Below are 57,671 nucleotides of genomic sequence, written 5' to 3'. Positions count from 1 at the left end.
GGGTCTAGCAGTGATTGTGGTGGGCGATGATCCTGCTAGTCAGGTTTATGTTCGTAATAAGGTTAAGGCATGTGAGGATGTTGACTTTCATTCGGTCCTTGAGCGCTATCCAGCCGAACTTGAGGAAGCACAACTGCTTGCTCGCATTGCAACCCTCAATGCCGATCCTAGCATTCATGGAATTTTGGTACAGCTCCCCTTACCTAAACACATCTCTGCCGAGCGTGTTTTAGAGTCGATTGCCTCCGATAAAGATGTCGATGGTTTTCATATTGCTAATGCAGGTGCCTTAATGGTCGGTGCACCACTCTTTAAACCCTGCACCCCTTATGGCTGTATGAAGATGTTGGAGAGTATTGATTATCCTTTGCGGGGCGCCCGTGCAGTGGTTATCGGGGCCTCCAATATCGTGGGTAAGCCAATGGCTATGCTTCTTTTGCAAGCGGGTGCTACGGTGACGATTTGCAATAGTAAGACCAAAGATTTATCAGCTCATACCAAAGAGGCTGATGTTCTGGTAGTTGCTACCGGTAGGCCCAAGATGATTACTGGCAATATGGTGAAGCCTGGTTCAGTGGTGATTGATGTCGGTATTAATCGCCAATCCGATGGCAAGCTGTGTGGTGATGTTGATTTTGATACAGCCAAATATGTTGCAGGCTGGATCACCCCAGTGCCTGGCGGTGTGGGTCCCATGACCATCACCATGCTTCTCATGAACACGCTCGAGGCGGTAGAGCGCAGCATGAAGCCAGCTAGTAAGCTGTCTTAGTAATCGTTTTCTTTAGTGGCCTATCGCCCTCTTCTTGTAGGGGAAACCCGCTTTTCTACATTCTTGTAAGCTAATGGCATGAACGCACTTATCAATACCTCCTCCCCAGATCCCTCCAGCAACCCCCTGCTTTCTTTTGGTCGTGGCATTGCTCAATACGATCAAGTTAAGCCGGAGCAAATTGCTCCTGCGATTGAGTTCTTACTCAGTGGCTGCGAGGCTGCAGTGACCAAGGCCATTGATCCCAAAACGCCTGCTTCATGGAATGATCTAGCAGAGCCTCTAGAGGATGCTACTGAACAATTGGGTCGCTCTTGGGGCGTGGTCTCGCATCTCAATGCAGTGGCTGACACTCCAGAGCTACGCGCTGCTTATGGTGCGATGTTGCCGAAGGTAACCGCCTTCTTTGCTAGCCTAGGACAAAATCTGGAGCTCTATAAGCGCTACAAAGAGATCAAGGCTAGCGCTGAGTTTGCAAAACTTAGCCCTGAACAACAAAAGGTGATCGATAACTCCCTGCGGGATTTTCGTTTGGGCGGCGCTGAACTGGCCGATGATCAGAAACCACGTTTTACTCAGATTCAAGATGAGCAAGCCGCTTTAGCCAAGGCCTTTTCTGATCACGTCTTAGATGCAACGGATTCATTTATCCATCTAGTGAGTAGTCAAGCCGATTTGATTGGTTTACCTGAGGATGCCATTGCGGCGGCAGCAGATACAGCCAAACAGAAAGGTTTAGAAGGTTGGGCATTTACCTTGCATTTCCCTTCGTACTATCCCGTTCAACAATATTCCCAGAACCGCTCATTACGTCGCTTACTCTATGAAGCCTATGTCACGCGTGCTTCTGAGCTAGCTCCGCAATATAGCAAGGGCAATATCGAGTGGGATAACACCCACAATATGATTGAGCAACTGCGTTTGCGTGATGAAGAGGCGCGCATGTTAGGCTTTGATAATTACGCAGCGCTTAGCTTGGCCCCAAAGATGGCGCGTGATGTGAGTGAAGTGGATAGCTTCCTAACTGATTTTGCCAAGCGTGCAAAACCTTTTGCTCAGAAGGATTGGAATGAGCTTCAAGAATTTGCTCGCTCTTTAGGTCTAGTCGACGGAATTGAGCCTTGGGATATGGCTTTTATCTCAGAGAAACTCAAGCATGAGCGTTATGCCTTCTCTGAGAATGAGCTCAAGCAATACTTTCCTTTGCCGAAGGTCTTAGATGGCCTGTTTAAGGTTATTCAGACCCTGTTCTCGGTCAACATTCAGCCCGCCTCCTTGCCAATCTGGCACCCCAGCGTGCAATCTTTTGAGATCCGTAACACCAATAATCAAATCATTGCCTACTTTTATCTTGATCCCTATGCGCGCTCTGGTAAGCGGGGTGGCGCCTGGATGGATGATGCGCGGGGACGTCGTCTTCTTGCCAATGGCGAGATACAGGCGCCTGTCGCCTATCTTGTTTGTAACTTTGCAGCACCGGTTGAGGTCAACGGTCAGCTGCGCCAACCCACAATTACACATGACGATGTCATTACCTTGTTCCATGAAAGTGGGCATGGCCTACATCACCTCTTAACGCAAGTTGGGGCTTTGGGGGTCTCTGGGATTAATGGGGTTGAATGGGATGCTGTTGAGTTACCGAGTCAGTTTATGGAGAACTTCTGTTGGGAGTGGGAGGTACTCCAACAAATGACTGCGCACGTTGATACCGGTTTGCCATTACCGCGTGATCTCTATAACAAGATGTTATCTGCCAAGAACTTTCAGAATGGGTTGACCACTATGCGTCAGTTGGTGTTCTCACTGACGGACTGGAGATTGCATTCTCAATTCGATGCTCAGACTGCGCAGGGGCAAGCGGTCCTTGATCTAGCCCGAGAGATTAATAACCAATTCCATGTGATACCCCAAGCAACTATCTCGCGTTGGCCCAATACCTTTAGTCATATCTTTGCCGGTGGCTATGCTGCTGGCTACTATAGCTATAAATGGGCTGAGGTCCTATCGGCAGATGTCTACTCAGCATTTGAGGAGGCGGCCAAGCAGAAGGGTACGGTCTTGGATGCTGAAACTGGCAAACGATATCGCAAAGAGATTTTAGAGGTTGGTGGTAGCCGTCCTGCGGCGGAGTCTTTTAAAGCATTCCGGGGGAGACCACCACAGATTGATGCTCTGTTGCGTCATGGTGGTTTGGTGTCGCAGGCCTAGCTACTGCTTGATCCAAGCCTTTATTTTATCAATGGTTTGCTGCTCAATGTCATGAAAGCCATGATAAGAAAATGCTTGGCACGCATCACCCGTTGAGCTTCCACCGTCCATGGTAATCAAAGGTGTTTTATACCGCTCATGATTAGATTGGGTACTGGCATAGGTGGTCAAATGGCATGGATCATTTTTATGATGAACCATTAGGTGTCTACTCTTGAACTTGCGTGTATCAAAGCGGGCAATTTGGTTCATGGATGCTGTATGAACGATGCAATCGATCTTACCGTCAAACTTTTCTGCCAATCCCATTGTGGAGTAGGTACTCCGACTGGTTCCCACCATACAGATTTTGGCATTTGGGAAGCGTGTCCCTAAATCATTAATTAAGGCACCCATCCTCTCTGGGCTCTCCGTTGAATTAGTTGAGGCTGTTGCAAATTGCGAATCACAAAACCGGTTCCTAGAACGAATCAGGAAGTTTCCTGCGAAGTCAAATTGCAACTTACCCTCATTATTGATGTGCGGATTGAGAGTACCAGCTCCTCCGGGCATTAAGATTAAAACGTACTGGGGTGATTGATTTTGACTAGTTAAGATGTATGGAACTGTAAATTCATTTGAATACTTCACATTATCAATAAGCTGATCAGTACAGCTTGCATGTAGATACAAACTTGTAAAAGACAAAATAGCAAAGACTATTAATCTCATGAGGCTGCTGTTCAATAGGCAATCTGTGCGATTACCGGCGCATGATCCGATGGTTGCTCCCAGCCTCTAGGAGTCTTATCGATAGTGCTGGCTATACACTTCTCCTTGAGTTCTTTGCTGAGTAGTACATGGTCAATGCGAACTCCCGCATTGCGTCGGAATGCCATCATGCGATAGTCCCACCAGCTATAGGTCTTGGGTGCTTGTTCAAAGAGTCTGAAAGAGTCATGCAGTCCCAATTGAATCAAATTCTGGAACTGCTCTCGCTCTTGGGGTGATACTAGATTTTGTCCTTCCCAGGCCTTAGGGTCATGCACATCTTGATCTTCGGGGGCGATATTAAAGTCTCCCAAGAGTGCTAGACGTGGATAGGTTTTCAGCTCGGTGGCGAGCCATGTTCTGAGAGCATGAAGCCAATTAAGTTTATAAACAAACTTATCACTAGCCGGATCTTGACCGTTTGGGAAATAAGCCGAGATTACGCGCATCGGTGGCATCTCTTTAAAACAAACGATAGCAGCAAGGATGCGTTGTTGCTCATCGGCAAAGTTGGGGATGTTCTTATTGACTTGTAAGAATGCAGTTTCTGGGTCACATGCTAAGGAGGTCAAGGCGCTCTTACGCAAAATGATGGATACCCCGTTATAGGTTTTTTGACCATTACTAATGCTAATGTACCCTGCCGCCTCAAGCTCACGATGGGGATACTTATCATCTGTCAGCTTGAGCTCTTGCAAGCACAGCGCATCAATCGGGTTTTGTGCTTTTGCCTGACTCTCTAGCCACTGAATAACGTGCGGTAGACGCACCTTGATGGAATTAACATTCCAGGCTGCTATGCGGATTGATTTTTGAGCGGGCATGACAAGATTGTAATTGCCATACCCGGTCCGGATACTTATACGTCGATTTGGAGCTCTTGTAACTTACGGGTAATGGTATTGCGACCAATACCCAGGCGGGTAGCCGCTTCTACCTTGCGACCACGGGTTACTTCCAATGCAGCCATCAAGACCGACTTCTCAAAGCGAGCCAAGAGAGAATCAAATACTTCTTGATCGTTGTCTTGTAGCATTTTTACTGCCAAGCGGTTAAGGTTTCCTTCCCACTCAGTTCCAGTTCGCGATGGGCTAACACCCTCAACGATTGGAATGGTCGCAGTACTTGGAGCGGCATTGGAACTGGCAACGGGCGTATTGGCTGATAGCAATAGATCTTCTGGGAGATCATTAACTCCGACAACTGTGGAAGGTGACATCACGGTCATCCAATGGCATAGGTTCTCAAGCTGACGCACATTACCAGGGAAACTCATTTGACCAATGACCTTGAGCGCTTCATCAGATAAACGTTTGGCCTCTACACCCAAAGACTTTGCACTCGACACCATAAAATGACGTGCTAGCGCGGGGATATCATCGGCACGCTCTCGTAACGCAGGCAAGCGAATCCGAATCACATTCAAGCGATGGAGCAGATCTTCTCTAAAGAGACCTTGGGCAACACGAGCCTCTAGATTTTGATGCGTGGCTGCGATGATACGCACATTCGATCGAATTGGATCATGACCGCCCACTCGGTAGTAATGTCCATCGGATAGCACTCTTAAGAGACGTGTTTGCAGATCAAACGGCATATCGCCGATCTCGTCTAAAAATAAGGTACCGCCTTCGGCTTGCTCAAAGCGACCACGACGCAGTGCTTGTGCCCCAGTAAAGGCCCCACGTTCATGCCCAAAGAGTTCTGACTCCAATAGATCTTTTGGAATGGCTGCGGTATTCAAAGCGATGAATGGGCCCTTCGCACGTGGGCTGTGTTTATGCAAGGCATGCGCTACCAACTCTTTACCAGTTCCAGACTCACCAGTGATGAGAACAGTTACTTGGGATTGTGAGAGACGACCGATTGCCCGAAATACCTCTTGCATCGCAGGTGCCTGCCCAATAATCTCAGGGGCTTCTTGTAACCAGGCGGCGGATTCTTTGGAAGGAGCCTGAGTGCGCTTACCCTCTCCAATTGCACGGTGGATTAATTCGACAGCCTTATCGATATCAAATGGTTTGGTCAGGTACTCAAATGCACCGCCCTGAAACGATGACACCGCCGACTCCAGATCAGAATAGGCGGTCATGATGATGACCGGTAAGTTGGGATGGCTGGCCTTCACGTGTTGCAGGAGATCAAGACCGTTACCGCGGGGCATCCGAATATCCGAGATTAATACTTCAGGAGACTCTTTTTCAAGGGCATTGAGCACATCATTGGGATTGCTAAAGCTGCGGTGCGGGATCTTCTCACGACTCAGCGCTTTCTCAAGCACCCACCGAATTGACTGATCATCGTCAACAATCCAAATTGGTTTCATCATTGCGCCATCTCCTGCTTCCGATAAGGAATCTGTATATGAAAATCCGTATAACCAGGACGACTCTCGCAAGCGATAAATCCCTGGTGTTGCTGCACAAAAGTCTGTGCCAGCGTTAGTCCCAAGCCACTGCCGCCCTCCCTGCCTGACACCAATGGAAAAAATATGCGCTCACGAATCTCATCCGGAATACCCGGTCCGTTATCAATTACATGCAAATCTAATGCCAACTTGTGTCGTTGCTTTGCAATCGTGACCGAACGAGCCACTCGCGTGCGCAGTTCAATCTGGGCTGTGCCTCTGCGAATCTCATCACCAAGAGCTTGTGCGGCGTTATGCACAATATTCAGTACCGCCTGAATTAATTGCTCTTGATCCCCCAAAATATCAGGCAAGCTGGTGTCATAGTTACGAATGATCTTCAAGCCCTGAGGGAACTCAGCCAAGACCAAGCTCCGAATCCGTTCCAAGACCTCATGAATATTTAATGGATCCATCGCGTGTGCTTTGCGATGAGGGGCAAGCAATCGATCTACCAAGGTCTGCAAACGATCAGACTCTTTAATAATGACCTGGGTGTACTCCCGTAGTCCCTTCTCAGGTAACTCAAACTCCAGGAGTTGTGCCGCCCCCCGAATCCCCCCCAGAGGGTTCTTGATCTCATGGGCTAGATTACGCATGAGTTGCTTATTAGCCTCAACCTGATGGGAGACCCGCTCATCACGCTCGCTCTTGAGTTGCTGATCAATCGGGAACCACTCCATCATCATCAGAGTGGGGTCCTCAAGCATGGCAATCACCACATGGACTGCAAGGGGCTCGCGATAAATTTTTCCGGGGACAGAATACAAGACGAGTTCTTGACGCTGGGCTACCGCCCGACCAGCATACACCTCATCAATCATATGATTGAGCGCTTGGTTCTCGCCAAACAGGTCGTAGAGGGTATGACCACGTAGGCTCTTCCGAGAAAGGTCCAAAGCTGCTTCTGCTGCAGCGTTGGCATAGACTAAATCTTTAGTCACACCAATAAATACCAATACGGAGTTTGGCATTTGATCCAACATGCTTGAAACAAAAGGGGCGGCCGGTGTAGTGACAGCAGCAGCCCCTTTACTTAATGGATTACGCAACATGGAGCGCGCAACCTGATTAAGAAATTACAGCGAGTAGTACATATCAAACTCGATAGGGTGCGTGGTCATTCTGAACTTGGTTACTTCTTCCATCTTCAGATCGATATACGCATCCAACATCGAATTTGTAAATACTCCACCGCGGGTTAAGAACTCGCGATCCTTATCCAAGCACTCCAAGGCTTGATCCAAGCTATGGCATACGGTTGGGATCTTTGCATCCTCTTCAGGAGGCAGGTCATAGAGGTTCTTATCTGCGGCCTCACCCGGATGAATCTTGTTCTGCACGCCATCCAAGCCAGCCATTAACAAGGCTGAGAACGCCAAGTATGGGTTTGCTAATGGGTCAGGGAAGCGGGTCTCAATCCGGCGTCCTTTTGGATTTGAAACGTATGGAATCCGAATGGAGGCAGAACGGTTACGGGCAGAGTAAGCCAACTTGACAGGAGCCTCAAAGCCAGGAACCAAACGCTTATAGGAGTTAGTACCAGGGTTGGTAATCGCGTTTAATGCACGGGCGTGCTTAATGATGCCGCCGATGTAATAGAGTGCAAACTCTGACAAACCAGAGTAGCCATTACCTGCAAACAAGTTCTCGCCATTCTTCCAAACCGATTGGTGAACGTGCATACCAGAGCCGTTATCGCCGACAACAGGCTTAGGCATAAACGTTGCAGTTTTGCCATAGGCATGGGCTACGTTTTGCACAACATACTTCTGCCAAATGGTCCAGTCAGCGCGTTGTACGAGGGTACTAAACTTCGTACCCAATTCGTTTTGACCTTGTCCAGCCACTTCATGATGATGCACTTCCACTGGAATACCTAATGACTCCAGAATCAGACACATCTCTGAACGCATATCTTGGAATGTATCGACAGGAGCAACTGGGAAGTAACCGCCCTTCTTGCCTGGACGATGACCTGTATTACCACCTTCAATATCAGCACCCGATGACCATGGAGCCTCTTCCGAATGGATCTTCACCGAGCAGCCTTGCATATCCACATTCCACTGCACGCCATCAAAGACAAAGAACTCTGGCTCTGGGCCAAAGTAAGCAGCATCACCTAAACCCGAGCTCTTCAAATACGCTTCAGCGCGCTTAGCGATTGAACGGGGATCGCGATCGTAGCCTTTACCATCAGATGGCTCAATCACATCACACGTGATAACCAAGGTGGGCTCTTCATAAAATGGATCCACATACGCTGCAGTTGGGTCTGGCATGAGCAACATGTCAGAAGCTTCGATACCCTTCCAACCAGCAATCGATGAGCCATCAAAAGCGTGACCGCTCTCAAATTTATCTTCATTAAATGCAGAGATTGGTACTGAGACGTGCTGCTCTTTACCTTTGGTATCTACAAAGCGGAAGTCAACGAAGGTGCATTCCTTCTCTTTAACTAGTTTCATTACGTCTGCGACAGTTTTTGTCATGCAACTCTCCTCTATGAATGAAGTAATTTGGAACTCAAGCGACTGGGGATTAATCAAGCCAACAACGGATTTAAATCATGAAGGTAATTTACTCGTGCACAGAAGCACTATTTAGTTATTTTGCACTATTTTAGTGAAAAAAGTGCTTATTTAGATATTTATGCACCTATTAAGTGCAAATAAGATGATTTATTGGTGAATATAAACCTCAAAGCCTAGGTCAGCCGTCCCCTGTTTAAGCTTCTCAAGGGCCTGGGGAACCAAATGCGCCTCCCCTTTTACCCCTAACTCAATATGACGTTTAGCAAACACACCACCCCGACTTGGATCGCCGACCGAAGGCAAACTAAAGACCTTCAAGCCTTGGAACTCATGCTCAACTGTCTCCATCAAAGGAGTTAGGGTGGACTCAATACCACTGGGAACAATAAAACTTTGCTCCAGCCAATTGCTCTGATGGAATAAATCTGCGTAGTGATGATCGAGGCACCACGCCATCATCGGCCCCGCCATCACCGGAAATCCCGGTACAAAGTGATGTTCAGCAATCCTAAATCCAGGAATTTGGTTATACGAGTTCGGAATAATCTCGCTGCCGACCGGGAACTCTCCCATCTTGAATCGATGTTGATTCTCTGGACGATTGAAATCCGCTTTGATGGGATCACCTTCAGCACTGGTCACAATCCGCGCCGTAATCAGCTCTTTAGCTTGTGGGTGTAGCGCCAGTTGCAAGCCCAATGCATTCGCTGCTGCAGCTCGTGTGTGATCATCCGGTGTTGCACCAATCCCACCCGTACTAAAGACCACATCGCCACTCGCAAAGCTTTGCTTAAGGGTGTCGATAATTTGCTCAGGGTCATCCGCTACATAGCGGGCCCATGACAAACTTAATCCTCGCTCAGAGAGTAACTCAATCATCTTCGCTAGATGTTTGTCTTGACGACGTCCAGACAAAATCTCATCGCCGATCACGATCAACCCAAAGCGACGACTCTCATTCTTAGCCATCGATTACCCCAGAATTTGTAGAGCCCGCTTGATTGGTAATGATATTTGCAGTGGTATCAATCGTTTTAGCCTCTTCACGAGCATGCTGTGCATCCCTCAACTGCTTTAAGGCATTTAATAAATAATGACTAAACCACAAGGCTGCAAAGATAAATATTAAGGAATAAATCCACAATGCTATAAAGGAGACGAAGGGGAAGAGAACTAAAGCAAGCGCAGAGGTGGCCCAAAAGAAAGTGGGTACAGCACCAAACATCCCTGCAACCACACCCATACCTAATAGAGTCCAACGATGAGTCTCTAACAGTTGCTCGCGCTCCAAAGAACTCGCATGATTTGCTAAGACGTCATAAGACATCAAACGCATGGTCAACCATCCCCATAAGAGTGGGGGAAAGATTGCTACTAAAGGTGGAATCCACCAAACTGGCAACGTTAGCAAAACCAGTGCTAAGCAAATCAACGCGGACCACAGGGTATAGAAAAAACTACCCATAAAACTGCCGCCCTGTAAACGCTCTAGATCCTTATAGGCTCCCTGCTTCACCACACTCTCAACCACCGCAGGGACAGTGGAGAACGCAATAAATACCAATAAGCTAATGGCGATCACCGGAATCAATAACATCACCAAGAACAATGGGGCAATCCAAGCGCGCGCTTCGTCAAAGCCGACCATCTCCAACGCATTCTGAATCCAGCTTGTAAAGATCGATGCGGTAAGGAAAGTTCTTAATAACTCCAGAGCGGGAGACCAAATGAGCCAAATGACACAACCCCAAAATATCGACACAATCAGAAAAGGTCTAAAGCTAAGCCATAGCATCTTGGGATGCATAGTGCCAACCAATGCTAAGCCGAGTGAACGAATGACCTCTCCCATCATCACACCGTCTGTTTTAGCCTTGCCTCAATGCACTTCATTGGATTGATGAACCTGTGAACGCGAGGTAAATAGTTGCTGAAGAGAATGGCGCAAGCCCTGCCATTGCTGCACAAGTAGATTATTCGAGACAGTTAAGTTTCGTACGCCTGTTGGGTAGGCTTTATCGACAAACACTGCTGTACCAAAAGCGATATCCCACCACGGAAAAAGTACTCCAAAATTACAGCCCCCTAAGACCCCTGGCTTTCCGGGTGCATCGTGCCCAAAGCCCACCGCATGATGATAACGATGGAATAAAGGAGAAACGATGAGGTAGCGAGCCCACCCTAAGTGAACCTTGAGATTAGCGTGTTGCCAACTTTGTATGAGTTGGCTGATCACGACCAAGAAAATAAATTGTCCGGGGGGTACACCAAATAGCAAAGCAAAGAAGGCGAAGACTATTGCACGCATCACATCGTCAAGCAGGTGATTACGATCATCAGACCATGCGGTCATCGTTGTTTGGCTGTGATGCAAAGCATGCAATTGCCACCACCAATGAATACGATGAGAGGCGCGGTGATAGAGGTAATCAATGAAATCGAGGAGGATGAGATAAATGAAGAAACTAACGATGGGGATCGATGTAAATCCAGGAACCCAGTTTTCAACAATCAATCGCTCAAAGCGGATATCGTGCAAGAGGGATGAGATCTGAAAAAAGATTCCGGCAAAGAGCAGGAAGAATATGCCATGAAATACTCCCAGTCGATGAATCAGGGTATAGAGCATATCGATACGCACATTCGGAGCAGAGTTTTTTTGTTGCTCCGCAGGCCAGAACTTTTCCCAGGTTCTAAAGATCACAGCAATGATCAGCAATTGAATGCATCCCGATAGAAACCATTCGGTACCATCGAAGACATCTTCGGCCCAGGCCATCCAGCCCATTGCAAATAAGATAGGTTCCACGACATGGGCATAGAGCATGCCATGCAGGGAACTATAGGCTTCTTGAATTTGTTCTAGAAAGCGCATCCCTCTATTATCGTCAATTTGGTATCAGAGCGAAGCAAAAGCCGCGTTTTTTCCAGTTCTCGATCAGGGGCTCAAGAACCGCTGGGGCCCAGGGGTCCTCTCTAGACCAGATCCCCAAATGGGCGATGGCAATATCACCATTCTTTAGACCCTTACTGGCCTTGTCGAGCAAAGCCGCATTGGGATAGCGTTTGGAGTCTAGTTCGTCCCCTAAAAAGCCACTCGCTGACCAGCCAATATGCTTGTAACCACATTGCTCACCCATAGCAATTAAGCGCTCGGAGGTTTTTCCCCCTGGAGCTCGCCAAATAGGATCAATAGGTTTGCCTGTGAGCTCCTGAAAACGCTGACTCACTCGTTTAATTTCTGTGCAGAGTTCGGCCGGATTAAAACGGATTGCTTTACCCGCATTGTTTCCAAACTGAGGTCTCAGAATGACATCAGACTCACCAACATCTTTTACCCAGTAACTATGGTCATAGGTGTGGCTACCAAAACGATGGCCTTCTTTAACCCGCTCTTGCCAATAGCTTTTCCAAGAATCGTCCATGGAGTAACCGCCCTGCCTGGTCTTCTCATTGGCTAAAAAGAAGGTGGCCTTGATCTTGTTTTGTTGCAATACCTGAGCAATATATTGAGCTACGGCCATATTGCCGGTATCAAAGGTTAGGTAAGCAGTTTTAGTACACGATGCGCTTTGTGCAAAGGCAGGAAGTGTTCCAACGATACTGAGCAGTGTAATGAGAGATCGGAGACTCACTCGCATCATGCTCATGGGCTACTCCCAACTGGCTCGAGGATAGAAGAACACACCATGCGGTGAGCGCCCCACTGGAATCACATCAATCAACTTCATAGAGGGCACATCGATCACCCCTACTTTTTTAGAGAAGCGCAGTGTGACCCACAATGTTTTGCCATCGGGTGTGAGTTCCATATCGTCAGGACCTGCTGGTAGGCCAGTAATATCGCCCACCTTCTCCAGAGTTTGCATATTGAGCAAACTAATAGTGGATGCAACACGATTCGTTACAAAGACATGCTTCTTATCACCTAAGGGTCGGAAGTTATGTGCTCCATTGGCGGTCTTAATCCGCTTAATCTCTTTCCGATTACGCCAATCAATCACTTGCACATAATCAGCGCCGGTAATCCCCACGAGTAGATACTGATCTTTAGGGGTCATCCACAAACCCGCAGGCACCGGACCAGTGGGCATACGCCATATGATCACCTGTTTCTCTAGATCAATCGCGACTACCTCAGCAGAATCTTGCAAGGTCACAAAGGCAAGCTTGCTATCCGATGTAAATGCAATATGGCTTGGAGTCTTTGCGGCTGGAATGGATTTGGCTAGTTTGAACTCAGCCCCATTGGCGGCATACACATCCACACGGTCTAAGCGATTAGCAGCAGTCACAAACCATTTATTGTTTGGAGAATATCCAATTTGGTAAGGATCAATAATTTTTGGGATACGCCCAGTCATGTCGCCAGTGATGGGGTTTAATAAAACAATATCGTCCCCAGCGGCATTTGCAACAAGGAGGGTTTTCTCGTCCGGGGTCATCATCAAATGATGCGGCTCTTTACCCACATGGAAGGTCTTGGTGACCTTGCGGCTTGCCATATCAATCAGGCTGACAGTTGCTTCTCCAGAGTTCAGAATAATCGCAAGCTTTGGCTCTGCAGCAAATACCAATACCGGTTGAAGTAAGAGTAAAGCGCTAATAAGAGAGATGAGACGGGATTTTAGTAAATAGGACATAGCGTGATTGTAAGGCCCGCTTCGCTTTGATGAGTATTGCTCATAAGCCTAAAGGCAATAGGTTTATTGTTTTATTGGGGTACTAACGCAGACTGGCCAATACCTTCTCGAGGCGCTTCACCGACATGGGGGTTGGGGTTCTTAACTCTTGAGCGAATAAGGCTACCCTGAGCTCCTCAAGCTGCCAACGGAAATCTTTGATTCGGGGATCCTGTTCAAGCTGATAGTGGCCAGAACCTTTTGCACCTTGGCGCATTTTTTGCCATGGCCTTGCCAAGGACTCCCAATCTTTTTGGCATTGCGCATCCCGCGCCGGGTTGCTGCGAAGTTTTTCAATACGCAGGCTAATGGCTTTCAGATAACGAGGTAGATGCACTAATTGCTCATAGGGCGTTTTCCCTAAAAATTGCGCATGCACAAGCCCTTGTAATTGCTGGCGGATATCTTCGTGAGCACTACTAGACAGCGCCTTAGCGCTAGCTAATTTTTTACTAAGCTCCGCATGCTCTTCGAGGGTTCGTAGTACATGCTTAGCAATCTCTCCGGCAATTAAGACAAAGCGAGGCTTACCCTTTTGTAAAGATTCTTCAAACTCTGCTTTTGTACTTGCTAAGCCGTCTTGCATAAAGGCCCGCTCGATAGCCATCATCACTATCTCTTCAATCAATGCCTCAACCGATCCTAATTGCATAAAGAGTAGGCCAATATCGCGAGCACCGGGCAGTTGTTTATGAAGCGCTTTGACGTTCTCTCTGAGGACCAAAGCATACAGTCGTTTTAAGCCTAGGCGATGGATTTGTTTAGCCTCTTGGGGATCATCAAAGACCTCAAGATCAACCGCTGTTTTGCAATCCACAATTGCGGGATACCCAAAAAGAGTTTGGCCACCTTTGGCAATCTCTAAGGTCTCGGGCAAATCGCCAAACTCCCAGTGCTGATAAGACCCTGTTTCAATCGCCCTGCTCGGACTTACTTTGCCTACCTCGCTTTGCTTAGTTTGACCTTGACTCTCCTGGTCGCTTCCATCATCGCTTGCGTTCATACTTTTTTGTGCGAGGCTCTGAAAAACCTCTCTAGCAATGGATCCAAACTCCGTGCGTAACTTCACTAAATTCCGCTCCAGGTCCATTTGTCTGCCGTGCTCATCAAGCAAGCGAAAGTTCATAAGACAATGGGCTGGCAGGGTCTCTGGTCTAAAGTCGGCCCGCTTGATATCGATTGCTTTACTCTCCCGCAGATACCGAATCAAGCTGTCTATTAAATCCCCTTGCCCAAATTGTTCTTGATCTACAGCGTGCTGTACAAATTGTTTAGCATGCTCTGCAAGGGGTATGTAATGACGTCTTAGTTTCTGGGGAAGTGATTTAAGAAGGAGTTGCACCTTCTCATCACACAGACCCGGTACCAGCCATTCTGCTTTGAGTGGATCAACCTGATTTAAGACGCTCAAGGGTACTATCAGAGTAACGCCATCTTTAGGACTGCCGGGCTCAAAGTGATAGGCGGTCTTTAGCTCAATGCCGTTCATCTTGATAACTTTGGGGTAACGATCTGCCGTAATCCCAGCAGCCTCATGGCGCATCAGATCATTCTTTTGTAAGCGCAGTGCGTGATCTTTTTGCTCAGTATCGGATCGATCGCGTTCTAACCAAGCCTGTAGGGTCGAGCGACTATAGATCGCCTTGTCGAGTTGTTGGGCATAGAAGGCGAAGAGTAGCTCATCGTCTACCAACACATCGGGGCGGCGTGAGCGATGCTCAAGGGCCTCTATCTCACGAATCAGTTGCCGGTTATGCCAGAAGAATGCAAATAATTTGCCATAGCGTTTTTTGGCTTCGGCTTGGGTCTCTTTCTCAAGAGCAGGTGTATCGACCTTGCCAAAGAGCTCGCCCTCAACCAATGCCTTTTGTATAAACAACTGATGGGCCTCGAGGGGGTCATGCGGTGCATACGCAACACGGCGGCCATGATAGATCGGTAAGCCATAAAGTGTGGCGCGCTCATAGGCCATTACTTCGCCACTTTGTTTATCCCAGAAGGGATCGCTCAGCGTCTTGATGAGTCGGTGCTTGGCTACTTTCTCGACCCACTGGGGCTCGATCTTGGCTAAGGTTCTTGCATACAAACGACTGGTCTCCTGAATCTCACCAGCTACAAACCATGCGCCTACCTTTTTACCAAGACTCGATCCGGGCCAGAGATGCAAGCGGATTCCTCTTGCGCCCATGTAGTTAGCAGTCTTTTGTGAACGGCTGGTGGAGTCTTCTTCATCCCGCTTGGCAATATGGCCCAATAGTCCTGTTAATAATGCCGTATGGACTTGCTCATAGGTGGCAGGTGTTTGATTGTCTTTCCAAGCCTTTTCAGCAAGAAGCACATGCAGTTGACCATGCACATCACGCCATTCACGCAATCGTCTGGGTGATAAAAACTTACTACGGCAGAGGTTCTCGAGTTGTCGATTGCTTTGCTTATGGGTCAGCGCATCTTGATACCAGATCCAGAGCTTAATGAATCCCAGAAACTCGGAGCGCTCATCGGCAAAGAGCTGATGGGCTTGGTCTGCGGCACTTGCCATCTCCATGGGACGCTCACGGGGGTCTTGGCAGGCCATCGCCGATGCAATGATGGTGAGTTCCTTGAGCGCATGCTGATCCTTGGCGGCTAGCAAGATACGGGCAATCCGCGGGTCTAGGGGAAGATCTGCTAACTCTATTCCAATACCTGTCAGTTGCAGTGCGACACCGCCTTGATTGCTTTCTTCTTGAATCTCAATCGCACCGAGCTCTTCAAGTAATTGCATGCCATCAGCAATCGCGCGTCCGAGTGGTTTATCGATGAAGGGGAATTGATTAACCGGTGGCAAACGCAGAGATGCCATACGAAGAATCACTGATGCTAATGAGCTCCTGAGGATCTCAGGGTCTGTGTAAGCAGGCCTTGCTTTGTAATCCTCTTCACTATAAAGACGAATACAAATACCATCGGATACTCGTCCACAACGACCTGCACGTTGATTGGCAGCTGCTTGGGAGATAGGCTCTATTTGCAATTGCTCTACTTTATTGCGATACGAATAGCGCTTAACCCGTGCTAAGCCAGTATCAATCACATACCGAATGTTCGGTACGGTGAGCGAGGTCTCGGCCACATTGGTAGCTAAGATGATCCGACGGCCATTGCCTTTCTGAAACACGCGTTCTTGCTCACTGACGGCTTGGCGTGCAAATAGACTTAATAGCTCAGGATGAAAACGTTGCAATACGGGGTCCTTACGCAACGCTTCAGCACAATCCCGAATCTCGCGTTCACCTGGCAGAAAGACCAACACATCCCCTGCTCCACTGGCCCCTTCACGCCAGACATCACCAATTGCTTTACAAACTCCTTCCGTAATCTCGAGGGCCTCTTTTTTGTTCTCCTGCTCCAGTGGTAAATAGCGTTGCTCAACTGGATAGAGTCGGCCGCTCACCTCAATCACTGGTGCGCTCTTACCATTTATAGCAAAGTGATTTGCAAAGCGCTCTGCATCAATGGTTGCAGAAGTGATGATGATCTTGAGATCCTTCCGCTTGTCGATCAACTGTCGTAAGTAACCCAAGAGGAAATCAATATTAAGGCTGCGCTCATGGGCCTCATCGATGATGATGGTGTCGTACATCTTTAAGAGCGGATCTCTTTGGGTCTCGGCCAACAATATTCCGTCGGTCATGAGTTTGATCGAGGCACTGGGGCTGGTGTGATCCGCAAAGCGGACCTGATAACCCACATCCTGCCCGATGGGCGAACCTAGCTCTTGCGCAATCCGTTTGGCGGTGCTTGTGGCGGCAATACGACGGGGTTGGGTGTGCCCAATCAAACCGCCTTGATGGATACGTCCTCGACCCAGAGCAAGACAAATCTTTGGTAATTGCGTTGTTTTACCCGAACCCGTTTCACCACAGACAATGATCACAGGGCTTGCCAGAAAGGCTTTTGCGATCGTATCGCGTTGACCCGAGACCGGTAAGGCTTCTGGAAACGCAATCTCTTTTCCGTGAAGAGGATGCCAGATCACTTCGCAAGGCGAGCTCATTGGGGCCTCATGGGGCATAGAAGGTTGAACTCCCTTCCATAATTTATTTGGTATCTAAGCGCTTGCACCCTATAATTTTCTCATTATGTCTACTTCCCCAGCCAATCCCTCCACAAATCCTAGCTTCCCCTTTGTGGGCTGGCTTCGTGAAGTTGCGCCTTATATCCATGCTTTTCGGGAAAAGACCTTCGTCATCGCTTTTGCGGGAGAGTTGGCTCAAGACTTTGATCAACTTGAGAACCTGATTGAAGACATCGCCATGTTGCATGCCATGGGCATGCGGATTATCTTGGTGCATGGGATTCGGCCGCAGATTGATGAGCAACTTTCCTTACGCAAGATCAAGAGCAAGTTTGGTAAGGGCCATATGAGTAGCTATCGGATTACCGATGCCGCTGCGCTGGAGTGTGTCAAAGAGGCTGCTGGCGAACTGCGTTTAGATATCGAGGCAGCATTTAGTCGGGGACTTCCAAATACTCCCATGGCAGGTTCACGCATCTCGGTAATCTCGGGTAACTTTATTACTGCCATGCCCATTGGAGTCGTAGACGGTATTGACTATGTTCACACGGGGCTGGTACGCAAGGTTGACTCCGAGTCCATCAAGATGTCTTTGGATAATGGCAAATTGGTCTTGTTATCACCTCTAGGGTTCTCACCCACAGGACAAGCATTTAATTTATCGTTTGAGGATGTTGCAGCGGCAACAGCTTCTGCATTGAAGACGGACAAACTTATTTTCTTATCGCCCTTCCCAGGCTTACAAGATAAAGAAGGGAATGTGGTCACCGAGCTATCCATTGCTCAGTTGCAAGATTATCTCCAGCTCTATCCAGATCTACCTAGCAATATGCGTAACTTCCTCAACACCGCGATTCGGGCGGTTCGCTCTGGAGTAAGTAGAACGCATTTCTTACCCTGCAATCGCGATGGCGTGCTCTTAGAAGAACTCTTTACCCACGATGGTGTTGGCATGATGTTGGCCGCTTCGGATATTGAGAACTTGCGTGAGGCTACGCAAGACGATGTGGGTGGTATTTTGCAGTTGACTCTGCCTCTTGAGGCTGAGGGTGTTCTGGCTGCGCGTGGTCAAGACGTGATCGAGCGCGATATCGCTCGGTTCTCAGTGATTGAGCATGACAAGGTCTTGTTTGGTTGTGCAGCCCTCTTTCCATTTGCCAATGGTGTTGGCGAGTTAGCCTGTTTAGTGGTGGATCCCGACTCTCAAGGATCTGGGGATGGTGAGCGCCTGTTAAAGCGTATTGAGGCTAGAGCAAAGCGTGAGGGCATTACTTCTTTATTTGTCTTAACCACCCGTACCGAACATTGGTTCCTCAAGCGTGGTTTTGTGAGGGCCAGCGTGGATGCTCTACCCGAAGAGCGCAAGCAAATTTACAACTGGGACCGCAAATCCATGGTGCTGACCAAAAAGATCTAGGTCTTGGTCTTTGGGTGGGTTTCTGCGACCCCTAAAACCTTTGAACCCTCCTATTTTGTATTCATACCTATAATTAGGCTCATTCGTTAAAAAGAGGTTTGTATGGCAAGAATGGTTCAGTGTATTAAGCTCAATAAAGAGTCCGAGGGTCTAGACTTTGCTCCTCTTCCTGGTGAACTGGGTAAGAAAATCTGGAATCAGGTATCTAAAGAAGCGTGGGCAGACTGGCTTAAGCATCAAACGATGCTGATCAATGAGAACCGTCTTAATATGGCCGATCCGCGCGCACGTCAGTATCTACTCAAACAGGTCGAGAAATACTTCTTTGAGGGTGGTGCTGATATGGCTAGTGGTTATGTACCGCCAGCTCAGTAAGTTTATTTATAAGCTTTATTTAGAAAACTGAACTCGCTGAACACCCTGCTGTCCACCCACCAGCAATAGATCTGCCTTAGCTTGGGCAAAGAGTCCAACACAGATAACCCCAGCAATTTGATTGAGGTCTCTCTCTAGTTGGACAGGGTCTTTGATATCTAATCCATGCACATCCAGGATCCAAGCGCCGTTATCCGTTAAGAATGGTTGACCTTCTTGCTTTCCAGAGGAGATCAGGCGTAGTTTGGCAGTACCGCCCCATTGTTTCAGGGATTGTGTAATGGCCGCTTGCGCCAGAGGTATCACCTCAAGCGGTAATGGAAATTTACCAAGAGTATTAACTTGCTTGGACTCATCGCAGATGCAGATAAATTCCTTGGCAAGACTTGCAATAATCTTCTCGCGCGTGAGTGCTCCACCACCGCCCTTAATCATATGACCCTGTGGGTTAATCTCATCCGCACCATCAACGTACATCGGCAAGGGATGGGATTGTGTTTGGATCGACTCCGGTAGCTGACTGGCATCCACCACATGAAAGCCTAATTTAATCAGGCGCTCTGTACTCGCTAAGGAGCTCGATACCACTCCCGCAAAGTGATCACGGTGCGGGGCTAAGAGGTCAATAAACCAGTTAGCGGTTGAGCCTGTTCCGATCCCCAAGTACTGCCCTTTTGGCATTCGCTTTAGAACTTCCTCTTTGGCGGCTTGGGCAACCTGTTTCTTGAGATCGTCTTGGTTCATGATTGCAATCATACCGAATGTTCTCGCTATCATTTACTATTTGGCTATGGATACCCTCTCTCAACTCAAGCGCTATACCACGGTGGTCGCCGATACCGGCGACTTTGAGCGCATGCGCCAGTTCCAGCCACAGGATGCCACCACCAATCCCTCCTTGATTTTGAAGGCGGTTCAACAAAGTACCTACAGTAATTTAGTGGCAGATGTAAAACGCTATAACCCTAAGGCCTCCCCAGCACAACTGATTGATCGAGTTCTAGTCGCTTTTGGTGGGGAGATATTGAAGATTGTGCCGGGTCGCGTTTCTACCGAGGTGGATGCCCGCCTATCATTTGATACTGCAGCAACCATTCGTAAGGCGCGAGAGATCATCGCTCTGTACGAATCCGCAGGCATTGATCGTGCTCGGGTCTTAATTAAATTAGCAAGCACTTGGGAGAGCATTGTTGCTGCTCGGGAGTTAGATCAAGATGGTATCCATTGCAATATGACCTTACTCTTTTCTCTGGTGCAAGCTGTTGCATGTGCCGATGCCAAGGCACAATTGATTTCACCGTTTGTGGGTCGCATCAGTGATTGGTATAAGAAATCCTTAGGTGATCAATGGTCGACTGCTCAACATGCTGGAGCAAACGATCCTGGCGTGCAGTCGGTTCGTTCGATCTTTATGTACTACAAGCACTTTGAGATTGCTACCGAAATTATGGGTGCTAGCTTTCGAAACACCAGTCAGATTTTGGAGTTAGCGGGTTGTGATTTACTAACTATTAGCCCTGAACTCTTAGCAGAGTTACAAGCGAGCAATACTGAGGTGAGCCCAAGACTCATTGCAGAAGAAGCTCAGCGTGCTGATATGAAACAGATACATCTTGATCAAGCTCACTTTGAAAATGAGTTGGCCAAGAATCCGATGGCTTCTGAGAAACTCTCCGAGGGCATCAAGACCTTCTGTGCGGATATCGAGAAACTTGAGGTCTTACTCAGTTAGGATCGCTCAGTTAAGCTTGCTCAGTTAAGCTGGTTTAATTAGATCTTTTTATTTCTTCGCAAGACGTTGACGCCTTGCTTCGTACAGAGTCACGCCAGTTGCTACCGATACATTCAGACTCTCAACTGCTCCTTGCATTGGGATGTTGACCAATTGATCACAGGTCTCGCGGGTTAAGCGGCGCATTCCTTCACCCTCGGCTCCCATCACAATCGCAGTGGGTCCTTTGAGGTCTACGTCATAGATCGATTGCTCTGCTTGATCATCGGTGCCAATTAGCCAAATACCAAGCTCTTGCATCTCGCGCATGGTTCTTGCAAGATTGGTCACTGTGATGATGGGCACTACTTCAGCAGCACCACTGGCCACTTTGCTCACGGTGGCATTGATGCTCGCAGAGCGATCTTTGGGAACGATCACCCCATGCACTCCAGCGCCATCTGCAGCCCGAAGGCAAGCTCCTAAATTATGCGGGTCTGTGATGCCATCCAAGACCAAGAGTAGAGGTGGATCATTCTTTGCATCAATGCTATCGAGTAACTCGGGTAGAGTTCTAGCAATCGAGATAGGTTCTGCCAGAGCCACAATCCCCTGATGGCGGTCATGTCCAGCTAGATTATGAAGACGATCTGCATTGGCTGAGTAGAGTCTCTTACCTAAGAGTGGCTCAGCCTGTTTAATGAAATCCGCCATGCGTCGATCACGCCGTGCTGGATCGTAATAGACCGATTGCAGGCTATCTGGATCCATGCGTAAGCGGGTCTGCACCGCATGAAAGCCCAACAGAATCTGTTTCATTTGCGCTTACCTTTGGTACTCTTGCGACCTGTCCCTTGAGCAATCGAGGGCTGACGGGATGTGGGATTGCGTCCGCTCTTGGCTTTCGTTTTCTTGTTTGCTTTGCTAGGGGCCGCATCGCGGCGTGGGGCTTTCTCATCGGGGCGGGTTTTCTTATGCGCCGCTTTTTTATTGGGGCGCCCAGCATCCGATGCCAACACCACTGACTTAAACCGTGTGCCATCACGCTCATTCGTTCCATTTGCTTTGACTAGACCAAACTCGATCTTACGGGCATCTAAGTCCACTCGACTTATTAATACATGCAAGCGATCACCAATACGATACCGAATACCGGTGCGTTCCCCACGGAGTTCTTGGCGAGCTTCATCGTATTGGTAATAATCTCCACCGAGCTCGGTCACGTGCACCATACCCTCGACAAAGAGGCTCTCGAGTTGCACAAAGAGACCAAAATTAGCCACGCCTGTAATCGTTCCAGAATATTCTTGGCCGAGATGATCACGCATGTAGTAACACTTTAGCCATGCTTCCACATCCCGCGAGGCTTCATCCGCGCGGCGCTCATTGGCAGAGCAATGCACCCCAAATTGGGCCCAGACCGCAAGTGCCGCACCGTCTTTGGAGACCTGCTTGGTCACTGCTTTCTTACCCTTGGTCTTGGCATCCTGTTGCGATTGCTTCACAGCGGCAGCATTGGCTCTCCCCTGACCCTTGCGTGGCATGGTTAAGTTCATCGGCACATCCTCGGGCAGGTGCGGGTGATAACTCTTCTTACTGAGAATCGCCTTAATGGAGCGATGCACTAATAAGTCAGGGTAGCGTCGTATCGGGCTTGTGAAGTGCGCATATGCTGGATACGAGAGTCCGAAGTGGCCTTCGTTCTCTGGTTGATAAATCGCTTGCTGCATCGAGCGTAAGATCATCATCTGTAACATACCAGAGTCTGGTCTCACCTTAATTTCTTTCATGAGCTTAGCAAAATCTTTGGGGTGAGGCTTCTCGGTACCCGATAGATGCAAACCCGTTGTGCGCAGCACTTGCTTAAGAGTTTGTACCTTCTCAAGCGATGGCTCGCCATGTACGCGGAACAAACTAAGATGCTTATGCTTTTGCAAGAAGTTGGCGGCACAGACGTTTGCGGTCAGCATGCATTCTTCAATCAAGCGATGTGCGTCATTGCGCAATCTTGGTTCTATACGCAAGATCTTCCCTAACTCATTACTAATGATTTGGGTCTCAGTGGTCTCAAAATCAATGGCGCCCCGCTTCTCACGGGCAGCTAATAAGATTTTGTAAAGATGGTAAAGATTATTTAATTGCTCATTGAACTCGGCGTAGCGCACTGCCTCTGGTCCACGGGTGTTACTTAAGATCTCCCAGACGGTGTCGTATGTAAAACGTTGGGAGGAATGCATGACCCCTTGATAAAACTGATAGGCTAAGATCTCGCCACGTTGATCAACTACAGCATCGCACACCATACACAGGCGATCGACTCCAGGGTTGAGAGAACATAATCCATTGGAGATCTTCTCCGGCAGCATTGGGATCACTCTTCTGGGGAAATACACCGAGGTTGCCCGCAATAATGCATCCTTATCGAGAGGATGATCTGGCTTGACATAATGAGCAACGTCAGCAATCGCCACAATTAAACGCCATGCTTTAGCTTGGCCGTATTGCACTGGTTCACAATAAACCGCATCGTCAAAATCGCGTGCATCCGCACCATCAATCGTGACTAGAGGAACATCACGCAGATCAACTCGTCCAATAAGATCATCTTGGGTAACGGCATTCGGTAATGCCTCAGACTCTTTTAATGCCGCTGGCGAGAATGTATGAGGCACTCCGTACTTACGCACCGCAATCTCGATTTCCATTCCGGGATCATCAATCTCTCCCAAGATCTCGGTTACTCGTCCTACGGCCTGTCGATAGCTATCAGGGTAATCAATAATCTCAACGCTCACCACTTGACCCAGCTTAGCCATCCCCTGCCCCTTTGGCGGGATCAGAATGTCATGACCAATACGCTTATCTTCGGGGGCCACGATCAGAACGCCGTTCTCGTTCAGAAGACGCCCAATGACCACACGATTGGCGTGGATCAATACCTCCACAATTTGGCCTTCGGGGCGACCACGTCGATCAGTTCCTAAGACACGGATGGAAACTCGATCTCCATGCATGACCCGAGCCATCTCCCGCTCAGCCAGAAAGATATCTTCTCCGCCGTCATCGGGTGCCACAAAGCCAAAGCCATCGCGATGGCCCTGTACAGTGCCTAGACGGTCACAATCGCGCGGTACAGGAATTTCATTTTTACGCATTAGATACTTTTTGTAGTGGGTGTTTCAATAAACAACTCATTTAGATGATTTGAACACATTGTTCTGACAGGCAACCTATAATGCAAGCACTGCCCAGATGGCGAAATTGGTAGACGCACCAGCTTCAGGTGCTGGCGATCGCAAGGTTGTGGAGGTTCGAGTCCTCTTCTGGGCACCAAATAAGAAGTTGTTCAACTCTCAAACGGATGTTGCAACAATATGGTTTCATCGCGCTCTGGTCCTGTGGAGATCATGGCAATGGGTCTACCGCAGATCTCTTGCACGCGCTTGAGATAGTCTTGGGCTGTTTTGGGGAGCTTGTTCCAATCTGTAATGCCAACGGTGCTCTCAGTCCAACCTGTAAAATCCTCATAGATTGGCTCACACCGCGCAACTGCTTCTGCCCCTCTTGGTAATACATCCAGAGTCTTACCATCGAGTTTGTAGCCCACACACAGACGAATGGTTTTAATCCCATCCAGTACATCTAGTTTGGTGATGCATAGTCCGGTTAATCCATTAATTTGGATGGAGCGCTTAAGTGCGGCAGCATCTAGCCAACCGGTTCTTCTGGGCCTACCGGTCACCGAGCCAAACTCTTTACCAACTTCTGCTAGACGGATACCGACAGGATCTTGCTTGGCTGGGTTCTCGTGATCATAAAGCTCGCTGGGGAATGGACCCGCACCCACGCGTGTGCAATATGCCTTAGTTATTCCTAAGATGTAATGCAATGAGCCCGGGCCAACACCCGAGCCAGCAGCAGCATTACCAGCTACGCAGTTACTGGAGGTCACAAAGGGATAAGTGCCATGATCAATATCCAGCAAGGTGCCTTGTGCGCCTTCGAACAATAAGTTCTGACCAGCCTGCTCTGCCGCATACAGAGCGCTAGAGACATCAACCACCATTGGCTTAATCTGTTCTGCAAACGACATCATTTCATTGAGAACTGTTTGATAGTCGAGTGGATCGACCTTGTAGTAGTGGGTCAAGGCAAAGTTGTGATAATCCAAATTCTCTTTGAGCTTAGCTGCAAATTGGTCCGGATAGAAAAAGTCTTGTACGCGCAGTGCTCTTCTGGCTACTTTATCTTCATAGGCGGGGCCAATGCCACGGCCTGTGGTGCCAATCTTATCGCTACCGCGTTTCTTCTCACGCGCATGATCGATAGCGACGTGATATGGCAGTATTAAGGTAGCTGCTTCCGAGATCTTTAAACGGCTTTTGACATCTAAGCCTGCAGCTTCGAGCTCACCAATCTCTTTAAAGAGAGCCTCGGGGGAGAGCACAACACCATTGCCAATATAGCAAGTGACCTTGGGGTGCATGATGCCCGATGGAATAAGACGCAGAATGGTTTTTTTATTACCGATGATGAGGGTGTGACCCGCGTTATGACCCCCCTGAAAGCGAACGACTGCTTGTGCATGATCGGTCAGCCAGTCAACGACTTTGCCCTTCCCTTCGTCACCCCATTGGGTGCCGATCACTACAACATTACGACCCGATTGCGCCATATGAATTCCAGTTTATTTTTATTTGTTCTGAAGGGTTTACTGATCAACTTATTTTGCTTGTACCTGCCAACTAGCACCCTGCTGAATAAGCTCACGATCACAGACAAACTCTTCTGCGCTGGCTTCATCACCCTTGCGTAATTGGATCACAATCTCGCCTTTACTCCGCAGATCTGCAATAATGGCTAATAGTTTTTGATCATCAGACCATGGGGCAATAATCGCACTGCGCTTGACATTGAGGTCTGAGCAATCGGCTAATGTATAAAGATCTAATGAGAACCCAGTTGCAGGGCGTGAACGCCCAAATGCTTGACCGACATGATCGTAGCGACCGCCTCGTGCAATCGGCTGTGGCAAACCGTCCACATAGGCAGCAAACATCACACCGCTGTGATATTGATAGCCACGTAGATCAGCCAGATCAATACTAAGCTCTACACCGTTGGATGACAGCGCCTCTGTTAATCGAGCAAGATCATTTAAGGCTTGCTCGATGACCGGGTTCTTAGGCAATGCGAACTTGACAGAACGCGCGTTCGCCAGAACCTCTGCGCATGAGCCATTGAGCTCAATCAAGGCAAGCAAGGGCTTGCCAATCGAAGGTGGCATGTTGGTAATGCACTGGCTTAAGCCTGACCGATCTTTTGTTTGTAAGCAGGTGTAGAGGGATTCGGTATCACTTGCGTTGAGCGCATGATCTCCCAAGATGCCTTTCAAGACACCCGCATGCGAGAGATCGAGATAGACCTTTTTAAGGCCAGCCTTATTGAGGGTCTGTAAGAGCAGGCTCAGGGCCTCAAGGTCGGCCTCCCATCCTGCATGACCATAAATCTCTGCCCCGATCTGAAGCTCCTCACGCGAGCTCGATCCTGCTGGTGCTCGGACATGGGCCACTGATCCGGCATAGCAAAGACGCGTAACGCCCTCTCGATTTAAGAGGTGTGCATCAATGCGTGCCACCTGGGGGGTGATATCAGCTCGTAGGCCCAGGGTTCTGCCCGATAGCTGATCAACTAACTTGAAGGTCTGCAGATTGAGGTCAGACCCCGTACCTGTTAATAATGAATCCAGGAACTCTAATAAAGGGGGGCTAACTAACTCATAGCCATAAGATTGATAAAGATCGAGTGAGCGACGACGCAACTCTTCAATCTTGCGAGCCCGGGATGGCAAAACATCCGCAATATCTTCGGGCAATAACCAACGGTTCATGATGAAACTTATCTTCTTTGCATGAACTTGAAGAAATCATTATTGGGCTCAATCACCATAACGTCCTTCTTGTCCTTAAAGGAATTGCGATAAGCCTCAAGACTGCGGTAGAACTGGGCAAACTGGGGGTCTCGATTAAAGGCTTCTGCATAGAATGCCGTAGCGCGTGCATCGCCAACTCCTTTAATACGCTGTGCATCGCGGTACGCTTCGGCCAAGATTACATCCCGCTGTCGTTCTGCATTTGCACGGATCTTATCGGACTCAGCAGCACCCGTGGAACGGAGTTCGTTTGCCACCCTTTTGCGCTCTGCTTCCATACGACGGTACACCGAGTCACTAATCTCTGCTAAGAGGTCAACGCGCTTGAGACGCACATCCACAATCTCAATACCAATATCTTTGGCATCTTCTTCGACCTTCTTACGAATTCCTTGCATCACCTGATCGCGTTGCTCTGAAATAATCTCACGGATGGTGCGCTTCGTAAACTCTTCATTAAGCGCAGACCGTACTAGTTGGTTCATTCGATCGGTCGCTAGACGCTCATCCCCTTTAAAGCTAACGAAGAACTTTAAAGGATCGACAATCCGCCACTTCACATAAGAATCTACCAACAGATTTTTCTTCTCAGCGGTGATGAAGCGATCGGCATCTGGGCTATCGATGGTCATGATGCGACGATCAAAGAAAATGACGTTCTGAAATGGAGCTGGTAACTTAAACTGCAAGCCAGGCTCTTGAATAACCTTCACAATTTGTCCGAAAGAGAAGATCACTGCATATTTACGTTGATCCACAATAAAGATGCAAGAGGTAATTAAGTAGAACGCTACGACTAAGCTAACAATGAGTCCAAGGACACGATTTGGCATGATTTATTCCCTCGACTCTTAACGATCACCGCGATCACGGCTACGTAGGCCATCGCGTTTTTCTGGGGTACGATCCGCTGGTGCTGGATTAGCACTGGGGCTTGGGGCGGCAGGCGCTGGGATACTCGGCAATCCACTTGTTTGTGCCTGCGCAGCTTGCTGAGCTTCTGAGCTCACCTGAGAAATAATCTTATCGAGAGGGAGATACAACAAACTATTACTCTTGGTGGTATCAACTAATACTTTAGAGACATTGGTATAGATCTCTTTCATGGTATCGATATACATCCGATCACGTGTTACTTGCGGAGCTTTTGCATACTCGGTATAGATTTGTTTAAAGCGCAGCGCGTCACCTTCTGCCATTGCACTCACTCTAGCGCGATAACCCTCTGCTTCCTGAATCAAACGAGCTGCAGTACCTTTAGCCCGTGGCAGGATGTCATTCGCATAGGCCTCACCTTCGCTCTTTAAGCGCTCTTGGTCTTGACCCGCTTTCACGGCATCATCAAAGGCTGCTTGAACTTGCTCAGGGGGCTGTACGTTTTGGACGGTAACGCTGGTAATAAAGATACCGGCTTTATAACCATCCAAGATCTTTTGGATCGACATGGATAAATCGATCGCAATCTTCTCGCGACCCTCGTATAAAACGGTATCCATCTTGCTACGACCCACAATCTCACGCACTGCAGTCTCAGCTGCTTGCACAACCGCCATATCTGGATCGCGATTATTAAAGAGATACTCCATCGGGTCTTTGAGACGGTATTGCACCGCAAAGCGCACATCGATGATGTTCTCGTCTTCGGTCAACATCGAAGAATCTTTTTGATTCGTTCCCTTAATCAGAACCGGACGACCGATTTCTACAGAGCGGACTGCAGACAGATTAACAATCTCGGTAGACTGAATGGGGAACGGTAAGCGCCAGTTAATACCAGGACGAGCGGTGTAATCGTATTTACCAAAGGTCAATACCACGCCAGCCTGACCCTCTTGGATCATGAAGAAGCCACTAAAGAGCCATACCAAGCCCAAAATAACTGCTGCACCAATACTGGCTACTTTTGGATTAAATCCATCGGTATTAAATTGTGGAGTTTTGCGACCGCCACCATTGGGTGGGGGTTGTCCACCTCCGGATGGGCGCTTCTTGCCACCAAAGAGATTATTGAGCTTGTCATTAAAGTCACGCCACAGATCATCTAGATCGGGTGGTCCACTAGTGGGGCGACGATTATCTTGCGGCTGTTGATTTGGCTGATTGGGGGTAGTGTTCTCACCGCCCTTGGGGTCTTTATCCCCTTTGGGTGTATTAGATTGAGGATTATTACCCCAGCCTGGATCATTGACTGAGTAAAAACCGGCAAAGTAATCACGTACTTTACGGAGCGTTTGGCGAATGGTTTGGGTTTGGATGGAAATCAAAATCGGCTGTTTCTGGTCTATCAGTTAATGGTTCAAGCAGGTCGCCACTGGCCCTTAATTTTTGGACTAAAGCGTGCTCAACCCTTAGTTTATCAGTCATCTGCGCAAACTCGGTAAGGCATTGTCGGAGTAGGTCTAAACCCATTCCCTCTTGGGCAGAAACAAAGACCTTATATGGCAGCCCATTAATGTCGCGCTCGATCTTCGGGCCCTTAGTAAAGGTCTGGGGCATCTGGTCGATTTTGTTCATGACCTCAATGCGGGGAATGGTATCGGCCCCGATTTCTTTGAGGACAGCCTCTACTTCAGCCTGTTGCTGAAGAGCCACAGGGCTACAGGCATCGACCACATGCAAGATCAAATCTGCATGAACGGTCTCGTCCAAGGTTGCCCGAAAGGCTTCCACTAACTGATGGGGAAGCTCCCGAATAAATCCCACAGTATCGGAGAGGACAATTTGCATGCCCTCGCCCAAATGGATTCGGCGGGAGGTCGTATCAAGAGTTGCAAACAGCTGATCAGCGGCATAGCTACCAGCCTTGGTAAGAGCATTAAACAGAGTAGATTTACCCGCATTGGTGTAACCCACCAAGGAGACCGAAAATACTTGATTGCGCGCACGGGCTCTACGTTGCGTGCGCTGTTGACGTTGTAACTTCTCTAATTCTGCCTCGAGTCGCTTTGCTTTCGTGACTAGCATGCGGCGATCTAGCTCCATCTGGGTCTCACCAGGCCCGCCTCGAAGACCAATACCACCCTTTTGACGCTCTAAGTGACTCCAGGCTCGCACCAGTCGAGACATGCGATAGCGCACATTCGCTAGCTCAACCTGTGTTTTACCTAAATGACTTTTGGCTCGTTGGGCAAAGATATCCAATATGAGGCCGGTACGATCAATGACATGCCGGCCTAGATGACGCTCTAGATTACGTTGCTGCGTGGGCGAAATGGCATGGTTAACGATGGCCAGTTCGGCATCGTGTTCTTTCATGGTGCGCAGGAGTTCGTTGGCTTTACCAGAACGAATAAAGAGAGCTGGGTCTACGCTACCGCGTCGTCCCACCACCGAAGCTTTTGGTATGGATCCAGCGCTTTCGGCCAAGAGCGCTAGCTCTGCCATGCTCTCCGGAAAATCCTCTTTACCGGTGTCAATGCCGACTAAAACAGCACGGACCTCTTCTACACCCGTATTATGCAGATGGAGCTTCCTCTTCGTCTGCCTTTAAGCTCACTGCTCGAGCTGGCACAACGGTAGAGATGGCGTGTTTGTAGACCATTTGGGTGACGGTGTTACGCAATAGGATCACGTATTGATCAAAAGACTCGACATTACCCTGCAATTTGATGCCATTGACCAAATAGATTGATACAGGAATGTGCTCTTTGCGCAAGGCATTTAAGAATGGGTCTTGCAGGAGTTGGGCTTGTTTGTTGTTCATACTGCTCCTTTTTCTACTTATTTTGCTTAGTTTGCTGTGGGAGTCTTGCTTTTATAGTTGCAATAGTACCGTTTACCTTAAAGATATTACCCTCATTAAATAAATTCCACCACGAAGAAAACATAACCTACTTACGACGTGGTTTTTCTTCTTTCACATAAGGGTTTGCGGCAGTTCGGAACTCAATGCGCAAGGGAGTGCCACGCAGATCAAAAATCTCCCGAAAACGCCCTTCTAAATAGCGCTTATAGCTATCGGTAATGCCATTTAAGGCGCTCCCATGAATAATCACAATCGGTGGGTTCATGCCCCCTTGATGGGCATAGCGCAGTTTTGGTCGTCCACGACCAACGCGTTTAGGTTGCTGATGCGCTACCGCATCGATCATCGCCCGAGTAAGCTTCGGCGTAGAGAGTTTGGCCATGCCTGCCAAGTAAGCCTTGTCCACGTCCTTAAAGAGATCTTTAATTCCAAAGCCCTTCTTTGCAGAAATCGGATGCACGTTTGCAAAATCCAGAAAACGTAGTTTTTGGGAGATCTCAACCCGTGCCCGTTCTTTGACATAGGTATCAATGCCATCCCACTTATTAACGGCCACCACCATCGCGCGCCCCGCCTCGACAATATATCCTGCAATATGTGCATCTTGCTCCGAGATATCTTGCTGAGCATCGAGCATCAAGATCACCACATTGGCATCATTGATCGCCTGCAATGTTTTAACCACCGAGAACTTCTCGATCGCCTCAAATACTTTGCCACGGCGACGCAGACCAGCCGTATCAATCAATATGTAGGGCTTGCCATTGCGCTCAAAGGGCACTTCAATCGCATCGCGGGTCGTTCCGGGTAGATCAAACGCAATAACCCGCTCTTCTCCAATTAAGGTGTTAATGAAGGTTGATTTACCCACATTGGGTCGACCAACCACCGCAATCTTCATTGGTCGGCCACTATCCACAACAGACTCTTCATCTGGCACTGGATATGGAATCTGGAGTTGATCCAATGCTTCCTCTAGTAAGGAGCGCACACCATCTCCATGGGCTGACGAGATTGCCTCGGGCTCACCCAAAGCTAGCTCATGGAAGTCAGCGGTGACCACGCTGTGTGGCATACCCTCTGTTTTGTTAACCGCCAGAATGACCGGGCGACCGGTCTTGCGCAAGAACTCTGCGATCACTCGGTCTTGTGGTGCCAGACCTAAGCGACCATCGACCAAGAAGATGATGAGATCGGACTCTGCAACGGCTTGTTTGGTTTGCTTAGCCATCTCCGCCAAGATACCGGTCTTGGCAACAGGCTCAAAACCGCCGGTATCAATGCAAATGAACTCACGCTCGCCCACTCGGCCGTTACCATAATGGCGATCGCGGGTCAGTCCTGGAAAATCAGCTACCAGGGCATCGCGAGATTTAGTAAGGCGATTGAATAAAGTGGATTTACCGACATTGGGTCGGCCCACAATTGCGATAACGGGTTTCATGAATGTGTTCTTAGCGCGGACGGTAAGCAGCAATCTTGCCGCCCTGCGAGGCGATGATGATTACGCCACCAGCAGCAATCGGCGCGGCACTCACCGGGGAGCTGTCATGCCGAATGCGCGAGACCATCTCACCACTATTTTGATTAATGAGGTGCACATAACCTTGCTTATCACCCATCAGCACTACCTTACCAATCGCCAGTGGTTCCCCCACATCGCGCCAGGTCAGCTGCGTGTTTTGCCAGACCTGTACACCATCGCTTGCACGATAGGCAGTAACGTGTGACTTCTCATCGGCAGCAAAGACGAACTCAATACTTTGCGCTGTTCCGGTGTAGCTCGAGAAATCTTTTGACCAAACTAAGTTACCGGTGCGAAGCTCAGCACAGCCAATCTTTCCTTGGTAAGAGACGATGCATAAACGACCTTCCTCTATGCTAGGTCGAGTGGTGACATCATTAAGACGCTCAATCTCCGAGAAGCCCTTAGGAAAAGAAACTGCGGACTCCCAAATGAGACCGCCATTGTTCAGGGCCATCGCCCCAAAGCGACCACCTGCAAAACCTGTAATCACAGTATCATTACCTACCAAGAGCATGCCGTAGCCGACCCTTAGGGACAGCGGCGATTGCTGACGTTGATAAATCCAACGACGCTTACCGCTAGCGGCATCCAAGCCAATAAAACGGTTATCTAGGGTCCGAATCACCACAATGCCGCCAGCGACGATGGGGTCGGAAAGTACCTCGCTACCGATGGATGATTTCCAAATATTCTTGCCAGCCTCATCGTACGCAAAGACATTACCTTCGCTACTGATAGCAACCGTGGTTTTACCATCGGAGCCAGGCCCAATCGAGAGCTTTTCTGGAACAGAAACTTCCCACACTACTCTGCCGGTCTGGATATTTAATTTACTGAGGGTGCCGCGCATGGAGGCAGCGAAGACATGATCATCGGCCACCACGGGACGAAAGTTTGCAGGCACAGAGCCACCTACACTGGCAGACCATACTTCTACCAAATCTACCTGATTGGTGAGGTTCACTAAATCAGCAGGCTTGCGAACCTTTGATGAGCCGGAGCAGGCCAAGAGGGTTAGCGAAACCAATAATACGGAGGCGGTGCGCACAAATTGCACTTACATACCCCCTACTGCATCGATCTTGACCTTCAAGAGACGCCTGGAGTCTTCAGGAAAGGATTTATCTTTCTCGAGTAATTTCCAGGCATCTAAATATTGGGTTCGCGCTTCAGTGGTCTTCTTTTGGGCCAAGAACCAATCACCGCGCCGCTCTATCCACAAGGGCTCAAATCCTTTGACCGCCTTCCCTTTTAGAATTCGATCGGCATCACTCATAGCCGCATCACTACCCTGATCGATCAACAGACTTACTAATCGCATTTGCGCCAATGCCCGATAGGCATCATCACTTGCTTTATCTGCAGCCCACTTTAAATACGCTTGTGCCTTGGCAGGATCATTGGAGTCCGAGGCAATCTTGGCAGCCAGCAAACTACCCATCGCTGCATAGGTAGTGCCACCGTATTTTTTTTGAAGGTCATCAGTAGCAAGAAATGTTTTATCTCGCTCGTTTTTACTGAGGGTGCTCAATAAGGTCTCATAGAGTTTTGCGGCTTCAGCCGATTGGCTGCGCTGATACCAGCTCCAGCCACTCATGGCAGCATATGTAAAGAGGGCTACCGTTGCGACGCCAATAATGTATTTACCGAAGCGATTCCAAAAGGACTTCAGATTTGCAATTTGTTCTTGTTCTTCGAGATCGAGTGCCATCGTGCTGTGCTGCCTGTATGTATAAGGATTTGAATAAACGGCTATTTTATGCCCATGGGCTTAGTGATGCCCATGCCCAGCATTATCAACGATCAACCAAGGCATCAATCACGGCACTCAAAAGCCCTGCCAGGGGAATGGCGCGTTGCTCACCGGTACCCCGTAGATCTTTGAGTTGCCCTTCCTGACGGGCCAACTCATCCGGACCAATGATTAATGCTAACTGTGCGCCACTGGCATCGGCTTTTTTCATTTGTGACTTAAAGCTACTGCTTTGGCCATCGGGTGGGCAATGCAAAATCACATCGACCCCTGCACTGCGCAAGGATTCAGCAGCAATCAAGGCTTGCGTTAAGGTCTCGCCACCCTGATGCAAGACATAAACATCACAAACGGGTTCGGTCTCTGGCAAGCTCTCTGAGATACCCATTAACTCAATCACGCGCTCCATGCCCATAGCCCATCCACAGGCAGGAGCAGGTTTACCACCCATTCGCTCAATCAGGGGGTCATAGCGACCGCCGCCCGCAATCGTGCCTTGGGCTCCTAGGGCATCGGTGATCCACTCAAAGACACTAAGGTTGTAATAGTCAAGACCACGTACCAAGCGGGGATTGATCTTGAAAGGAATGTTATTTGCTTTCAGTAGACTCTGTAAGGTCTCAAAGTGTTGGAGCGACTCTTTACCCAAGAACTCTAGTAATTTTGGTGCACCCTCAATCAGAGATTGCATGGCAGGGTTCTTCGAATCCAAGATGCGCAAGGGATTGCTTTGCAATCGTCGTCGTGAATCTTCATCGAGTTGAGACTGATATTGGGTGAAGTAACTCACCAAAGCGCTACGATGCGCAGCTCGTTCATCGGCTTGACCTAAAGAGTTAATCTCAAGGCGTACCCCTTTTAAGCCGAGCTCATCCCAGAGGCGCTGCCCCATCAGAATGATTTCTGCATCGATATCAGGACCTGCAAATCCGAGGGCCTCGATGCCAAATTGATGGAACTGGCGATAGCGCCCACGTTGTGGACGCTCATGCCGAAACATCGGACCGGTGTACCAAAGACGTTTGGGTCCCTCATAGATGAGGTTGTGCTCAATCACGGCACGGACGATCGCTGCAGTTCCCTCGGGACGAAGAGTCAGTTGCTCACCATTGAGTCGATCCTCGAAGGAGTACATCTCCTTCTCCACAATATCGGTGACCTCACCAATCCCGCGTTGGAATAAAGCTGTTGATTCCACAATTGGCGTCCGAATCGCTTCGTACCCATACGCGCGGGTGAGATCAGAAAGAGCCCTCTCTAAGTGCAACCATGCTGCCGACTGACTTGGCAGCATATCGTTCATTCCTCGGATGGCACTGATCTTTTGCATGAGATTGATGATTGAATAAAACTGATTAGCGATAGTGCGTGTTGACGTAGTCATCCACTATCAGCTGGAACTCTTCTGCAATACCCTCGCCTCGCAAGGTTTTTACTTTCACGCCATCTACAAACACCGGCGCAGCGGGGGTCTCACCCGTTCCGGGCAAAGAGATGCCAATGTTGGCATGCTTGCTCTCGCCAGGTCCGTTCACAATGCAACCCATCACCGCGACGTTCATGTTTTCTACGCCCGGATGTGTTTTTTTCCAGACTGGCATTTGCTGGCGTAAATAGGACTGAATCTTAGCAGCCAGCTCTTGGAAGGTGGTACTGGTCGTGCGACCGCAACCAGGACAAGCAATCACCATTGGCGTGAAATTACGCAAGCCCATGGTTTGCAAAATCTCTTGCCCCACAATCACTTCATTCTCACGGGGCGCGCCCGGATCAGGAGTCAGTGAGATACGAATAGTATCTCCAATCCCTTCTTGCAATAAGACCGACAGTGCTGCGGTCGATGCCACAATCCCTTTGCTACCCATACCGGCTTCAGTGAGACCTAAGTGCAAGGAGTAATCGCAACGACGTGCCAGATCACGATAGACTGCAATCAGATCTTGCACTCCACTGACCTTGCACGAGAGCGTAATTTGGTCGGGGTTCATGCCCAACTCAACGGCCTTACTAGCAGATTGCAAAGCAGACTGTATTAATGCCTCAATCATGACCTCCTGTGAGGTCTTAGGGCTTGCTAGTTTGGCGTTGTCGTCCATGATCTGGGCCAATAGATCTTGGTCTAGGCTGCCCCAGTTCACTCCAATCCGAATTGGTTTGTCGTAATGGCATGCAGCCTCAATCATCTGTGCAAACTGAGGGTCTCGTTTAGCGCCCTTGCCCACATTACCGGGGTTAATGCGGTACTTCGATAAAGATTTAGCGCAATCCGGATAGTCTTTTAATAGAGTATGGCCGTTGTAATGGAAGTCCCCAATTAAGGGCACCATGACATCCATCTTATCGAGCTGCTCTCGGATGTAAGGAACTTGAGCTGCCGCCTCAGGTGTATTGACGGTAATTCTGACTAGCTCAGAGCCGGCGCGAGCCAGTTCTTTCACCTGAATTGCTGTAGCAATGGCATCTTCGGTATCCGTATTGGTCATTGACTGGACACGAACCGGTGCATCGCCACCGACACTAACCTTGTGATCGCCCCAAGCTACAACGGATTGGCGTGAGATCCTGCGAGCCAATGGCCCAAGGGGTAAAGGAGCTAAACAATGATTTGGCGTACTCATAATCTCTCTATTATCGTTCCTGCCATTGCACCACATGTTCACTGCGCATTGCCCGTTCTTGGCGTTGATTGCGATTGGTGCGATCGATCACATCACCCGCCAGCTGACCGCAGGCAGCGGCAATATCATCCCCACGGGTTTTACGAACCGTAGTCACTATCTGTGCATCTTGCAAAATCTGGGCAAATTCTTTAACTCGCGCTGGAGGTGAGCGCTTTAGGCCTGACTCTGGGAACGGATTAAATGGAATGAGGTTGAGCTTGCAATGCAAGCCCTTTAATAAACGAATAAGTTCTTTTGCATGCTGATCCTGATCGTTCACGCCATCGAGCATGCAGTACTCAAAGGTAATAAAGTCTCTGGGCGCAAATGGTAGGTAGCGATCGCAGGCGGCAATGAGCTCTTTGAGTTGATACTTTTGATTAAGCGGCACCAGTTCATTGCGCAGGGTATCGTTTGGAGCGTGCAAGGAGACCGCTAATGCGACGGGGCAATCCTGTGCCAAGCGATCCATCATCGGCACTACCCCTGAAGTAGATACTGTGACGCGGCGGCGCGATAAGCCATAAGCATGATCATCGAGCATCAGACGCAAGGCGATTAATACAGACTCGTAGTTGAGTAATGGCTCACCCATTCCCATCATCACCACATTGGAGATCACGCGGCCCGATTGTTGAGTCGCACAATCTTCATCTAGACGGCGGATAGCATTGGGATCTTGACGCAAATGATGCTCTGCAAACCAGAGTTGGCCAATAATCTCAGCCGGTGTTAAGTTTCTGGCAAAGCCTTGGTGCCCGGTTGAGCAAAACCGGCAGTTGACTGCGCAACCTGCTTGAGATGAGACACAGAGTGTGCCGCGATCATCTTCTGGGATGTACACCATCTCTACCGCATTACCGGCTCCGACATCCAGCAACCATTTACGGGTCCCATCGTCTGCCCAGTGATCTTGGATCACCGGCAAGCTCACTACCTCAGCATCTTCTGCCAAGGTGGTCCGAAATGATTTAGCAAGATCGGTCATCAATGCGACATCGCTGATGCCGCGCTGATGAACCCACTGCATCAGTTGTTTTGCCCGAAAGGGCTTTTCGTTTAGTCCCGCAACGTACTCTGCCATCTTGGCAGCATCAAAGTTGAGTAAGTTCGTGCGGGCTGTGTTCAAGACAATCGATTAACGCGAATAAATGGTCATCCCGGGGAAGAAAAATGCGACTTCCACGGCGGCGGTCTCAGGGGCATCAGAGCCATGCACTGCGTTTGCATCAATGCTGTCAGCAAAATCAGCACGAATGGTTCCTTTGTCTGCCTTTTTGGGATCGGTTGCGCCCATGAGCTCACGGTTCTTCAGAATCGCGTTCTCTCCCTCAAGCACCTGAATCATCACAGGGCCAGAGATCATGAAGCTGACCAGATCTTTAAAGAAGGGGCGATCTTTATGGACAGCGTAGAACTGCTCTGCCTCATTCTTAGAAAGATGGGCCATTTTGGATGCGATGATCTTCAAACCGGCTTGCTCGAAGCGAGCATAGATTTGGCCAATTACATTCTTGGCGACTGCATCGGGTTTGATGATTGAGAGGGTACGCTGAATTGCCATGCAAAAACTCCAGTAATAAGGATTTAATAAAAGGGGCAACTGCTAACTGTTGCGATGCGAAATTATACGTTGTTTTTAGGGTTTTAGCCCCATCAACCCCCTCTAAGCCATTGAATTTCTTACGTATAAGCCATAATTTCCGTAATGGTATATTTAGGCGGTCTTGATTTTTACCCATTTTGTCTATACTTAGTCCCTATAAAGCCCGTGTTGGGCCTTTTATAAGGAGCTACTCAATGAGTGATCTGAACTCGTATGGTTTTGGTAATGGCGCAACAGTTGCGACCGCCCAGACCCGTAACCGTGTCCTAAGAAACACCTATGCCCTCTTGGCATTGTCCATGGTGCCTACCGTCATTGGCGCATGGTTAGGCGTTGCGATGGGCTTTACCTTCTTTGAAGGCAGTCCATTTATGGGAGCCATCATTTTCTTAGCAGTTGCCTTCGGGTTCTTCTGGGCAATTGAAAAGAATAAAGATACCGGACTTGGTGTTGTCCTGTTGCTTGGATTCACATTCTTCATGGGTGTGATGCTTTCCCGCTTGATCGGTATGACACTAGGCAGCTACAGCAATGGCGCTACCTTGATCATGGGTGCATTCGGTGGCACAGCGGCTATCTTCACGGTCATGGCTTCCATTGCAACCGTCTCAAAGAAAGACTTCTCTGGCATGAGCAAGTTTTTGTTCATTGGCGTGATCTTGATGATCTTGGCTTCCTTGGCAAACATTTGGTTACAAATGCCTGCTTTGATGTTGACCTTGATGGTCGTGGCCATTGCGATCTTCTCTGCCTTCATTCTTGTTGATGTTCAACGTGTTGTTAACGGTGGCGAGACCAATTATGTGATTGCTACCCTTGGCATTTACTTGAGCGTCTACAACATCTTCTCCAACCTCTTAGCCCTCTTGGGTATCTTTGGTGGCGATCGCGACTAATAGCAATTAGTTCAGCTGTTGTTCTTAGGGCGCCTCGGCGCCCTTTTTATTGGTTCATTGGCCCAGATCAAACACCGCAATCGATTCAATATGCGATGTGTGGGGGAACATATTGATGATCCCCGCCTTACTCAGTCGGTAATTGAGCTCATGGCAGAGAATGGCGGCATCCCTAGCGAGGGTTTTGGGATTGCACGATACATACACAATACGTTTTGGGTAATGGTCTTTGGGAAGATCATGCATGGCTTTGCAGATCTCCATCGCTCCTTCACGAGGGGGGTCAATTAACCACTTGTCGGCTTTGCCCCAGCTGGCGATATCTGTTGCCGTGGTCTCAAATAGATTACTTTCTTGAAAGCGTGTGTTCTGCTCTAGACGATTATGCATGGCATTTTGCATTGCTCGCTTGCTTAGGATTGCACTGCCCTCAATCCCCAAGACCTCCTTGGCTTGAGTCGCGATTGGTAAGGTGAAATTACCAATGCCACAGAACAAATCAATAATACGTTCATTGGATTTAATCTCTAATAGTGATAGCGCCTTGCTAACTAAGACTTGGTTTACTGCATGGTTTACTTGCGTGAAGTCCGTCGGTAAGAATGGCATCTCAATCTCAAACTCGGGTAAGCGATAGAGCATTTGCTGCTCGCTCGGATAAAACGGTTTGGCGGTCTCGGGTCCACCTGCTTGCAACAAAATGCCAAGCTCATGTTGTTTGGCAAAGTTTTCGAGTGTGTCAAGATCCGTTTTGGTGAGTGGTAAGAGATGGCGTATCACCAAGGCGATATGTTTCTTGGTTCTGTCTTCATGCGTATTGGGGCTATCTCCCACAGCAAACTCAATTTGCGGTACTCGATCCCGAATGCTAAGTGAGCCCACGAGCTCTCGTAATGGTATCAATAGTTCCGATATCGTTTTGGGGATTACCTCGCATGCACTCATATCTGCCACATAAGCGCTGTGATGCTCATGAAATCCCACCAAGACCGTACCCTTCTTAATCGAGCGATCGATCACACTCAAGCGTCCCCTGTGGCGATACTCCCAAGCCGGACCTGCGATAGGTCGCATGATCTCCTCCGCTTTTAAGCGGCCGATATGCCACAGATCATCTTCTAGAACCCGTTGCTTGATAGCAATTTGCGCAGCAAAGTCGAGGTGTTGCATGCTACAGCCACCACAGATGCCAAACACTTTACACTTTGGCTGCGTGCGATAAACCGCTGGCTTAATCAATCGTTGGAGCTTGGCTTTTGCAAAGCGGGCCTTATCCCGGGTGAGGATGTAGGTCACATGCTCGGTGGGTAAGGCGCCTCGGATAAAAACAACTTTGCCCGGTTGGCCGTTCTCGTCGCTTAGCCTGGTAATGCCTTGGGCATCCAGATCAAGGGCTTCCACAATAACAACGGGAGACTCTTGATGTGAAATTAATCTTGGGGTTCTGGTCACAATTGACTCAGGCTAAAAACAGGGTCATGCAATCTGATGCTTATTGTGCAAAGCCAGCAAGATACTCTGGCCAAGGCGCTTTACCCTGCTTTGCCTCCTGAGTGAGTTGCTGTTTAACAAAATCAAGCTCCTCTTCATACTCTGCATGCGAGAAACCGCCGCGCATCTGTTGGAAGCGGCAATACACAAGATAGGTGTTCACAACATCGGTCTCGCAGTATTGCCGAATCTGCTCGAGTTGTCCCGCTTGGTATGCTGGCCATACTTGGCTTCCATCCATTCCCATTTTTCCGGGGAAGCCACAGAGTTTTGCCAAGGCATCAAGGGGCGCATTGGCACGACCATTATGCTTGGCGAGGACATCCATCAAATCAATATGACGCATGTGATACCGATTGATGTAGTTGTTCCACTTGAAATCTTTGCTATCACTATCGTTACTCTCACCCATCTCCCAATAGCGCGGCGCTGCAACTTGATTGAGCATCGCACGATAATGCAAGACCGGCAGATCAAAGCCGCTGCCATTCCAAGAGACTAGTTGGGGGGTGTATTTCTCAATCAACTCAAAGAATGCCTGGATAATTGTTTTTTCATCATCCCCAATCTGGCCAAGACTGCCAACCTTGAATTGAGGGGTACCGTCTTTAGTGGTTCTGCGAATGACGCAGGAGATTGCGACGATCTTTTGTAAATACAGTGGTAAGAAATCACTACCAGTTTGTGCAGCGCGAGCATCCATAGCGGCTTTCGCCACATCGGCATCACTGCGAGAATCCGGATCATTATTAAGACGCCGCAGACCCGCCACATCCGGTACGGTCTCAATATCAAAAACTAAGATGCTGGGAATGGTTTTAGCCAAATCAATTACTGCAAGAATTGGATCGGGTTGACAGGTTTGCCATTGAGGCGCACTTCAAAATGTAGCTTCACCATATTGGCGTCGGAGTCGCCCATCTCTGCAATACGTTGTCCCTTACGAACCGAGTCACCCTCTTTCACTAAGAGGCTACGATTGTGGGCATACGCTGTGAGGTAGGTGTTGTCATGCTTCACAATCACGAGATTGCCATAACCGCGAAGACTGTTACCGGCATAGACCACTTTGCCATCGCTAGCAGCCTGAATCGGCTCGCCCAATTTACCGGCAATATCGATGCCTTTATTTTTACCCTCGCTGAACTCTTCTACGACCTTTCCTTTGGCAGGCCAAGAAAGTTTAATTGGAGGATCCACAGCATCGGCTTTTGCTTCCGTTACTTCTTTTTCTTCCACCTTCTTGGGTGCTGCTTTTTTATCAGCAGCGGCCTTCGCATCTTTACTATCGGCAGGCTTTAGGGGTTCAATGGGTTTGGTGCTCACGCGTGGACCTGGCGGTGGTCTCACCCGCAAAAGCTGATCAACTTCAATGAGATTGGGGTCTGTAATATTGTTCCATGCGGCGATGTCGCGATAAGACTGCCCGTTATCCAAGGCGATCCGCAAGAGGGTGTCACCGCGCTTTACTCGATAAAAGCCTGGGGCCGCCGCTTCGAGCACTGGGGTGGTCGCACCGATGGTGCTACTGCGATCGGTAATGGTCGCTTGCTTGGTACGCGGTGGAGTCGAGCATGCTGCAAGGCAAAATGCCACAGCCAAAGCAAGCAATACTCTGAGTCCGTCAGTAGGCAAAATAAGTGGGTATTGGGGGATCGCTAATTTACTCATATCACCCCTGATTGTAAGGGCACAAAAAAGACCTCATCAAGTGCGGTCCTTTGATAACGGTGGGAGCTCACCCGCTCAATTAATAAGAGCTGCTGCTCGGTCTCGCTTTTAGAGACCGGGGCGATCAAGCGTCCGCCAATGGCTAATTGATCAAGTAAGGGGTCAGGCACCCCCAATCCAGCAGCTGCCAGAATAATGGCATCAAAGGGAGCGGCTTGTGGCAGGCCACGAATGCCATCACCATAAATCAGTCTCAGGTTGGCAATCCGAAAGGGGCGTAACTTATTTCGGGCCAGATCGTGTAAAGGACGGATCCGCTCGATCGAGTACACCTCTTTTGCTAAGAGACTTAGCACTGCTGCTTGATAACCACAGCCCGTACCGATCTCCAATACTTTGCCAAGGGGTTGCTTGTTCTTGTGGAGTAACTCGATCATGCGCCCTACTACCGATGGCTTTGAGATGGTTTGCTGATGACCAATGGGTAATGCAGAATCCTCATAGGCTTGTGCATGTAAGCCAGCATCCACAAAGGGATGCCTAGGTACTGTAGCAATTGCTTGCAATACATTGGGGTGCTTAACGCCCGCCTCATGGACCTTTCTGGCTAGGTCTTGCCGATGGGCTGCGTAGCGCTCGGGAGATTTCATCCACGATCCCAGCCAGAGGACCGCATACTGGCTTGCCGCGCATGATTGGTGAGATCCAATTGCATCGGTGTAATCGAGATACATCCTTGTGCAATCGCATGAAAATCGGTTCCCTCAGAAAAGTCTCGTGCCTCACCTGCTGGCCCAATCCAATAAATATCTTCGTTACGTGGGTTCTTCTGCACAATCACAGGTTGCGAGTGGTGACGTGTTCCTAAACGCGTGATACGCCAACGCTTGAGCTGTTCATAGTTTCCGTTAGGGATATTAACGTTTAGTAAGGTAGCAATACCATCGCCTCGCTCTAGAGGCTCTTTGAGTGTTTGCTCGACAATATCGCGTGCAGCGTTAGCGGCATCCTCAATTTGAGCCCAGCCTCGATCGACCTGCGAGAACGCTACACCCGGTACACCAAACATTACCCCCTCAATCGCTGCGGCGACCGTACCCGAGTACAGCACATCCTCCCCCATGTTCTCGCCCTGATTAATACCTGAGACCACGAGGTCGGGCTTCTCATGCAAAAATCCGGTCATAGCCATGTGTACACAATCGGTAGGGGTGCCATTCACAAATAAAAAGCCATCACGCTCCCCACCTGCCACCCGATGAATACTCAGAGGTCTAGAGAGGGTTAACGAGTTAGATGCGCCGCTATGGTTTTGCTCGGGCGAGACAACCGTAATTTTGCCAAGGGGTCGCAAAGCATTGACCAAGGCCAAGAGTCCTGGGGCAAGATAGCCATCATCATTGCTTACTAAGATATGGGGTATGCGGCTCATGATTCATTCCATTTATGTCATTGATCGTCGGTCTAGTAAAGCGCGTGCCAATGTACCAGCATCGACATACTCAAGCTCGCCACCAACCGGAATACCTCTAGCGATCCGTGTTGCTTTGATGCCTTTGAGTTTTAATATCTCGCCAATGTAATGTGCGGTGGCCTCACCCTCACTGGTAAAGTTAGTAGCAAGCACAACCTCTCGTACTGGGCCACCAAACTCAGATTTCTCAATCCGATCCAGTAAGCGATCGAAGTGTATCTCTTTGGGGCCCATCCCATCTAATGGTGAGATGCGACCCATTAATACAAAGTACTGTCCTTTAAAGCTCAAGGTTTGCTCTACCATCACCTGATCGGCTGGGGTTTCCACAACACAAAGTAAGGCAGGATCGCGCCGTGAGTCTGAGCAGGTTGAGCAGAGCGCGTGCTCTGAGAAGGTATTGCAGCGCTGGCAATGCCCGATCTTTTGGACAGCATCCCCTAAGGACTCTGCTAATACGGCTGCGCCATTGCGATCGTGTTGCAACAAGTAATAAGCCATCCGTTGTGCTGATTTTGGGCCAACGCCTGGCAATACTCTAAGGGCCTCCACCAAGCGCGCTAATGCATCTTGCGGTACATCATGACGGTTGTTTGAGCGGCTCATTCCCGATCTTAGAAAGGTAGCTTAAAGCCAGGTGGCATTGGCATACCAGCGGTTGCTCCAGACATCAGTGCCTGACTTGCTGCCTCCGCTTGTTTAAATGCATCAGCGTAAGCGGTCACCATGAGATCCTCAAGCATCTCACGATCATCCATTGCTGCTGGATCTATTTGCACTCGCCTCATCTCATACTTTCCACTGATGGTGATCTTGACCAAACCATTGGCTGCCTGACCGGTCACTTCCATCGCGCCAAGCTCTTCTTGAGCCCGCTTCATCTTTTCTTGCATCTGCTGAGCCTGCTTCATCAAGCCTGCAATTTGGCCTTTCATCATGGTGTCTATATCTCCAATGGTGTTCTGTAATGTATAAAAAGGGTAATCAATTAACCATCATATGGGGCGCACGGATCCAGTGACCACCTTAGCCCCAAACTCACGCTCCAACTCTTGTAAGAATGGATCTTTCGCCATTTGCTCTTCAGCATTGAGTTTTTTCTGTTCATAGATCTGTGCATCGACCTTGGCTACTGTGTGACTCGCTTTGCCATCCCCTAATTGCACCCTCACTGCTTTGCCATAATGTGCTTTTAATGCCTCACCCAGACGCGCAATACCATCGGTGGTCGCTAATTGCGACATGGCAGTGGTAATGGTCACCAAGACGGCATCGGGGGTATCGCGCCATTCCTGTAACTCGGTTTGGAATGCCAGTTGTTGCGCCAATCCTCGCAGTGGCAAGGTTCTCATCAGCGCATGCCAATCGGGTGCTTCCTGACTACTTGCTGTGGCCTTACTGGGTGTAGCAGCAGCTTTAGCAGGAGTTACAACCGGCGCTGGGGCAGGAGCTACGGCAGGCGCTGCAACAGGAGCTGCGGCGGTGCTTGCTGGGGCTTTATTGCTGGGGGCCGCAGCCTTGGATGAAGGGCTAGTAGGACCAATGCCAGTCGCTCCACTGCCGCCTGGTTTAAAGGCCAACATACGTAAGAGTGCCATCGCAAACCCGGCTTGCTCATCTGGGGCGAGCGATAAATCAGCGCGGCTCATAATTGCAATTTGATAAAAGAGTTGTGTTTCTTCGGGGGTAAATACCTTAGCTAGGCGGCGAATCTCATTGGCTTCTGGCCAATCATCGAGTACGGAGTTAGGCACTAACTGTGCGGTAGCTATTTTGTGTAACAAACTAGCCAGATCTTGTAATGCAAGGGAGAAGGACATGCTACCTAAGCCCATCTCTTCTGCAATATCGTTGAGGGTCTTACCATCTTTGGCTTGTAAGGCATCCAATATCTTGATGAGGTACGTATCATCAATCGTGCCTAGCATCGTGCGTACCGCTGCTTCGGTGACAGGGCCTGCCGCATACGCAATGGCTTGATCGGTAAGTGATAGTGCATCGCGCATCGATCCTTGCGCCGCCTTTGCGATAACCCGTAAGGCATTTACTTCAGTACTGACCGACTCGGATTGAAGAACAGCCTGCAGATGCTCTACGATCACTGGCACGGGCATCTGTTTGAGATTGAACTGCAGACAGCGGGATAAAACGGTTACTGGTATCTTTTGTGGATCAGTGGTCGCCAAAATGAACTTCACGTGCTCTGGTGGTTCTTCCAAGGTTTTGAGCATGGAGTTAAATGCATGCGAGGTCAGCATATGCACCTCGTCGATCATATAGACCTTGTAGCGTGCGCTACTCGGTGCATACGCTGCCTTCTCCAATAAGGCCACCATCTCATCCACACCGCGATTACTAGCGGCATCCATCTCTATATAGTCAACAAAGCGCCCTGCATCGATCTCAGTGCAAGCTTGGCATTTGCCACAGGGCTTGGAGGTCATCTGTCCTTTGCCATCCGCCCCGGTGCAGTTAAGCGCTTTGGCCATGATGCGGGCGATCGTGGTCTTACCAACCCCACGGGTGCCAGTAAATAACCATGCATGGTGCAAGCGCCCCTGATCGAGGGCATGGGTCAGCGCTTTAACCACATGATCTTGCCCAAGCAGTTCAGTGAAGGTTTTAGGGCGCCATTTACGAGCTAGTGCAAGTGCAGTCATATTGCAATTCTAGCAAGAGCTACAATAAAGATGGACGGGCCTCCTCGCATGGTGGCTTGGCAACCTGGTCAGGTCGGGAACGAAGCAGCCATACCCAATAACTATCAGTGCCGAGGGTTTGGCTCGTCCTCTTTCCTGTGCCCTTCTTATCTGGTCTGGAGTTTGTTTTTGGCAAATAACAGACATGAAAAACCCAGAAATTGGCATGCAAATTACGGTGCTAAAAAATCAGGAAGTTCTTGATTTGTATACAAAATATTGCATTTCGTTTTTTGGAGAGCTCTTTTTAAGCATTGCTATCCTTGCGGAATTAATAACACTCATTTCAATACCTTCTCGGGCATCAGGCTAAATCAGCTATTTAGGACTCTTTTTAATCGACGCCAGATTAGCGGTGTGCTCTTTTAAGGCTTCTAATTTTTCAATACGAACGGTTGTTTCATGATGATGCAATAGAGCCTTATAGAGTTTTGTACGAAACAACTCAATAGAAACCATCATAAGGAAAAAAAGCAAAAAAATATCGCCACCGATCTTTAATCAGACATAAATCAGAAATACACAGACATAAAACCGACATCAAACGCAATGTTGAAGTTTGATTAAATTCAATCTTTGTGCTCATTATAAAAACTATGTACTTTTTCTACCATTCAAAAAATGGGTCATGATTTGACCCAAACCCTTGCACTCCATCAATTCACGCTCCTCTAAAATAAATTTGTCATTAAGAGCCTCTTGAGTAGCTGGTGAAATTTGGATCCTGCCAGGCAAAGATGTTGATTCCATGCGACTCGCCGTATTGACGGTATTTCCCCATAAATCGTATGAAAACTTAGTAAAACCAATGACTCCTGCCACTACAGGCCCTGAATTTAAACCAATTCGCATGTTTAACTCTGCATTATTTTCTGCATTAAAGGCTGCCAAATCCTCAAACATACCTAATGCCATATCTGCCACAATCTCAGCATGATCAGAGCGAGGAATTGGTAAGCCGCCAACTGCCATATATGCATCACCAATCGTTTTAATCTTTTCCAGGCCTAAGTTTTCGCCACGCTTGTCAAATCTAGAAAATAAATCATTCAAAAGCTTCACTAAATCGGCGGCTGATTTTTGTGAAGACATCTTTGTAAAACCTACTAAATCACTAAATAAAATAGTTACTTCAGGATAGCTGCCTGATATATTTTTTTCGCCCTTCTTTAATCGCTCAGCAATTGGCTTGGGTAAGATATTGAGCATCAGTTTTTCAGTTTTCATCTGCTCAAATTCCAATAACTCTTTTTCTTTATTAAGCATTTCAAGATGCTTTTGATCAAGGTCTCGAAGTCGCTTTTTCTCTAGCGAGGAAAAGATTCGTGCCCTAAGTAGAATTGGATCAAATGGTTTTGGTAGGTAATCTTCAGCGCCAATTTCGATACATTTTATAGTTTTATCAAACTGCTCGGCACCAGATATAACGATTATTGGTAGGGATTTGTAAACCTCATCGGACTTAAGTTCGCTTAATACACCTAAGCCATCTAATTCTGGCATTTCCATATCGAGCAACATTAAGTCAATAGATTTCTCTCTAACAGTTGCAATTGCCTCTACGCCATCTGCGGCTTCTAAAATATTTTGAAACCCAAGCGAATTTAATTCACGAATCAAAATTCGCCTAAGAGTGCGACTATCATCAACAACAAGAATGCAAAATGCTGCAAATAAAGGATCTATATTTTGATTGCTTGCCAAACTTTGCTCTGTTGAAATATTAGTTTGCTCCATAGCATGCCCTTAATCGTTAATTAACTTGGTAATAAGAAATTTTTTCTAATGGAACCGTTTTATATAGGCTATTCATATAAATTGACTCCGAAGCGCCAAGAATTAATACTCCGTTCTGGCCGTGTAGCTGCTTATGCATCTTCTCCAATACTTTATTTTTGGCATCTTGGTTGAAATAGATCAAAACGTTACGCAACATAATCAAGTCAAACTTTGGATAGAACGGCCAGGAACCGACAAGATTATGGGGTAAAAAATTCACCATGGTCCGAATAGAAGGATGAATTTGATACACCTCACCCTTCTTATGAAAGTATTTATCCAAATATTGCTGATCTAACCCACGCTTTACTTCTGACGAACTATATATTCCGGCTCTTGCTTTATCAAGAATCGACTCAGATATATCAGTCGCTTGAATCAGGATACTCCAATCGTGTAATTCAGAAAAATTCTCACGAATCAGCATCGCAATACTGTAGGCCTCTTGTCCCGCAGAAACTGCCGAACTCCAGATATACAAAGTCTTTTCTTTTTTACGACTAGCAATAAGCATAGGCAAGATATGTTTTTGAAGACCATCAAATACGTGCCTATCTCGAAAAAAAGAGGTTTCATTCGTGGTCAATGCTTCAAATGCCTGCCAATGCAAAGATCCAACCGGCTCTTTTACAAGCTCTTTAATAAATGAATAAACATTTGGATGCCCATCTTTTTGACTCAATGGCAAAAGACGAGATTCAATTAAGTACTGCTTTGTGTCATCTAAGGAAATGCCAATATGTTCTTCCAACATTGCATAAAACTGCGGAAGATATTCTTTAGACATTTATCGGGAAGCAGTGGCTTGTCTAGAGCGAAATACAATTTCTTCTGAGATCTTCTCTATTGGCAATACCGCATTCGCCAATCCTGCCTGAACTACTGCTCCTGGCATTCCCCACACAACACTGGTAGCCTCATCCTGTGCAATGATCTGTCCATCCTTGGCCGAGATTATCTCGCAACCCTTTAGGCCGTCATATCCCATACCAGTCAGCATCACTGCCAATACCCCGCCGCCATATACCTCAGCCGCAGATCTAAATAAAACATCCACTGCTGGACGGCATGAGTTTTCTGGTGGCTCAGTATTTAAATGAATACTAGTTTTGGTACCAGACTTTTTTAGGGTCATATGAAATCCACCTGGTGCGATGTAGCCAGTTCCCACTGCAGCGATCTCACCTTCTTCAGCTTCTTTTATGCTCATGACCCCAGCAGCACTTAAGCGTGCAGCAAGTAATGCCGTAAATGAAGGTGGCATATGCTGAACAATAAAAATTGGCACGCTAACTGGCGTAGCAATTTGACTAAAGATTTGCATTAAAGCCATGGGGCCGCCAGTTGAAACACCAATACAAATAGCTTGCACTGGCTTTACTGGAATAATGGATTTCAGCGAACTTTTCTCTATCTTTTTGGGGTTTGTAGGCTCTTCTTTGGGACTTGTTCGGGGAGATGGGGTTGGACTGAGCGATTTACCGTCAGGCCCATTAGCCTCTCTTACTTGGCGTGATTTAACACGTTTAGCAAGGCCAATAATTTTGGGAATTAACTCGGTTTCCAGCACCTTAAAGGCGCCATCAATGCTGCCAGCCGAAGTAGCAGGCTTGCCAACATAATCACTAGCGCCTGCGGTTAATGCCATGATTGCAGCCTGAGCCCCTTGATGGGTAAGGGAACTAAACATAATGATCGGTAAATACTTATTGGTCTTGCGGATTTCACGAAGCGCCGTTAACCCATCCATTTCCGGCATTTCAATATCCAAGGTCATCACATCCGGAGAATAAGTTTTTACAGCCTCAATTGCTTGTAAACCATTGGCAGCAAAACCAACAACCTCAATTAAGGGATCTTTTTGTAAAGCGCTTGCTATGATTTTGCGCATAACGGCAGAATCATCAACAATGAGTACGCGAACTTTATCCAAACTGTCTAAACTAAAATTAGTGTTGTACTAGGGATATGCCGGAAACAATCTTCTGGGTATCTAATATCAGCAGTAATTTATCTGCCAACTTATGCACCCCAACAATCAGCTCTCTTGCGTTAGGGTCTAAATTACTTGGAGTTTCTTCAAAGGTTGCTTCGGTAACCTCTGTGAAATCCCCAACACGATCAACCATCAGCGCAAATAATGAATCTTGATCCTGAAAGAAAATACTTACCGTATCAGGTCCATCCACATTTGCTTCTAGACCCAATCGAACACGCATATCGATCGCTGTAACGATATGGCCACGTAAATTAAAAAATCCTGCAACCTCTTTTGGCCCCAATGGGACAGGGGTAACTTCTTGCCCCTTGGTTACTTCAACACCAATGGCAATCGGAATCCCAAAAAAAAGATTGCCGACATAAAAAGTTGCGTAGGCGCCAGAACGACTCATTTAACTTCCCCGTTCATCGCAAGTGCAACGTTTACTGACTCTTCATCATGCACAAAGTTAGGGTCATTAAAGGGGCCCATCCCACTTAAACTTAAAATTTCTTGTACATTCAAAATGCTCATAACGGCATCATTCACGATTACACTACCCATAATTCCGCGCTGTGGTTGGGTAATCATCACCGATTGAGTCGGAACATTAACAATGTTGTGAACCTTCTTGACGATAAAGCCAATAGGTTGGCCCTTGTGATAATGCACAATTACTGGCACAGTTTCATCGCCATATAAGCTCTTATGAGTTGCACCCTCAACATAGTTTGTTAATGGAATCAGCTTCATAATTTTTTTACCATAAAGCACCACTGCCTCATTTCCACGTCGATCAATTTTTGAGGCAGCAATCATCTCTAAGCGATCAACGGCATCTAGTGGCATGACCATTCTCTCTAAGCCAAGCAAATCGAATGAGAGCATTTGTTGCTCATCCGTATTGGCACCAATCGCAGTGGATATGTCCTGCTCGAATTGATTGTCTGCTAACTTAGCAATAATTCCAGAGCGCACGGCAATAGCAGCAATATCAAAAATCAGCGCAACGCGTCCATCACCCAAAATCGTACTGCCGCTATACACAGGGGTACCTTTAAGTAAAGGTCCTACGGACTTAACCACAACCTCTTGCATATACAGCACTTCATCAACAACGATACCAAAGCGAATGCCAGCGGCCTGAACAATCACGATGTTTAAAGGCTGATCAACTGGTGTAGGTTGTTCATCTAACTTGAGTTGATGATTTAAGAAAACAAGTGGGATGAGCTTATCGCGCAAACGAAATACGGGCACTCCATAAAAATCTTCCACGCCAGGAACGCCCTCTTTGGGTTCATAGCGCAACATTTCAAAGACATTAACTTGCGGTATGGCATAGCTGTACTCTTTACAGCGCACAAAGACAGCGGGCATGATCGCCAAGGTCAGCGGAATACTTAAACGTAAGCGGGTTCCTTGGCCTGAAGTGGCAATATCTACGTTACCGCCAATTCCCTGGATATTGGTTCGTACCACATCCATACCAACACCCCTGCCAGACAAATTAGTAATTTGGTCTTTAGTTGAGAAGCCCGGTAAATAAATAAAATCAATAATTTCACGTTCAGTGAGCTTACTCACGCGTTCAGGTGTCACAAGTCCTTTTTCCACCGCCTTTTTAGCAACCAATGGCACATTGATCCCGGCACCGTCGTCGGCAATCTCAATGACAACGTGGCCATTTTCATGAAAGGAACGTAGCTTTACAGTACCTTGCTCTGGCTTTCCTTTTGCCGCACGCTCACTAGGAGACTCAATACCGTGATCCACGCTATTGCGGATGATGTGTACTAAGGGATCACGAATACCTTCTAATAAAGTGCGGTCTAGCTCGGTTTCAGCGCCAATCTGAATTAGCTCTACCCTCTTACCAGTTTCTTGCGCGATATCCCTGACCAATCTTGGAAACTTAGTCCAAACCTGACTAATCGGCTGCATGCGTGTTTTCATCATGCGCTCTTGCAACTCCAGCGTCACTGAATCAATTCTCCGAACGGTGTTATTAAACGCTAAATCCCCACTTGTTCTTGCAAAAGACAATAATCGATTACGAGCTAAAACCATCTCACTTACTAGGTTCATGAGCTTATCTAAAAGCTCAACACTCACTTTTATTGGAGCCGCAATTTCTGTTGAGCGTTCAGGCTCGGGGCTCTCTTTAGAATCTACAGGCTCAGGTACATCGGTACTGGGCAAAGGGCTAACCTCTTTATTAGAAGTTTGGACCACTTTTGTTTCTTGAGGAGTTGCTTCAATAACGGCAGCTGGCTCTGGTGATGGCGAGGCGACGAAACTAGCAGCATCCTCTTTTCCTGTTCTTGGAAAGGCTTTACCACCATCCGTTAAGAACTTAAGCCATTCAATCAATTCAGAATCGTCACCCACAGATTCACTGCGCTGCTTTTTAATATTAGCGACGATCTCACGCAAACGATCCGAGGTTGCTAAAAGCGCATCGGTAATTTCTTCGTTAAGCGCTAATGCGCCATCACGAATTTTACTCAGCAAAGATTCACCCGAATGGGCTACTTTTTCAAGACGATGAAAGGCAAAAAACCCGCTGCTACCTTTAAGGGTATGCATGGCCCTAAAGATATTCCCAACCAACTTCTTGTCATCCGGATTTTGCTCTAAGGCAACAAAATCGAGATCAAGTTGATCAAAAATTTCCTGCGCCTCGAGCAAAAACTCGTCTAAGATTTGATCGTTATTATCCATATCTCTTGATTGGATATTGACTTTTAATAAGTTAGGTCCCGGATTTCTTAGGCCTCTACCTTAAATTTATTAACAAGACCTTGTAATTCGGTAGCCATTTGTGAAAGTTCACGGGCAGCCTGCTGAGAATTATTAGCACCTTCTGTTGTGCTTCGAGATACTGAAGAAACAGAATCGATGTTCTTAGCAATCTCAGTACTCCCAGAAGCTGCCTCAGCCACAGTTCTTCCAATCTCATTAGCGGTGGCCGCCTGCTCTTCTACAGCGCTTGCGATAATTCCAGAAATATCATTAATCTTGTTAATGATCCCGGAAATTGAAGTGATCGAATCAATTGCACCCTTCACATCATTTTGGATATTGATTACTTTTTCACTAATTTCTTCAGTCGCTTTTGATGTTTGGCCTGCGAGCTCCTTAACTTCATTTGCCACTACCGCAAAGCCTTTACCCAGCTCACCTGCACGAGCAGCCTCAATAGTCGCATTCAGAGCCAGTAAGTTTGTTTGCTCTGCAATCGAGGAAATGACTTTAAGAACACTTCCAATTTCTTGGCTACTCACACCAAGCTTACTCATCGTATCGCCGGTGGTGCGCGCTTCATTCACGGCCTGAGTAGCGACTGCAGAAGCTTCAATCGCATTGGATGAAATCTCGCGAATACTAACGCTTAACTCTTCAACGCCTGTAGCAACTGTCTGCATATTGCTACTTACTTGCGTTGCAGCAGAGGCTGCAGATCCAGCCTGAGCATTAGTCTCTTCAGCGTTTGAACTCATTTGAACGCTTACAGCAGATAATTCCTCGGAAGCCGCGGCTAAGTTAGTAGCATTTTTAGAAATAGCTTTAAATGCATTGCGCGAAGTCTCAATCAATTTATTGACTTGATTAGAGATTTCTAGGAAGAAGCCATCTTTACCTTGCAATGGCACAGCAGCAGTGAAGTCACCACCTGCAGCAGACGAAATAATCTCACCAATTTGCTTGGTAGTTTCTTGGGCTCTGCGATTATTTTCGCGATCCGCGACAGCTAATTTATCTGCTTTTTGCAAGCTAATCTGTAACTCTGCAACTGCTTTAGCCATCTGACCAATTTCATTGGTGTAATCAGTATTTTTCACTACTGTGTCAAGTTTTGCTGAAGCCAAATCCGCCAGGGAACTTTGTAAGTTAGTGATAGGTTCAGAGATTGACTTGTTGACCAAATAAATTACAAAAATTGATAAGATAATCGCAGCAATAAGCAACCCGGCAATCAAGCTTTTGAGAAACGCTGCTTGAGCCTCAGCATTTTCCTGATTTTTTGCAGCACCATCAGCTTTTAAGGTACCAAGTTCCCGAATTTCGCCAGTCACCTTTCCCAAAAGATCCTGATAATCTTTGCCACTAATTATTTTATAAGCGCTTGTTGCGCCGCCTTTGCCATCAGCTGCTGCAATAATTGCATCTACGCTACGATAAAAATCTTGGATTAACGAACCAACATTATCTAAACGAGCCCTTACTTCAGGCCTGATAACAGTTCCCTTTGATTTTTCGTAATTTGCAGATAAATCAACCTTAACTTTGGCGATAGCTTCTTTACCTTTTCCGACGGCAGCATCATCGCCAAAATTTTCAGCCAACACTATTCTATTTACAGTTCGACCAATAACATTGATATCTCGATTTAAAGATCTTAGTAAAGAAACGCCAATAAGATCTTTTTCATACATTGTTTTTGCATTATTATTTAAAGTGCTCATTGCATAAAAGGATGCACCTGATATAACAATTGCAAAAGTAATAACGATTGAAAATCCGATAATCAGCTTTGTACGGAGATTAAGCTTTGCAAAAGATGTTGTCATGCTCATTTCGTCTGCCTCGTGTGCCAGAATTTAGTTGTTGTTAATTGGGGTTTTTTGGGGATAATTATTTCCTTGATCATAATGCACTAAATTTATGACTTTTCTAGCTAGGTGATCCCCCAAAATGGTGCCGAATGATAAAAGCGCTTCAGACTATGAAAATTTCATAGGGAAATCCCTTAGTCATTTTGAAAAAACCTTTGCCGATCTTAGCTTGGATAAGCAACCTTTTGAGGCTTGGATCAAAAATCTTCTTGAAACGGCCTTTTGGGCGAGCAAAACCTCTCACTTGCCGACCATAAAAGATATTTGCATTCAATTTGCAAAGGCGCAAGATCTAGCGTTTAGCGTGAATCCTGAACCCAAATACCATAATCGCGGCCATTTCAAAGAAGTGTGCCTTTCAATGACTGAATTACTCAAGGCACAAAATGATATTTCGCCGCCCTTAGACAATCTATCAACATGGAAAATGTCTGACCATGATTCTTTGATTCTTTTGCTTTGCGCAATCTGTCATGATTTTGGTCACGATGGTAGTATGAACAAATACCCTTTTGAGCTTGAAAAGAAATCTCTTGAAATGATTGATGCATTTATGGGGCAAATATCGATTGATTCTTCTAATCGAAAAAATATCCAAAGTACCGTCGAGCCATTTATCTTGGCAACAGATCCAAGATTTTTTCCAACACTCGTCAGTAAATTTGATATGGCTGATAGCTTTAGTCATAGTGATTGCATGTCAATGCTCTTGGTTGAATCTGACCTACTTGCTAGCACTCTTCCAGCTAGGGGAAAAATTTTAGGTGAGCGACTTTCAGAAGAATGGCAATTGACGAACCCAGAAGCGGCTGCATCGGTCAAGACAGATAAAGGTAGGCTGTACTTTTTGGAACACATTCGTTTTATTAGCCCCCAATCTCACGCATTAGGAATTGAGGTCATCCGAAAAATTTCTATTAATCAGGTTAATGAGTAGCTAACTATGTCCTCTCCAATTGATAACATCCCCTTTTTCACTGGCCTGTCAGCGCCGGACCTGATGAACATCATGTCGGTAACGCAAACTCGGAAAATAGAAAAGGGGGTCAATCTTTTCAATCAAGGTGATAAGTCCGATGGGCTCTATGTGCTGCTGTCAGGAAAACTCCAGGTCTATATTTTTAGTGGCCATATCAGCGGCACAAATAAGGTTCTAGCGACGCTAAATCCTGGTCAATATGTTGGTGAATTTGGTTTAATTGATGGCGAAACAAGGTCTGCCTCAGTAAGCGTGATTGAAGGTGGAGAAATTTTGTTTTTACCAGCCCTTGCGTTTGGAATTATCTTAGATCAACAGCCCCACATAGCCGACGCAGTTTGCGGGTTTTTGTGTGACCGAGTCATGGGCCTTCCAAAACTAAAACTGACGTCTGAAAAGGGCATTTTGATTAAAGAAAAACGGGTCAAACCCACTTTATCCAACATGAAAACTCTTTGCCAAATTGTTCGTGAGCACAACAAATTAACAGCGGTTAAAGAAAAGGGTTGAACGTACTATAGTTTTGGCCTGCCCAGCACGATTCGAACGTGCGACCTACGCCTTAGAAGCTTTAATTTGGACGCTTGACTAAGGCTGACCTGTGCCCGATTATGAGGTCGCCATAAACTTTATTGCTAAGATCAATATATGGCGATTAAATTCAAGGAATAAAAAAATGAAACTGATCTTTTTGCTTCGTGGTCTTTTGTTGAGTCTTTCACTATTAGTTGCTTTGCCATCGATCGCCCACCATGGCTGGTCGGAGTATGAGCAGACTAAATTAATCAAACTCTCGGGAAAGGTCATACAAAATGGCTATGAACACCCGCATGGATTTATTAAGTTAAGTGCGGATGGCAAAGAATGGATTGCGGTATTAGCCCCACCCTTTCGGATGGAAAATCGGGGTTTACTCAAAACGGATATTGCGGATGGTGCCCAGGTCACTGTAGAGGGCTATGTGAATCGTAGTAAGCCAGATGAGATGCGAGCCGAGCGCATTACGGTTTCTAATAAGACGATTGAATTGCGTTAATGAGTTCCCAGCTCACGGGGTTAATCAAACCATAAAAAAACGTCTCAATAATTCCAATTAATTAAGTAAACTAATACAGTATTCGAAGGCAAGCAAAGAATAAAAGTCAATCTTTTTTGAAAAAAAACCTATATAAATCAATGGTTTATTAAATAAATCACAATTACTAAACTAAATAAAAAAATGCAAGAAAAACAAGAGGGTGAATCAGGTTTTACATTAATGGAATTAATAATTGTTATCGCAATTATTGGAATAATAACAACTATTTCTGTACCAATTTATAAAAACTATATAAATAACAGCAGAGATACAGCCATTGCCGCAAATGTAAAAACAATTACCAGCTATATCAATAGCGTATTTATAAGATGTAGTACAGGAGAAACAACTATAGCAATTTCTACATTTGGAAATATTGATTGCAGCGCGGCCGCACACCACGCAAACATAAGTCCAATGCTCACTATATTTTCAAATTATTTTGTTAATCAAGTCGGGACAAATTCGTACAACAAAACACTAGCAGGAATTCTAGTATCGGGACAAAGTCAACCAACGGGAACCATATCTCTAGATTATGGAAGACCAGATCAATGTGACGGAAGTCGTTGGTGCATAAGAGTTATTGGCTGGCAATCGACTCAAACAACAGTTAATTTAATTTATTCAGATAAGTGGTAATTAAACCAAGTTGGATATTGATATAAATTTACTTATGAGCATTGAATCTGGGCAATTAACAAAACTATCTAAAAATTCATGATCAAATTTACCATGGTTATCAACCATAGTTTCGCTATGAATTGCTAATAACCCCCAGTCCTTAAATTTTCTTTCCAAAATATCAGCAAAAAATATTTCACTAAAGTATTGATGCCGATTATCTTTTTTAATTTTTTGGTA

Annotated in this window: 52 protein-coding genes, 1 tRNA gene, 1 other RNA gene and 1 pseudogene (2 of these 55 cut by a window edge); 12 read left to right on the top strand and 43 right to left on the bottom strand. The window is 47.4% G+C overall.

All coding sequences use genetic code 11. From position 1 onward, the window contains the following. Together folD and NKE59_RS03955 are read left to right on the top strand one after the other, a co-directional pair. Positions 1–772: the 3' portion of a bifunctional methylenetetrahydrofolate dehydrogenase/methenyltetrahydrofolate cyclohydrolase FolD gene (gene folD, locus NKE59_RS03960; RefSeq protein WP_353439684.1), read on the top strand. Its footprint begins 98 nt before the window's first position; only the last 772 of its 870 coding nucleotides appear in the window; its start codon lies beyond the left edge, outside the window; its stop codon occupies positions 770–772. A 78-nt stretch (positions 773–850) separates the two neighbouring features. After that, on the top strand, positions 851–2,980 hold the full coding sequence (locus NKE59_RS03955; RefSeq protein ID WP_353439683.1) for a M3 family metallopeptidase: 2,130 nt from the start codon (positions 851–853) through the stop codon (positions 2,978–2,980). Here NKE59_RS03955 and NKE59_RS03950 read toward each other — a convergent pair whose 3' ends face one another. The 11 genes from NKE59_RS03950 to hrpA all read right to left on the bottom strand — a co-directional run bounded on the left by NKE59_RS03950 (position 2,981) and on the right by hrpA (position 17,410). Beyond that, the gene (locus NKE59_RS03950; RefSeq protein WP_353439682.1) at positions 2,981–3,691 is read right to left on the bottom strand and encodes a hypothetical protein; all 711 of its coding nucleotides are present in this window, start codon (positions 3,689–3,691) and stop codon (positions 2,981–2,983) included. A gap of 11 nt (positions 3,692–3,702) precedes the next feature. After that, positions 3,703–4,554: an exodeoxyribonuclease III gene (xth, locus tag NKE59_RS03945; protein WP_353439681.1), complete on the bottom strand. Its 852-nt coding sequence runs from the start codon at positions 4,552–4,554 to the stop codon at positions 3,703–3,705. Positions 4,555–4,589: 35 nt separating this feature from the next. Next, positions 4,590–6,056 (bottom strand): nitrogen regulation protein NR(I), encoded by a 1,467-nt coding sequence (gene ntrC, locus NKE59_RS03940; RefSeq protein ID WP_353439903.1) that lies wholly within the window; start codon positions 6,054–6,056, stop codon positions 4,590–4,592. After that, a complete protein-coding gene (gene glnL / locus NKE59_RS03935) occupies positions 6,056–7,192 on the bottom strand; it encodes a nitrogen regulation protein NR(II) (RefSeq protein ID WP_353439680.1) in 1,137 nt (378 codons plus the stop codon). Before glnL ends, ntrC begins: the two co-directional genes overlap by 1 nt. 24 nt (positions 7,193–7,216) lie before the next feature. Further along, the gene (gene glnA, locus NKE59_RS03930; RefSeq protein WP_353439679.1) at positions 7,217–8,632 is read right to left on the bottom strand and encodes a type I glutamate--ammonia ligase; all 1,416 of its coding nucleotides are present in this window, start codon (positions 8,630–8,632) and stop codon (positions 7,217–7,219) included. 189 nt (positions 8,633–8,821) lie between these two features. Further along, a complete protein-coding gene (locus NKE59_RS03925; protein ID WP_353439678.1) occupies positions 8,822–9,643 on the bottom strand; it encodes a molybdopterin-binding protein in 822 nt (273 codons plus the stop codon). Next, positions 9,636–10,529, bottom strand: coding sequence for an EI24 domain-containing protein (locus NKE59_RS03920; protein WP_353439677.1), 894 nt, complete (start codon positions 10,527–10,529; stop codon positions 9,636–9,638). The genes NKE59_RS03925 and NKE59_RS03920 overlap by 8 nt, the downstream gene beginning before the upstream one ends. Before the next feature lie 24 nt (positions 10,530–10,553). Then, positions 10,554–11,549, bottom strand: a complete 996-nt coding sequence (locus tag NKE59_RS03915) for a sterol desaturase family protein (RefSeq protein WP_353439675.1) — start codon at positions 11,547–11,549, stop codon at positions 10,554–10,556. 13 nt (positions 11,550–11,562) lie between these two features. Further along, complete coding sequence (locus tag NKE59_RS03910; protein WP_353439674.1) at positions 11,563–12,324, bottom strand: polysaccharide deacetylase family protein; 762 nt, start codon at positions 12,322–12,324, stop codon at positions 11,563–11,565. A 3-nt stretch (positions 12,325–12,327) separates the two neighbouring features. Further along, the gene (locus tag NKE59_RS03905; protein ID WP_353439673.1) at positions 12,328–13,317 is read right to left on the bottom strand and encodes a cytochrome D1 domain-containing protein; all 990 of its coding nucleotides are present in this window, start codon (positions 13,315–13,317) and stop codon (positions 12,328–12,330) included. An 82-nt stretch (positions 13,318–13,399) separates the two neighbouring features. Next, complete coding sequence (hrpA, locus tag NKE59_RS03900) at positions 13,400–17,410, bottom strand: ATP-dependent RNA helicase HrpA (RefSeq protein ID WP_353439672.1); 4,011 nt, start codon at positions 17,408–17,410, stop codon at positions 13,400–13,402. 67 nt (positions 17,411–17,477) lie between these two features. Between hrpA and argA the strand changes: the two genes are divergently transcribed. Beyond that, positions 17,478–18,830 (top strand): amino-acid N-acetyltransferase, encoded by a 1,353-nt coding sequence (gene argA, locus NKE59_RS03895; protein ID WP_353439671.1) that lies wholly within the window; start codon positions 17,478–17,480, stop codon positions 18,828–18,830. A 102-nt stretch (positions 18,831–18,932) separates the two neighbouring features. Continuing rightward, a complete protein-coding gene (locus NKE59_RS03890; protein ID WP_353439670.1) occupies positions 18,933–19,205 on the top strand; it encodes an oxidative damage protection protein in 273 nt (90 codons plus the stop codon). A 15-nt stretch (positions 19,206–19,220) separates the two neighbouring features. Here the strand turns inward: NKE59_RS03890 and rpiA are convergent, their stop codons facing one another. Next, on the bottom strand, positions 19,221–19,949 hold the full coding sequence (gene rpiA / locus NKE59_RS03885; RefSeq protein WP_353439669.1) for a ribose-5-phosphate isomerase RpiA: 729 nt from the start codon (positions 19,947–19,949) through the stop codon (positions 19,221–19,223). 46 nt (positions 19,950–19,995) lie between these two features. On the opposite strand from rpiA, the gene tal reads away from it, so the two are divergent. Next, positions 19,996–20,937: a transaldolase gene (gene tal, locus NKE59_RS03880; RefSeq protein WP_353439668.1), complete on the top strand. Its 942-nt coding sequence runs from the start codon at positions 19,996–19,998 to the stop codon at positions 20,935–20,937. 48 nt (positions 20,938–20,985) lie between these two features. Here the strand turns inward: tal and rlmB are convergent, their stop codons facing one another. Continuing rightward, on the bottom strand, positions 20,986–21,735 hold the full coding sequence (gene rlmB / locus NKE59_RS03875) for a 23S rRNA (guanosine(2251)-2'-O)-methyltransferase RlmB (protein ID WP_353439667.1): 750 nt from the start codon (positions 21,733–21,735) through the stop codon (positions 20,986–20,988). After that, complete coding sequence (gene rnr, locus NKE59_RS03870; RefSeq protein WP_353439666.1) at positions 21,732–24,071, bottom strand: ribonuclease R; 2,340 nt, start codon at positions 24,069–24,071, stop codon at positions 21,732–21,734. The genes rlmB and rnr overlap by 4 nt, the downstream gene beginning before the upstream one ends. Positions 24,072–24,162: 91 nt before the next feature. Here rnr and NKE59_RS03865 point away from each other — a divergent pair. After that, positions 24,163–24,249: transfer RNA gene (locus NKE59_RS03865), tRNA-Leu, on the top strand. Positions 24,250–24,262: 13 nt separating this feature from the next. On the opposite strand, the gene NKE59_RS03860 is transcribed toward NKE59_RS03865, so the two are convergent. The 13 genes from NKE59_RS03860 to ndk all read right to left on the bottom strand — a co-directional run bounded on the left by NKE59_RS03860 (position 24,263) and on the right by ndk (position 38,098). Beyond that, positions 24,263–25,591 (bottom strand): adenylosuccinate synthase, encoded by a 1,329-nt coding sequence (locus NKE59_RS03860; RefSeq protein WP_353439665.1) that lies wholly within the window; start codon positions 25,589–25,591, stop codon positions 24,263–24,265. A gap of 48 nt (positions 25,592–25,639) precedes the next feature. Beyond that, positions 25,640–26,806: an ATP phosphoribosyltransferase regulatory subunit gene (locus tag NKE59_RS03855; RefSeq protein WP_353439663.1), complete on the bottom strand. Its 1,167-nt coding sequence runs from the start codon at positions 26,804–26,806 to the stop codon at positions 25,640–25,642. An 8-nt stretch (positions 26,807–26,814) separates the two neighbouring features. Further along, entirely contained in the window at positions 26,815–27,681 is an 867-nt protein-coding gene (hflC, locus tag NKE59_RS03850) for a protease modulator HflC (RefSeq protein ID WP_353439662.1), read from the bottom strand. A gap of 18 nt (positions 27,682–27,699) precedes the next feature. After that, positions 27,700–29,103, bottom strand: coding sequence for an FtsH protease activity modulator HflK (gene hflK / locus NKE59_RS03845; protein WP_353439901.1), 1,404 nt, complete (start codon positions 29,101–29,103; stop codon positions 27,700–27,702). Continuing rightward, positions 29,069–30,310, bottom strand: coding sequence for a GTPase HflX (gene hflX, locus NKE59_RS03840; protein ID WP_353439900.1), 1,242 nt, complete (start codon positions 30,308–30,310; stop codon positions 29,069–29,071). Before hflX ends, hflK begins: the two co-directional genes overlap by 35 nt. Further along, positions 30,303–30,551, bottom strand: coding sequence for an RNA chaperone Hfq (gene hfq, locus NKE59_RS03835; RefSeq protein WP_353439661.1), 249 nt, complete (start codon positions 30,549–30,551; stop codon positions 30,303–30,305). Before hfq ends, hflX begins: the two co-directional genes overlap by 8 nt. 127 nt (positions 30,552–30,678) lie before the next feature. Then, a complete protein-coding gene (gene der / locus NKE59_RS03830; protein ID WP_353439659.1) occupies positions 30,679–32,037 on the bottom strand; it encodes a ribosome biogenesis GTPase Der in 1,359 nt (452 codons plus the stop codon). Positions 32,038–32,047: 10 nt separating this feature from the next. Continuing rightward, positions 32,048–33,178, bottom strand: a complete 1,131-nt coding sequence (gene bamB / locus NKE59_RS03825) for an outer membrane protein assembly factor BamB (RefSeq protein WP_353439658.1) — start codon at positions 33,176–33,178, stop codon at positions 32,048–32,050. Then, on the bottom strand, positions 33,179–33,832 hold the full coding sequence (locus NKE59_RS03820) for a tetratricopeptide repeat protein (protein ID WP_353439657.1): 654 nt from the start codon (positions 33,830–33,832) through the stop codon (positions 33,179–33,181). Between the two features lie 85 nt (positions 33,833–33,917). Beyond that, positions 33,918–35,204, bottom strand: a complete 1,287-nt coding sequence (gene hisS, locus NKE59_RS03815) for a histidine--tRNA ligase (RefSeq protein WP_353439656.1) — start codon at positions 35,202–35,204, stop codon at positions 33,918–33,920. Between the two features lie 25 nt (positions 35,205–35,229). After that, the gene (ispG, locus tag NKE59_RS03810; RefSeq protein ID WP_353439655.1) at positions 35,230–36,492 is read right to left on the bottom strand and encodes a flavodoxin-dependent (E)-4-hydroxy-3-methylbut-2-enyl-diphosphate synthase; all 1,263 of its coding nucleotides are present in this window, start codon (positions 36,490–36,492) and stop codon (positions 35,230–35,232) included. A 10-nt stretch (positions 36,493–36,502) separates the two neighbouring features. Continuing rightward, positions 36,503–37,663, bottom strand: coding sequence for a 23S rRNA (adenine(2503)-C(2))-methyltransferase RlmN (gene rlmN, locus NKE59_RS03805; protein WP_353439653.1), 1,161 nt, complete (start codon positions 37,661–37,663; stop codon positions 36,503–36,505). Between the two features lie 9 nt (positions 37,664–37,672). Next, positions 37,673–38,098: a nucleoside-diphosphate kinase gene (ndk, locus tag NKE59_RS03800; RefSeq protein WP_353439651.1), complete on the bottom strand. Its 426-nt coding sequence runs from the start codon at positions 38,096–38,098 to the stop codon at positions 37,673–37,675. Between the two features lie 236 nt (positions 38,099–38,334). Here ndk and NKE59_RS03795 point away from each other — a divergent pair, with 236 nt between their 5' ends. Beyond that, complete coding sequence (locus NKE59_RS03795) at positions 38,335–39,036, top strand: Bax inhibitor-1/YccA family protein (RefSeq protein WP_353439650.1); 702 nt, start codon at positions 38,335–38,337, stop codon at positions 39,034–39,036. Positions 39,037–39,090: 54 nt separating this feature from the next. On the opposite strand, the gene rlmD is transcribed toward NKE59_RS03795, so the two are convergent. From rlmD to dnaX, 8 genes and pseudogenes are all read right to left on the bottom strand, one after another. Continuing rightward, positions 39,091–40,488, bottom strand: a complete 1,398-nt coding sequence (gene rlmD / locus NKE59_RS03790) for a 23S rRNA (uracil(1939)-C(5))-methyltransferase RlmD (protein WP_353439648.1) — start codon at positions 40,486–40,488, stop codon at positions 39,091–39,093. Between the two features lie 40 nt (positions 40,489–40,528). Beyond that, positions 40,529–41,341 (bottom strand): 3'-5' exonuclease, encoded by an 813-nt coding sequence (locus tag NKE59_RS03785; protein WP_353439899.1) that lies wholly within the window; start codon positions 41,339–41,341, stop codon positions 40,529–40,531. 17 nt (positions 41,342–41,358) lie between these two features. After that, the gene (locus NKE59_RS03780; RefSeq protein WP_353439647.1) at positions 41,359–42,198 is read right to left on the bottom strand and encodes a peptidoglycan DD-metalloendopeptidase family protein; all 840 of its coding nucleotides are present in this window, start codon (positions 42,196–42,198) and stop codon (positions 41,359–41,361) included. Continuing rightward, positions 42,195–42,818 (bottom strand): annotated as a pseudogene (locus NKE59_RS03775) (protein-L-isoaspartate(D-aspartate) O-methyltransferase); the annotation flags it as partial. The pseudogene NKE59_RS03775 and the gene NKE59_RS03780, both read right to left, overlap by 4 nt. A 26-nt stretch (positions 42,819–42,844) precedes the next feature. Beyond that, positions 42,845–43,630 carry a 5'/3'-nucleotidase SurE gene (gene surE / locus NKE59_RS03770; RefSeq protein ID WP_353439645.1) on the bottom strand — a complete coding sequence of 262 codons (786 nt, stop codon included), beginning with the start codon at positions 43,628–43,630 and terminating at the stop codon, positions 42,845–42,847. Between the two features lie 12 nt (positions 43,631–43,642). After that, on the bottom strand, positions 43,643–44,278 hold the full coding sequence (recR, locus tag NKE59_RS03765) for a recombination mediator RecR (protein ID WP_353439644.1): 636 nt from the start codon (positions 44,276–44,278) through the stop codon (positions 43,643–43,645). An 8-nt stretch (positions 44,279–44,286) separates the two neighbouring features. After that, the gene (locus NKE59_RS03760) at positions 44,287–44,610 is read right to left on the bottom strand and encodes a YbaB/EbfC family nucleoid-associated protein (RefSeq protein ID WP_353439643.1); all 324 of its coding nucleotides are present in this window, start codon (positions 44,608–44,610) and stop codon (positions 44,287–44,289) included. Between the two features lie 57 nt (positions 44,611–44,667). Further along, entirely contained in the window at positions 44,668–46,332 is a 1,665-nt protein-coding gene (gene dnaX, locus NKE59_RS03755; protein WP_353439642.1) for a DNA polymerase III subunit gamma/tau, read from the bottom strand. 33 nt (positions 46,333–46,365) lie between these two features. Between dnaX and ffs the strand changes: the two genes are divergently transcribed. Continuing rightward, an RNA gene (ffs, locus tag NKE59_RS03750) (signal recognition particle sRNA small type) lies at positions 46,366–46,463 on the top strand. Between the two features lie 226 nt (positions 46,464–46,689). Here ffs and NKE59_RS03745 read toward each other — a convergent pair. The 7 genes from NKE59_RS03745 to NKE59_RS03715 all read right to left on the bottom strand — a co-directional run bounded on the left by NKE59_RS03745 (position 46,690) and on the right by NKE59_RS03715 (position 54,711). Continuing rightward, positions 46,690–46,833, bottom strand: coding sequence for a hypothetical protein (locus NKE59_RS03745; protein WP_353439641.1), 144 nt, complete (start codon positions 46,831–46,833; stop codon positions 46,690–46,692). 132 nt (positions 46,834–46,965) lie between these two features. Then, positions 46,966–48,108: an adenylate/guanylate cyclase domain-containing protein gene (locus tag NKE59_RS03740; protein ID WP_353439640.1), complete on the bottom strand. Its 1,143-nt coding sequence runs from the start codon at positions 48,106–48,108 to the stop codon at positions 46,966–46,968. 16 nt (positions 48,109–48,124) lie between these two features. After that, positions 48,125–48,937, bottom strand: a complete 813-nt coding sequence (locus tag NKE59_RS03735; RefSeq protein ID WP_353439639.1) for a protein-glutamate O-methyltransferase CheR — start codon at positions 48,935–48,937, stop codon at positions 48,125–48,127. Continuing rightward, on the bottom strand, positions 48,938–50,083 hold the full coding sequence (locus NKE59_RS03730; protein ID WP_353439638.1) for a chemotaxis response regulator protein-glutamate methylesterase: 1,146 nt from the start codon (positions 50,081–50,083) through the stop codon (positions 48,938–48,940). It abuts the gene before it with no gap. Positions 50,084–50,099: 16 nt separating this feature from the next. Next, the gene (locus NKE59_RS03725; RefSeq protein WP_353439637.1) at positions 50,100–50,543 is read right to left on the bottom strand and encodes a chemotaxis protein CheW; all 444 of its coding nucleotides are present in this window, start codon (positions 50,541–50,543) and stop codon (positions 50,100–50,102) included. Beyond that, the gene (locus tag NKE59_RS03720; RefSeq protein ID WP_353439636.1) at positions 50,540–52,855 is read right to left on the bottom strand and encodes a chemotaxis protein CheA; all 2,316 of its coding nucleotides are present in this window, start codon (positions 52,853–52,855) and stop codon (positions 50,540–50,542) included. Before NKE59_RS03720 ends, NKE59_RS03725 begins: the two co-directional genes overlap by 4 nt. A gap of 47 nt (positions 52,856–52,902) precedes the next feature. Next, on the bottom strand, positions 52,903–54,711 hold the full coding sequence (locus NKE59_RS03715) for a methyl-accepting chemotaxis protein (protein WP_353439635.1): 1,809 nt from the start codon (positions 54,709–54,711) through the stop codon (positions 52,903–52,905). A gap of 118 nt (positions 54,712–54,829) precedes the next feature. On the opposite strand from NKE59_RS03715, the gene NKE59_RS03710 reads away from it, so the two are divergent. The 4 genes from NKE59_RS03710 (at position 54,830) to NKE59_RS03695 (ending at position 57,449) form a co-directional block, all read left to right on the top strand. Continuing rightward, positions 54,830–55,687, top strand: coding sequence for a hypothetical protein (locus tag NKE59_RS03710; RefSeq protein WP_353439634.1), 858 nt, complete (start codon positions 54,830–54,832; stop codon positions 55,685–55,687). A gap of 6 nt (positions 55,688–55,693) precedes the next feature. Continuing rightward, positions 55,694–56,239 carry a cyclic nucleotide-binding domain-containing protein gene (locus NKE59_RS03705; RefSeq protein WP_353439633.1) on the top strand — a complete coding sequence of 182 codons (546 nt, stop codon included), beginning with the start codon at positions 55,694–55,696 and terminating at the stop codon, positions 56,237–56,239. A gap of 166 nt (positions 56,240–56,405) precedes the next feature. Continuing rightward, positions 56,406–56,765 (top strand): DUF6152 family protein, encoded by a 360-nt coding sequence (locus NKE59_RS03700; RefSeq protein WP_353439632.1) that lies wholly within the window; start codon positions 56,406–56,408, stop codon positions 56,763–56,765. A gap of 183 nt (positions 56,766–56,948) precedes the next feature. Then, positions 56,949–57,449, top strand: a complete 501-nt coding sequence (locus tag NKE59_RS03695; RefSeq protein WP_353439631.1) for a prepilin-type N-terminal cleavage/methylation domain-containing protein — start codon at positions 56,949–56,951, stop codon at positions 57,447–57,449. On the opposite strand, the gene NKE59_RS03690 is transcribed toward NKE59_RS03695, so the two are convergent. Next, positions 57,450–57,671 carry the 3' portion of a BLUF domain-containing protein gene (locus NKE59_RS03690; RefSeq protein WP_353439630.1) on the bottom strand. Its footprint extends 180 nt past the window's final position, so 222 of the gene's 402 nt are visible here — the last part of the coding sequence; the start codon falls outside the window, past its right edge; its stop codon occupies positions 57,450–57,452.

Origin of the sequence: Polynucleobacter sp. UK-FUSCHL-C3, assembly GCF_040409815.1 — a bacterium.
Classification (GTDB): Bacteria; Pseudomonadota; Gammaproteobacteria; order Burkholderiales; family Burkholderiaceae; genus Polynucleobacter.
This window is presented reverse-complemented; position numbering and strand designations above follow the sequence as displayed.

Excerpts from the sequence above, each read along its gene's own strand:
- NKE59_RS03700 (WP_353439632.1), top strand. The coding sequence starts at position 56,406 with ATGAAACTGATCTTTTTGCTTCGTGGTCTTTTGTTGAGTCTTTCACTA.
- NKE59_RS03915 (WP_353439675.1), bottom strand. The coding sequence starts at position 11,549 with ATGCGCTTTCTAGAACAAATTCAAGAAGCCTATAGTTCCCTGCATGGC.
- NKE59_RS03725 (WP_353439637.1), bottom strand. The coding sequence starts at position 50,543 with ATGAGTCGTTCTGGCGCCTACGCAACTTTTTATGTCGGCAATCTTTTT.
- NKE59_RS03910 (WP_353439674.1), bottom strand. The coding sequence starts at position 12,324 with ATGAGCATGATGCGAGTGAGTCTCCGATCTCTCATTACACTGCTCAGT.
- hflC (WP_353439662.1), bottom strand. The coding sequence starts at position 27,681 with ATGCCAAATCGTGTCCTTGGACTCATTGTTAGCTTAGTCGTAGCGTTC.
- argA (WP_353439671.1), top strand. The coding sequence starts at position 17,478 with ATGTCTACTTCCCCAGCCAATCCCTCCACAAATCCTAGCTTCCCCTTT.
- NKE59_RS03795 (WP_353439650.1), top strand. The coding sequence starts at position 38,335 with ATGAGTGATCTGAACTCGTATGGTTTTGGTAATGGCGCAACAGTTGCG.
- hrpA (WP_353439672.1), bottom strand. The coding sequence starts at position 17,410 with ATGCCCCATGAGGCCCCAATGAGCTCGCCTTGCGAAGTGATCTGGCAT.
- NKE59_RS03705 (WP_353439633.1), top strand. The coding sequence starts at position 55,694 with ATGTCCTCTCCAATTGATAACATCCCCTTTTTCACTGGCCTGTCAGCG.
- NKE59_RS03740 (WP_353439640.1), bottom strand. The coding sequence starts at position 48,108 with ATGGAGCAAACTAATATTTCAACAGAGCAAAGTTTGGCAAGCAATCAA.
- NKE59_RS03955 (WP_353439683.1), top strand. The coding sequence starts at position 851 with ATGAACGCACTTATCAATACCTCCTCCCCAGATCCCTCCAGCAACCCC.
- NKE59_RS03855 (WP_353439663.1), bottom strand. The coding sequence starts at position 26,806 with ATGAACCGTTGGTTATTGCCCGAAGATATTGCGGATGTTTTGCCATCC.
- glnA (WP_353439679.1), bottom strand. The coding sequence starts at position 8,632 with ATGACAAAAACTGTCGCAGACGTAATGAAACTAGTTAAAGAGAAGGAA.
- NKE59_RS03920 (WP_353439677.1), bottom strand. The coding sequence starts at position 10,529 with ATGATGGGAGAGGTCATTCGTTCACTCGGCTTAGCATTGGTTGGCACT.
- NKE59_RS03925 (WP_353439678.1), bottom strand. The coding sequence starts at position 9,643 with ATGGCTAAGAATGAGAGTCGTCGCTTTGGGTTGATCGTGATCGGCGAT.
- rpiA (WP_353439669.1), bottom strand. The coding sequence starts at position 19,949 with ATGAACCAAGACGATCTCAAGAAACAGGTTGCCCAAGCCGCCAAAGAG.
- ispG (WP_353439655.1), bottom strand. The coding sequence starts at position 36,492 with ATGAGTACGCCAAATCATTGTTTAGCTCCTTTACCCCTTGGGCCATTG.
- NKE59_RS03820 (WP_353439657.1), bottom strand. The coding sequence starts at position 33,832 with ATGGCACTCGATCTCGAAGAACAAGAACAAATTGCAAATCTGAAGTCC.
- NKE59_RS03760 (WP_353439643.1), bottom strand. The coding sequence starts at position 44,610 with ATGATGAAAGGCCAAATTGCAGGCTTGATGAAGCAGGCTCAGCAGATG.
- tal (WP_353439668.1), top strand. The coding sequence starts at position 19,996 with ATGGATACCCTCTCTCAACTCAAGCGCTATACCACGGTGGTCGCCGAT.
- NKE59_RS03950 (WP_353439682.1), bottom strand. The coding sequence starts at position 3,691 with ATGAGATTAATAGTCTTTGCTATTTTGTCTTTTACAAGTTTGTATCTA.
- ndk (WP_353439651.1), bottom strand. The coding sequence starts at position 38,098 with ATGGCAATTCAGCGTACCCTCTCAATCATCAAACCCGATGCAGTCGCC.
- NKE59_RS03715 (WP_353439635.1), bottom strand. The coding sequence starts at position 54,711 with ATGAGCATGACAACATCTTTTGCAAAGCTTAATCTCCGTACAAAGCTG.
- hisS (WP_353439656.1), bottom strand. The coding sequence starts at position 35,204 with ATGCAAAAGATCAGTGCCATCCGAGGAATGAACGATATGCTGCCAAGT.
- NKE59_RS03905 (WP_353439673.1), bottom strand. The coding sequence starts at position 13,317 with ATGTCCTATTTACTAAAATCCCGTCTCATCTCTCTTATTAGCGCTTTA.
- hfq (WP_353439661.1), bottom strand. The coding sequence starts at position 30,551 with ATGAACAACAAACAAGCCCAACTCCTGCAAGACCCATTCTTAAATGCC.
- der (WP_353439659.1), bottom strand. The coding sequence starts at position 32,037 with ATGAAACCCGTTATCGCAATTGTGGGCCGACCCAATGTCGGTAAATCC.
- NKE59_RS03720 (WP_353439636.1), bottom strand. The coding sequence starts at position 52,855 with ATGGATAATAACGATCAAATCTTAGACGAGTTTTTGCTCGAGGCGCAG.
- glnL (WP_353439680.1), bottom strand. The coding sequence starts at position 7,192 with ATGTTGCGTAATCCATTAAGTAAAGGGGCTGCTGCTGTCACTACACCG.
- surE (WP_353439645.1), bottom strand. The coding sequence starts at position 43,630 with ATGAGCCGCATACCCCATATCTTAGTAAGCAATGATGATGGCTATCTT.
- NKE59_RS03710 (WP_353439634.1), top strand. The coding sequence starts at position 54,830 with ATGGTGCCGAATGATAAAAGCGCTTCAGACTATGAAAATTTCATAGGG.
- NKE59_RS03745 (WP_353439641.1), bottom strand. The coding sequence starts at position 46,833 with ATGATGGTTTCTATTGAGTTGTTTCGTACAAAACTCTATAAGGCTCTA.
- dnaX (WP_353439642.1), bottom strand. The coding sequence starts at position 46,332 with ATGACTGCACTTGCACTAGCTCGTAAATGGCGCCCTAAAACCTTCACT.
- NKE59_RS03780 (WP_353439647.1), bottom strand. The coding sequence starts at position 42,198 with ATGAGTAAATTAGCGATCCCCCAATACCCACTTATTTTGCCTACTGAC.
- rlmB (WP_353439667.1), bottom strand. The coding sequence starts at position 21,735 with ATGAAACAGATTCTGTTGGGCTTTCATGCGGTGCAGACCCGCTTACGC.
- NKE59_RS03860 (WP_353439665.1), bottom strand. The coding sequence starts at position 25,591 with ATGGCGCAATCGGGTCGTAATGTTGTAGTGATCGGCACCCAATGGGGT.
- rnr (WP_353439666.1), bottom strand. The coding sequence starts at position 24,071 with ATGCGTAAAAATGAAATTCCTGTACCGCGCGATTGTGACCGTCTAGGC.
- ntrC (WP_353439903.1), bottom strand. The coding sequence starts at position 6,056 with ATGAAACCAATTTGGATTGTTGACGATGATCAGTCAATTCGGTGGGTG.
- NKE59_RS03890 (WP_353439670.1), top strand. The coding sequence starts at position 18,933 with ATGGCAAGAATGGTTCAGTGTATTAAGCTCAATAAAGAGTCCGAGGGT.
- NKE59_RS03695 (WP_353439631.1), top strand. The coding sequence starts at position 56,949 with ATGCAAGAAAAACAAGAGGGTGAATCAGGTTTTACATTAATGGAATTA.
- recR (WP_353439644.1), bottom strand. The coding sequence starts at position 44,278 with ATGAGCCGCTCAAACAACCGTCATGATGTACCGCAAGATGCATTAGCG.
- NKE59_RS03735 (WP_353439639.1), bottom strand. The coding sequence starts at position 48,937 with ATGTCTAAAGAATATCTTCCGCAGTTTTATGCAATGTTGGAAGAACAT.
- xth (WP_353439681.1), bottom strand. The coding sequence starts at position 4,554 with ATGCCCGCTCAAAAATCAATCCGCATAGCAGCCTGGAATGTTAATTCC.